Source organism: Streptomyces sp. NPDC029138, assembly GCF_055564375.1.
Genome location: NZ_JBVHWM010000027.1, coordinates 1 through 56715 on the forward strand (window position 1 = coordinate 1; position 56715 = coordinate 56715).

Consider the following 56715-nt stretch of genomic DNA (forward strand, 5'->3'; position numbering starts at 1 on the left):
TACTACGGCGACGAGATCGGCATGGGCGACAACATCTGGCTCGGCGACCGCGACGCCGTACGCACCCCCATGCAGTGGACCCCCGACCGCAACGCCGGCTTCTCGACCTGTGACCCGGGACGCCTGTTCCTGCCCGCGATCATGGACCCGGTCTACGGCTACCAGGTCACCAACGTGGAAGCCTCGATGTCGTCCCCGTCCAGCCTGCTGCACTGGACTCGCCGCATGATCGAGATCCGCAAGCAGAACCCCGCCTTCGGACTCGGCTCGTTCACGGAACTCCAGTCCTCCAACCCGGCGGTCCTGGCCTTCCTGCGCGAGTACGGCGACGACCTGGTGCTGTGCGTGAACAACTTCTCCCGCTTCGCCCAGCCCACCGAGCTCGACCTGCGGGCCTACGACGGACGGCACCCGGTCGAGCTGATCGGCGGCGTGCGCTTCCCCGCCATCGGTGAACTGCCCTACCTGCTCACCCTGCAAGGCCACGGCTTCTACTGGTTCCGGCTCACCCGAGTCGCATCCCGCATCGGCCGCCGCCGCTGAACGGCGCCGAGGAAAGGACGCGTCACCATGCCGAAGACCATCACCCCCCGACCGCGCACCGCGGCCGGGCCCGACGGGCCGCTGGCCTCGTTGGGCGGGCTGCTGCGCGACTGGCTGCCGAGGCAACGCTGGTTCGCGGGCAAGGACCGGCCGGTCACCGATCTGTCGGTGCTGTCCGTGACGGAGCTGTTCCCGGGGTGTCTGCACCTGCTGGTGCACGCCTCGCACGTGCCGGTGCCCACCCCCGGCGGCACTCCCCCGCCCGGGGACTGCTACCAGCTGCTGCTGGGCCTGCGCCCGCACCTCGCCCCCCGGCTGGAGCGGGCGTTCATCGGGCGCGCCGTGGACGGCCCGCTCGCCGGGCTCGCGGTGTACGACGCGCTGCACGACCCGCGCTCGGCCCATCTGCTGCTGGAGCGGCTGCGCCGGCCCGGCGTGGCGGGCCCGCTGCGGTTCGAGGCCGACCCGGCCGCCCATCTGCCCGGCGGTCTGCCGCCGCGGCTGCTGGACGCCGAGCAGTCCAACTCCTCGATCGTGTACGGCGACGCGTACATCCTGAAGGTCTTCCGCCGGATCCAGCCGGGCGTCAACCCGGACCTTGAGGTGCCGGCGGCGCTGACCGCGCAGGGCTGCACCCGGGTGCCCGCGCCGGTGGCCTGGTTCACCACGACCGCCCCGCGCCCGGCCACCCTCGGGGTGCTGCAACCGTTCCTGCCGGACGCCACCGACGGCTGGACGCTGGCGCTGCGCGCGCTCGCCGCGGGCGACCACTTCACCACCGAGGCCCGCGCGCTGGGGCGGGCCATGGCCGAGGTGCACCTGGCGCTGGCCGAGGCCTTCCCGCCGGCCGGGCCGGGCGAGAACGGCCGTACGGCCGAGGCGATGTGCGCGCGGCTGGACGCCGCCGCGCACGCCGTGCCCGGGCTGCTGCCCTTCGTACCGGGCCTGAGGGCCGCGTTCGCGGCGCTCGCCACCTGCGACACCGGGCCGCCCGCCCAGCGCATCCACGGCGACCTGCACCTCGGGCAGGTGCTGCGGGCCGGCCGGGACTGGTTCGTCATCGACTTCGAGGGCGAGCCGTCCCGTCCGCTCGCCGAGCGGCGGGCCCCGCAGTCCCCGGTGCGGGACGTCGCCGGGATGCTGCGCTCCTTCGACTACGCGGCCCGGCAGCGCCGCCCCTGGCGACCCGAGTGGGCGCGCCGCTGCCGGGAGGCGTTCTGCGCGGGCTACGCGGCCCGCGCCGGCTGGGATCCACGCAAGAAGCACGCGCTGCTGCGCGCGCACGAGACGGACAGGGCGGTCTACGAGGTGCTGTACGAGGCGAGACACCGACCGGACTGGCTGCCGGTACCGATGGCGGCGATCAAACGGCTCGCCGTGTGGGGAGGCTGACTCATGGCACTGAAGGACACCACGCGTCCCGAGGCCGCCGGGCCCAAGCCGCCCACGGCCGTGGCCCTGGACCCCGCCGACCGCGGCCGGCTGCTGGCCGGCGCGCATCACGATCCGCACGCCCTGCTGGGCGCCCATCCGGTGCCGGGCGGCACGCTGTTCCGGGCGCTGCGCCCGAACGCCCGGGCGGTGAGCGTCGTGATCGACGGCACCCCGACCGAGCTGCGGTCGGAGGGCGACGGCCTGTTCGCCGCCGTCCTGCCCTGCGCGGAGGTCCCGTCGTACACCCTGCTGGTGGCGTACGACGACGGCGAGCAGGAGGTGCACGACCCGTACCGCTTCCTGCCCGCCCTCGGCGAACTGGACCTGCATCTGATCCGGGAGGGCCGGCACGAGCAGCTGTGGCGGGCGCTCGGGGCCGAGCCGATGGTCCACCAGGGCGTGGCCGGTACCCGCTTCACCGTGTGGGCGCCGAACGCCCAGGGAGTGCGGGTGGCCGGGGACTTCACGTACTGGGACGGGACGCAGTACCCGATGCGGTCGCTCGGCGCGTCCGGTGTGTGGGAGCTGTTCCTGCCCGGGATCGGCGACGGCACCCGGTACAAGTTCGAGATCACCTCCCGGTACGGCCACCGGTTCCTGAAGGCCGACCCGATGGCCCGGGGCACGGAGGTGCCGCCGGACACGGCCTCGGTCGTGACGTCCTCGCACTACGAGTGGGGCGACGAGGACTGGATGGCGCACCGCGGTGACACCCCCGTGCACCAGGCGCCGTTCTCGGTGTACGAGGTGCATCTGCCGTCCTGGCGGCCGGGGCTGACCTACCGGCAGCTGGCGGAGGAACTCCCGCCGTACGTCAAGGAGATGGGCTTCACGCATGTGGAGCTGATGCCGGTGGCCGGGTACCCGTTCAGCGGCTCCTGGGGCTACCAGGTCACCTCCTACTACGCGCCCACGCCCCGGCTCGGCTCGCCGGACGACTTCCGGTACTTCGTGGACGCCTGTCACCGCGCCGGCCTCGGTGTGATCATGGACTGGGTGCCGGCCCACTTCCCCAAGGACGACTGGGCGCTGGCCCGGTTCGACGGGGACCCGCTGTACGAGCCCGGGAACGCGCTGCGGGCGGAGCACCCGGACTGGGGGACGTACGAGTTCGACTACGGCCGCACCGAAGTGCGCAACTTCCTCGTCGCCAACGCGGTCTACTGGTGCGAGGAGTTCCACATCGACGGCCTGCGCGTGGACGCCGTCGCCTCCATGCTCTACCTGGACTACTCGCGGGACTCCGGGCAGTGGGAGCCCAATGTGTTCGGCGGCCGGGAGGACCTGGACGCGGTGGCCTTCCTCCAGGAGATGAACGCCACCGTGTACCGGCGCTGCCCGGGTGTGGTGACCATCGCCGAGGAGTCCACCGCGTGGGACGGGGTGACCCGGCCGACGGACAGCGGCGGCCTGGGGTTCGGGCTGAAGTGGAACATGGGCTGGATGCACGACTCGCTGGAGTACATCCAGAAGGAGCCGGTGCACCGCAGGTACCACCACAACGAGATGACCTTCTCGATGGTGTACGCCTACAGCGAGAACTACGTCCTGCCGATCTCGCACGACGAGGTGGTGCACGGCAAGCAGGCGCTGGTGTCGAAGATGCCCGGCGACTGGTGGCAGCGGCGCGCCAACCACCGGGCCTACCTCGGCTTCATGTGGGCCCACCCCGGTAAACAGCTGTTGTTCATGGGGCAGGAGTTCGCGCAGGGAGCCGAGTGGTCGCACACCCACGGCCCCGAGTGGTGGCTGCTCGCCGACGACTACCACTCCGCCGGCGACCACCGGGGCGTGCAGGCCCTGGTGCGGGACCTGAACACGGTGTACCGGGCGACGCCGGCGCTGTGGCAGCGGGACACCGACCCGGGCGGCTTCCGGTGGGTGCTGTGCGACGCGGCCGACGACAACGTGCTGGCGTTCCTGCGGTTCGCCGCCGACGGCCGCCCGCTGCTGGCGGTGTCGAACTTCTCCCCCGTCGTCCGGCACGACTACCGCCTGTGGGTCTCCGACGGGTTCCCCGCCTGGTGCGAGGAGCTGAACACCGACGACACCCGGTACGGCGGCAGTGGTGTCCGCACCGAGGGACCGGTCAAGCCCGAGGAGGGATTCCTGAAGCTGACGCTGCCACCGCTCGCCACCGTCTGGCTGACGCCGGAGGGCTGAAAGCCGCAGGTGTCGGCGGCCGTCCGAGGGGCAGTCGGGGTCGTGAAGACAGCGACTGCCCCTCGTGGCACGGACAGAAGGGCGGCACCACGTGCGCACCGTCGGAGTGGAGGAGGAACTCCTTCTGGTCGATCCGGACAGCGGAGACCCGAAGGCGCTGGCGGCGGCCGTCCTCGCCCATGCCGCCCAGGACGATCCCGGGCAGGACGTCTTCGAGAAGGAGCTGTTCGGGCAGATGCTGGAGTTCGCCACGCATCCGCAGTCGGACATGGGGGACCTCGGTGACGAGATCGTCCGCTGCCGCAAGGAGGCGGCCCGGCACGCCGGGCAGATCGGCTGCGCGGTCGCCGCGCTGGCCACCTCTCCGCTGCCGGTCAGTCCCTCCCTCAGTGTGAACGACCGGTACCAGTGGCTGGCCGAGCGGTTCGGCATACCCACCTGGGAGCAACTGGTCTGCGGCTGCCATGTCCATGTGTCGGTGGAGTCCGACGAGGAGGGCGTCGCGGTCCTCGACCGGCTCCGCCCGTGGCTGCCGGTGCTGCGCGCGATCAGCGGGAACTCCCCGTTCTGGCGGGGCCGGAACACCGGCTACGCCAGCTATCGCAGCCGGGTGTGGAACCGGTGGCCGTCGGCCGGGCCGACGGAGCCGTTCGGGACGGCCGAGCGGTACCACCGCAGAGTGGCCGACATGGTGGCAACCGGCGTCATCCTCGACGAGGCCATGGCCTACTTCGACGCACGGCTGTCGGCCCGCTATCCGACGGTGGAGATCCGGGTGGCGGACGTGTGCCTGAGCGCGGAGAGCGCCGTACTGATCGCGGCCCTCTGCCGTGCCCTCGTGGAGACGACCGCCCGGGAGTGGCGGACGGGCCGGTCGGCGCCCGACCCCGGCGTGAGCCTGCTCCGGCTGGCCGACTGGCAGGCCGCCCGGTTCGGGCTGGAGGAGGATCTGCTCGACCCGACGACCATGCGGCCCCGGCGCGCGCCCCGGGTGCTGCGCTCCTTGCTGGAGTACACGGGGGACGCGCTCACCGAGAGCGGCGACGCGGCCCGTGCCGAGCGGGCCGTCGAGGAGCTGCTGCGCACCGGCAACGGCGCACGGGAGCAGCGCCGGCTGCTGGAGCACACCGGCAGCCTGCGCGACGTCGTCACCGAGTGCGTGCGGCGCACGCAGGCCTGAGGGAGCCGGTCAGAGGATCAGTACCAGGGCGTACACCAGGAAGAAGGCCGCGATCAGGACGACCAGCAGCAGGATCAGGGTCAGCGGTGCCTTGGCCCAGCCTCTGCGCTGGACGTGCGGCTCGCGGGGCCCGGCCTCGGGCAGGCTGCTCTCGGCCGGAGGGGTCTCGCCGGGCGGAACTCCCCCACCTGGTTCCAGACCGGTCGTGCGCTCGGGTTCCGGATCGGGGTTCACATGACTCATGTCTCCCGAGTCCCCAGGAGACGCCCACATCATCAGCCGATCACGACTTCCCCGTTCCCGTCACCGAACGCGCTTGCCTGGGCTACATTCGAGCACCGCCGACACCGAGCCGATCGGCGGAGTGACCCTCCGTACACCAGGAGCAGCGCATGCGGAACCTCGCCCTCGCTCCCGCCGTCGCCCCGCCCCTCACCGGCGGCCTCGCCGACAGCGTGTTCGCCCAGGCGGACCGGAATCCGACGCTGCCCGTCCTCGCGCGCCGGTCCGGCCCCGCCACGGCCGGATGGCACGAGGTGACGGCGGTCGAGCTGCGGGACGAGGTGGTGGACCTGGCCAAGGGCCTGATCGCCGCCGGGATCTCGCCGGGCCACCGGGTGGCCCTGATGGCCCGGACCCGCTACGAGTGGACGGTGCTCGCCCACGCGTTGTGGGCCGTGGGCGCCGAGATCGTGCCGGTCCATCCCGCCTCCTCGCGGGACCAGGTCGAGTGGATCCTGCGGGACGCGGGCTGTGTGGCCGTGGTCGTGGAGGACGAGCAGGGCATCATGACCGTCGGCACCGTGTGCACCCGGCTGCCACGGCTGCGGCACGTCTGGCAGCTGGACGCGGGCGCCCTGCCCGACCTCGTCGAACGGGGCACGGCCGTCCCGTACACCACGGTGGAGTCGCTGCGCCGGATCGTGCTGCCGGACTCCACGGCGGCCATCGTGTACACCTCCGGCACCTCGGGGCGGCCGATGGGCTGCGCGCTCAGCCACCGCGGTCTGGCCTACCCCTGCGACACCCTGCTGGCCGGCTGGGCGCACACCGCCGCGCCCCCGGGCGAACAGCCGTCCGTGCTGGCGTTCCTGCCGTTCTCCCACGTCTACGGCATCATGATCATGCTGATGTGTGTGCGCGGCGGGGTCCTGATGGCGCACGAGCCGGAGCTGACCGGGCCGGCACTGGCGTCGGCGCTGAGCACGTTCCGGCCGACGTACCTGTACGGCGTGCCGTCGGTGTTCGAGAAGCTCTACAAGACCTTTCTGCGCACCGCCCAACAGGCGGGCCGGGGCGCCCTGTTCGAGCGGGCCGCGCAGACCGCGCGGGACTTCGCCGCGGCCGAGGAGCGCCGGCGGCTGGGCACCGGGCCGGGTCCCGGGCTGGAACTGAGGCTGCAACACGCCCTGTACGAACGGACGGTGTACCGCAGGCTGCGGGCCGCGCTCGGCGGCCGGGTGGTGCGCGGCACCTCCGGCGGCAGCGCGCTGAACCGCGAACTGTGCCTGTTCTACGAGGGCATCGGCGTGTACCTCCACGACGGGTACGGGCTCACCGAGGCCTCCGGCGGGATCACCATGCAGCCGCTGGGCCGGGAGAAGTCCGGGACCGTGGGCATGCCGCTGCCCGGCACCGAGGTCCAGGTGGCCGACGACGGGGAGATCCTGGTGCGCGGCCCGTCGGTGTTCCAGGGCTACATCAGCGACGAGCGGGCGACCCGGGCCGCGCTGCGCGGCGGTTGGCTGGCGACCGGGGACATCGGACGGCTGGACTCCGAGGGGTATCTGACGATCACCGGGCGCAAGAAGGACATCATCGTCACCAGCGGCGGCAAGAGCGTGGCCCCGGCGCTGCTGGAGCAGCGGCTGCGCATGCATCCGCTGGTCCACCAGGCGGTGGTGATCGGCGACGACCGGCCCTGCGTCGGCGCCCTCATCACCCTGGACCCGGAGTTCCTCGCGCACTGGCGGGCCGCCCTGGCGCTCCAGGGCGACGCTCAGGGCCGGGAGACCCGGGAGGAGAACGCGCTGCGGGAGGAGATCGCGCGGGCCGTCGCCTCCGCCAACAGTGCCGTGTCCCGCGCGGAGTCCATCAGGGTCTACCGTGTCCTCCAGGAACCGTTCGCACCGGACAACGGGCTGCTGACGCCGTCCATGAAGCTGCGCCGGGACGCCGTCGTGCGGCACTACGCGGCCGAGATCGAGGCGATGTACCAGGCGCGCTCCCGGTCGCGGCCGGGTCCGCCGGAGCCGGCCGAGTGGGACGAACCGGACGACGTCTTCCGCTGAGCGGGCCGCGGAGCCACGGCGTTCGGGCGGCGGGGCGAGGGGAGACGGATAGCCTGCGCGGCTGGGGGAACCCGCAGCGCAGCGAGAGATCAGCAACGACGACCGTTCTGGTCGGAAGGGGCCGAGCCGGCCCCTTCCGGGCCGGGGCCGGGGAATGCGAGATGGTGACGGAGCCGCGCTGGGACGACACACCACCCTCGGAGGAGAGGTACGAGCGTACGTTCTCCTTCCCCGGTGAGCTGCGCAACGTCACGGGGGCGCGGCTCGCGGCGGAGGAGTTCCTGTGCGCGCTCGCCCGGAACGCACCGCCGGGCGCGCACGAGTACTGGGACGACATCCTGCTGGTCGTGACCGAACTGGCCGCGAACGCGATCCAGTACGCGCCCGGTCCGTTCGACCTGCGGATGCGCCGCACGTTCGACGGGGTCCACGTGACGATGCGGGACACCAGCACGACCAAACCGGAACCGCGGCCGTTCCACCCGCGCACGGGCGGTGGCGGCATCGGCTGGCACCTGGTGCACACGCTGTGCACCCAGGTCAGCGTCGTGGTGCACGACCGCGGCAAGGACATCCACGCGTTTCTGCCCTGGTGACGGGTGTGCGGCGTGTAGGTGCGCGCCAGTCGGTTACTCCACCTCCCGGTGGGGGCATGCTGGTCCCCACGCGTTCGTCTGCCTGCCCCACCCAGCTGGCGGAACGGCTGGAGGCACGGTGGGATCGGAGTTGGCGCAGAGCGATCCAGGGCATGCGAACGGCGTCGAGTCGGACCGCCTGGAGCCGCAGAAAGGGATGAACACCGTGACACGACCCAGGATCCTGGTGGTTGGCGCAGGCTTCGCCGGAGTGGACTGCGTCCGCCGCCTGGAGCGGAAACTCGCCCCGGACGAGGCCGACGTCACACTGGTGACGCCGTTCGCCTATCAGCTCTATCTGCCACTGCTGCCCCAGGTCGCCTCCGGCGTGCTCACGCCGCAGTCGATCGCCCTGTCCCTGCGCCGCAGCAAGAAGTACCGCACCCGGATCATCCCGGGCGGCGCGATAGGGGTGGACCTGAAGGCCAAGGTGTGCGTCGTCCGCACCATCACCGACAAGATCGTCAACGAACCCTACGACTACATCGTGCTGGCACCGGGCAGCGTGACCCGCACCTTCGACATCCCGGGCCTGACCGAGCACGCCTTCGGGATGAAGACCCTCGCCGAGGCCGCCTACATCCGCGACCACGTCATCTCCCAGCTCGACCTGGCGGACGCCAGCGACAACCCGGCCGAGCGGGCCGCGCGGCTCCAGTTCGTGGTGGTCGGCGGCGGCTACGCGGGCACCGAGACCGCGGCCTGCCTCCAGCGGCTGACGCACGCGGCCGTGCAGCGGTACCCGCGGCTGGACCCGGGCCTGATCAAGTGGCATCTGATCGACATCGCGCCCAAGCTCATGCCCGAGTTGGGCGACAAGCTCGGCCGCAGCGCGCAGGAGATCCTGAAGCGGCGCGGCATCGAGGTCTCGCTGGGCGTGTCGATCGACAAGGCCGGCCCGGAGGAGGTCACCTTCACCGACGGCCGGGTGGTGCCGACGCACACCCTGATCTGGACGGCCGGCGTGGTCGCCAGCCCGCTCATCGCCACGCTCGGCGCGGAGACGGTCAAGGGCCGGCTGGCGGTCACCGCCGAGATGTGCCTGCCGGGCCACGACGGGGTCTTCGCGCTCGGCGACTCGGCGGCCGTACCCGACCTGGCCAAGGGACAGGAGGGCGCGGTCTGCCCGCCCACCGCGCAGCACGCCATGCGGCAGGGCAGGAAGGTCGCCGACAACATCATCTCGACGCTGCGGGGTCAGCCGATGCAGCCGTACGTCCACAAGGACCTGGGACTCGTCGTCGACCTCGGCGGCAAGGACGCGGTGTCCAAGCCGCTGGGGATCGAGCTGCGCGGGGTGCCCGCGCAGGCGGTGGCCCGCGGCTACCACTGGTCGGCGCTGCGCACCAACGTGGCCAAGACCCGGGTGATGACCAACTGGCTGCTGAACGCCGTCGCGGGCGACGACTTCGTCCGCACGGGCTTCCAGGCCCGCAAGCCCGCCCGGCTGAAGGACTTCGAGTTCACGGACTCCTATCTGACACCGGAACAGGTCCGGACCCAGGTGGAGGGCGCGGGCATCGACCATCCGTGAGGTGACGTGGATCACCGAGGGCCGCCGATCATTTTCCTGCGGACCGGCGGTCTTCTCATGAGCTGATCCGCTCCTCGCCGCTGACGAAGCACATGGAGCTGGTCGACCGGCTGAAGTCCGAGCACGGTATGGGCCACGGGCATGCCAACGCGCTGGTGGCCGCCACCCTGGCCGAAGGCAGGTGAGCCGGGCCCGCGTGCGATGCTGGAGCAGAGATCGATTTCCGGCACGGGAGAGAGCACGGCGGCGTGAGGGCAGCGGGACGGTCGGGACGGGTACGGATGTGGGACCGGCTCGCGGCGTCGGATCCCGGACTGCTCCGGCTGACCGCGGGACTGCGTACGGTCGCCGCCATCGCGCTCAGCCTCGCCGTGCTGGCCGCGCTGCGCGTCCCGGTGCCCCAGCTGGTCGCCGGGGCGATGGCGGCGATGGTCGCCACGTTCGCCATCCGGGAGAAGCAGCGCGCCCGGCAGGCCGTGACGCTCGCGATCGGCCTGCCGGTGGCGCTGGCCTCGGTGTCGCTGGGCGCGCTGCTCAACCAACAGGTCGTCGCCGGTGACCTGTTCTTCGTCGTCCTCATCTTCTGCGCCGTCTACGGCCGCCGGTTCGGTGACCGGGGCACGGCGCTGGGGCTGATCGGATTCCAGGTCTACTTCCTGTCGCTGTTCGTGGGCGCGACGGCGTCGGTGCTGCCCGCGCTGTACGGCGTCATCTGCGTGGCGTTCGCGTGCAGCGCCGCCGCCCGGTTCGTGCTGCTGCCGCAGACCCCGGCGGGCACCCTGGACCGGCTCCGGCGGGCCTTCCGCGCCCGGCTCGCCCAGCTGCTCGCCACCCAGGCCGCGTTGCTGGACGCCGGCCCCGAGGAGGCCGAGAAGGTGCTGGCGGACCTGCGCACCGGCACCGCGCGGCTGCACGAGACGGCGCTGCTGATCCAGGGCCGGCTGGAGGACGGCACCTCGGACCCGGCGGTGGCCCGGCTGCTCCAGCGCCGCATCGCGGACGCGGAGATCGCCGCCGAGCGGCTCGGCCTGCTGCTGCTCACCGCGCGCAGCGCGCAGCGGACCGACACCCTGACCCTGCATCTGCCGGGCGCCCCGCTGCCCTCGGGCGGCGAGCTGCCGGTGCGGGACGAGGCGACGGCCGCGCTGCGCCGGGATCTCCAGGCCCTGCGGCTGCTGATGCTGCGGTCGGCCGGGGAGGCGTCGGGGACGGCGCTCGCCCAGGTGCGCAACCGGCTGCTCGGCTACCGCGAGGAGGAGAACCTGCCCCCGGCCTCCCCGGCCGTGCAGGACGTCTTCCGCGGCCTCGGCGAGGCGGCCCGGGCCGCCCTGGGCCTGCGGGTCGCCCTGGAGGGAGCGCAGGACGAGTCCGACGACACCCCGGCGACCGCCCGCTCACGCGAGGAGCTGGACGCGGAGGACGCCGCGATCGAGATCAGCGAGGAGAGCGAAGCCGAGGAGCCGGAGCCGACCGGTCTGAAACGGCCCACCACCCGGGCCGCCGTGCAGGTCGCCGTCGGCTCCTCGCTGGCCATCGCGGGCGGTGAGCTGCTGTCCACCCAGCGCTGGTACTGGGCGGTGCTGACCTGCTGGATCGTGTTCCTGAACACGGCCTCCACCGGCGAGATCCTGGTGAAGGGCTACCGGCGGCTGCTGGGCACGGTGCTCGGCGTGGTGGCCGGCATCGGGCTCGCCGCGCTGGTCGGGCACCACACGTGGACGGCGTTCGCGCTGGTGCTGCTGTTCATCTTCGCGATGTTCTACACGGCGCCCCTGTCGTACACGCTGATGTCGTTCTTCGTGACGGCCATGCTGGGGCTGCTCTACACCCTGCTGAACACCTACAGCATGTCGGTGCTGATGCTGCGGATCGAGGAGACGGCGCTCGGCGCGGCCTGCGGGGTGATCGCGGCGGCCGTGGTGCTGCCGGTCCACACCGACCGCCGTACCAACGAGCTGCTGGTGGCGGTGCTGGACCGGCTCGCCGACGTCACGCGGGGCGCCGTCGACCAGCTCAGCGGCGGGGCGGGCGGCGACCTGGTGGAGCAGGCGCGCGGGCTGGACCAGGCGCTGGCCGACCTGCGCGCGGCCACCCAGCCGCTGACGCATCCGATCACCCCGTTGCGCTCGCGCCGGAACACGGCCCGCTATGTGGTGGCGCTGCTGGAGACCTGCGCGTACCACGGGCGGTCCCTCGCGGCCACGGCCGAGCTGCTGCCGACGCATCCGGCGATCGCGGCGGACCCCCGGCTGCGCGGGGTGTGCGGGCGGATCGTGCACAACATCGAGGCGATCGCCGCGCACGTCACGGACCCGAGGTCCACGGCCGAGATCGAGACCGGCCCCAGCATCGCGTCGATGCTGGAGCCGGGCACCCTGCGCACCCCGCGCTACGGCCGCGTGACCGACCGGGTGCTGCGCCACCTGCAACGCCTGGACGAGGCGGTCTCCGGCCTCGCCCGGCCGCTGGGCCTGGCCGGCGGGCCGGCGCAGCCCCGGAGGTGAGCGCTCACCGCGGGTCGGTACCGGGGCGGCGGCTGCCCAGCACCTCGTCGCGGACGCGGGCGCAGCTGCGGCTGATCAGCCGGGAGACGTGCATCTGGGAGATGCCGAGCCGGTCGGCGATGCGGCTCTGGGTCATGTCCTCGAAGAAGCGCATGTAGAGAATGGCCCGCTCGCGCTCGGGCAGTCGGCGCAGCCCCTCCTTGGCGGCCTCGCGGTCGACCACGACGTCGAAGGAGCTGTCCGTGGCGCCGAGGGTGTCGGCGAGGCTGTAGCCGTCGTCGCCACTGGAGAGTTCGGCGTCCAGCGACAGGGTGCTGAAGCTCTCCAGCGCCTCCATGCCGGCGGTCACCTCCTCCTCGCTGAGCCCGGTGTGGGCGGCGATGTCGGAGACGGTGGGCTCGGGGCTGCCCGGGTTCTGGGTGAGTTCCCGCCGGGCCACCCGCACCCGGTTGCGCAGTTCCTGCACCCGGCGCGGCACCCTGAGGGCCCACATCCGGTCGCGGAAGTGCCGCTTGACCTCTCCGGTGATGGTCGGCACGGCATAGCTCTCGAAGGCCCCGCGCGAGGGGTCGAAGCGGTCGATGGCCTTCACCAGGCCCAGCGCGGCCACCTGGCGCAGGTCCTCGACCGACTCGCCGCGGTCGCGGAACCGGCCGGCGATCCGGTGGGCCATGGGCAGCCAGGCGGTGACGAGTTCGTCGCGCACGGCGTCCCGCTCGGGTCCGTCCTCCAGGTCCGCCAGCCGGGCGAACAGTTCCGCGGTGTCCGGCGCGTCGTCGTGGTTGCGCCGGGTGGGCGCCGCGGCGGCGCCGGCGGTGTCGCTGGTGGCGGCGGTGTCGCTGGTGGCGGTCGTGCCGGGACGGCTTGTCGACATGTCGGTCAGCATGCGGAATCGCTCCTGAACGTGGTTTCAGGGCACATGGCCGGAACCGCGGTTCCGGGTCCTGGCCCGAACGGTGGTGTCAGGGTTCGCCGCGGGTGAGCCACCGGGCCCGCCGGAAGGGGGCCCAGGCAGCGGGATTGTCCCCGCGGGGCACGCGCCTCCGGTCCGAAGCACGAGATTCCGTCTGCCCCTCGCCCCCGCGCGCAAACGCGCTGAGCGGAACACTTCGGAGAACCGCTTCAGCGCAGCGGTACGACGGCCGTGATGCACTTGCCGCCGCGGGGCAGCTCCGCCACCCGGACGTCCCGGGCCAGCCGGCACACGATGGGCCAGCCCCGGCCGCCGGGCTGGGCGGAACCGCGCTCGTCACCGGCCGGATCGGTGACCGGCAGGTCGTCGCTGTTGTCGCTCACCGAGACCCGGACGTCGCATCCGTCGACGTCGACGTCGAAGTCGGTGATGCCGCCGCCGTGCAGCAGGGCGTTGGTGGTGAGTTCCGAGGTGACCAGCAGCGCGTCCTCGACGGCCTCGGGCGGACACGGCAGGGCGCGGGCCCGGCACCGCTCGGTCATGACGCGCTCCACCGTTCTGCGGGCCTCGGCCGGCCGGCACGGCACCCGGCCGTGCGCTTGCGGCAGGGTGGCGGCGGAACGGGTCCAGTGGTTGTCGAGCATTCCCTTCCTCCTTGAGCGGTGCCCGGATTGCAGGGTTCTCTCCCCCTTTCGGCTGACCCCTGAGGGCGTTGTCAAACACCCTCGGTGCCGGTGTCATCACGGCGGACCGAGCGGGTACCCGGCGGACATGACCGATGTGGTGGACGCGGACGAGTTGTTGCGGCGGATCCGGCGGGGCCGGGAGCGCGCGGCCGAGGAGGAGCGGGCCTGGCGGGAACGGGCGCGGAGTCTGACGGCGACGGACCCGGAGGGAGCGCGGGAGGCGGCTGACCGGGCCCGGGCGTTCGAGGCGGTGCTGCGGGTGCTGGAGGAGATCGTCCGCCCGGGCGGGGGCCCGGTGCGGACGGAAGGAGTGAAACAGGTCACCTGACCCGCTTCTGGTTACCCAAAGGTACGGCAGATGGTTTATGGTTCATCCATAAGTGATGCGAGAGCGGCGCGGAACCGTCCTTCCCCGCTCCTCGTGTCACCGCATACGGCCCTGGCTGGTTTCCCCCGTCCAGCCAGGGCTTTTTGCTGCCCTGAGCGCGACACGGGCAAGGATCCGCTTCCTCGACGTGCTCCGGGCGGTCACAGCGGCTGAAATGGGCTTGAGAGCACAGCACCCCCATCGCAACCGCCGCCGGCGAGGAGCCATGCGTCATGACCAAAGCGATCAAACTGCTCACCGCCCTCCCCCAGGCGCAGCGCGAGCGCCTGATGGAGCTGGCGAGGGAGGTGTCCTTCCCGGAGGACACGCACATCTTCGAGGCGGGCGGCACCGCCGACCGGTTCTGGGTGATCCGCTCGGGCGCGGTCCACCTGGACCAGCAGGTCACCTCGCGGCAGCGGGTGACCGTGGCCACGCTGGGCGCGGGCGACATGCTCGGCTGGTCCTGGCTGTTCCCGCCGTACGAGTGGGACTTCGGCGCGGTGGCCTTCAGCAACGTACGGGCCTACGAGTTCGACGGGCCGTCGGTGCTCGGGCTGTGCGTGGAGGATCCGCTGCTCGGGCTCTCGCTGGTGCGGACGGTGGCCGAGATCCTCGCCCATCGACTGGAGACGACCCGCGGAAAGCTGATGGAGCAGTACACGATGCGACGGCGCAGCAGCCCGATCTAGGCGATCGGGTACACGAGGCCACCGGGTCCGCAGGCCACCGGGTCCGCCAGGCCCCGCTTCCCCGCGCCCCGGATGCGCCAGGCTCTCAGATCCGGTAGCGGCGCAGGGCCGGGACGGCGGCGGCCAGGGCCAGCATCACCACGACGACCAGAGCGCCGCCGCCCGCGACGGCGGCGCGCGGGCCGAACGCCGAACCGGCGGTGCCGTGCAGCACGTCGGCCAGGCGCGGCCCGCCCGCGACGACCACCGTGAACACCCCCTGCATCCGGCCGCGCATCTCGTCGGTCGCGGCGGACAGCAGGATGGCGCCGCGGAACACCATCGAGACCATGTCGGCGACACCGGCCACGGCGAGGAAGGCCACGGCGACCCAGAGGTTCGCGCTCAGCCCGAACCCGGCGACGGCCACGCCCCAGCCGACGACCGCTCCGATGACCATCCAGCCGTGCCGGCGGGCCCGCGAGAAGACGCCGGAGAACAGGCCGCCGAGCACCGCGCCGACCGGGATGCCCGCGAACAGCACACCGAGGGCCAGGCCCTCGCCGTACGAGCCGTACGTGTGCGCGGCCAGCTCCGGGAACAGGGCGCGGGGCATGCCGAACACCATGGCGACGATGTCGGCGAGGAAGGACAGCAGCAGCACCTTGTGCCGGGAGATGTAACGGAAGCCCGCCGCTATCTCCCGTAGCCCCGCCCGGCGGGCGGCACCGCCGAGCGGCGGCAGCGCGGGCAGCCGGAAGACGGCCCACACCGTCACGCACAGCGCCAGCGCGTCGATCAGATACAGCTCGGGCAGCCCGATCACCGGGATGAGCGCACCGGCGAGCAGCGGGCCGGCCACCAGGCCGGTCTGCATCACCGTCGAACCGAGGGCGTTGGCGGCCGGCAGCTGCTCCGCGGGGACCAGGCGGGCGATGGAGGCGGTGCGGGCGGGCGAGTTGAGCCCGAAGAACGCCTGTTGCAGCGCGAGCAGCACCATGAGGACGACGACCGAGTCCAGACCGGTGACCGCCTGCGCCCAGAACAGCAGCGAGGTCACCGCGATACCGGTGTTGGTGACCAGCAGCAGCCTGCGCCGGTCCACGGTGTCGGCGACCGCCCCGCCCCACAGCGCGAAGGCCACCATGGGCACGAGGCCCGCGAGGCTCGCGTAGCCGACCCAGGCCGAGGAGTGGGTGATGTCGTAGATCTGCTTGGGCACGGCGACGGCGGTGAGCTGGCTGCCGACGGCGGTGACGATCGTCGACGACCACAGGCGCCGGTAGGCGGGGATGCGCAGCGGGCGGGTGTCCATCGCCCAGCGGCGCCAGCCGCGCCGGGGCGGGTCCTCGGCCGCCGGCTCGTCGGTCTCGGACCGGCTGTCGGGTCGGCCCTCGGGCCGGTCGGTCTCGGTGCTGCTGCTCTCGCTCGTGTCCACGGATGTCCTGGTTGCTCGTTACATCTTTTCGCTTCGAGAGCCTAACTGTCCCAGGAACTCCTGTGCGCGACGACTGGTTCGTCTCAGGTTCCGGCGACCAGGGTCGCGCCGAGGGCCAGCATGGTGAGGGCGACCAGGCCGTCCAGGACCCGCCACGCCCCCGGCCGGGCCAGGAACCGGCCGAGCAGCCGGGCGCCGAACCCGAGCGCGGCGAACCAGCACAGGCTGGCGAGCGCGGCGCCGAGGCCGAAGGTCCAGCGCAGCGGGCCCCGGTCGGCGGCCAGCGAGCCCAGCAGGAACACGGTGTCCAGGTAGACGTGCGGGTTCAGCCAGGTCATCGCCAGGCAGGTGAGCACCGCCCGGCGGCGCGAGCCGGCCGCCTCGCCCTCCGCACGCAGTCCGGTGCCGGGCCTGAGCACCCGGCGGGCGGCCAGGGCGCCGTAGCAGAGCAGGAACACACCGCCGACGATCCCGATCGCCCGCAGCGCGCCGGGCCAGGCGACCACGACCGCGCCGACCCCGCCGACGCCGAGCGCGATGAGCACCGCGTCGGACAGGGCGCAGATGCCGACGACGGCGAGGACGGCGTCCCGGCGCACCCCCTGCCGCAGGACGAAGGCGTTCTGGGCGCCGATGGCGACGATCAGGGAGAGGCCGGTGCCGAATCCGGCGACCGCGGCGGTCAGGGCGTGGTTCATGCCGTCGACGCTAGAAACGCAACGTCCGCAAGTACAGCTAAAGATTTTCACGTACCATTAGGGCTTGTGATGTCAGAGCTGCCTCTGGAGCAGGTGCGGACGCTGCTCGCCGTGGTCGACGAGGGCACCTTCGACGCGGCCGCCGCCGCGCTGCACGTGACGCCGTCGGCGGTCAGCCAGCGGGTCAAGGCCCTTGAGCAGCGCACCGGCCGGGTGCTGCTCCAGCGCACCAAACCGGTGCGGCCGACGGAGTCCGGCGCGGTGCTCGTGCGGTTCGCCCGGCAGCTCGCCCGGCTGGAGCGGGACGCCTGGGGCGAGCTGGGGCTGAACGGCACCGGGGAGCCCACGCGGGTGTCGGTCGCGGTGAACGCGGACTCGCTGGCGACCTGGTTCCTGCCGGCCCTGACCCGCGTCGCGGACCTCTGCTACGAACTGCACCGGGAGGACGAGGACCACACGGCGGCGCTGCTGCGCGAGGGCCTGGTGATGGCGGCGGTGACCTCCTCGCCCGACCCGGTGCCCGGCTGCACGGTCCGTCCGCTGGGCAGGATGCGCTATCTGCCCGTGGCCGCCCCCGAGTTCACCACGGTCCACGTCGAGGGGCGGTCCCTGCCGGAGGCGCTGTCCCGGGCGCCCGTCGTGGTCTTCGACCGCAAGGACGACTTCCAGGACGGGTTCGCCCGCCGGCTCGGCCGCGCGTCCGCCGGCCCGTTCCGGCACCACGTGCCGACCTCGGAGGGGTTCCTGGACGCGGTCGCCGCCGGGCTCGGCTGGGGCATGGTCCCGGAGGCGCAGGCCGGCCCGCTGCTGGACCGGGGGCGCCTGGTCGTGCTCGCCCCCGGTGAGTGGATGGACGTCACGCTGTACTGGCAGCAGTGGAAGCTCGACTCCTCCGCCCTGGCGGCCCTGGCGGAGGCGGTGACGACGACGGCGGCGCGGACGCTGCGCGGCTGGGCCACCGAACCCGGGCAGAGCCGAGCCGCCGTACCGCCCCGGCGCTGAGGCCCCGGGGGCGAGGCACGGTGCCGCCGTGCCGCTCTCGGCGCCCCCGTGTGTCCCCTCCCCCGGCGGCCTGGAACCTCGCGGACGGCGGAGGGTCGCCGGCCGAGTTCCGGAGTACGGTGGTCCCGCGACGGCGTGGCAGTCGCCGGGCCGGGCCGTCGGTCGGCCCGAACTCCCCGCCGCCGGTGCCCGGTCGGTCGGTCCGGTGTCCTCCGTGCCCCGCTGCCCGGCCTGTTGACCGCGTACGGCCCCTCGCCGGGCCGGCGCCACCCGGGGCGACCGCCGCGCGTTCGTCACCCGATCTCCCACCCGTTGCGCCGTTTCACGCCCTCCCGACCGGTCACCCGAGACCGGAGAACGCGTGCGGAACGCCTTGGCGACCCATGGGCGACGCATGTGACAGGGCACGGACGACTTCGATCCGAACCAGGAGACTTCCGATGGACAACTGGCGCGACCATGCCGCGTGCCGTCTCGAGGACCCCGATCTGTTCTTTCCGATCGGCACCACCGGACCCGCGCAGGTGCAGGCCCAGCGGGCCAAGGCGGTGTGCGGGCGCTGCCCGGTCCGGGAGCAGTGCCTGGACTGGGCGCTGGACACGGGCCAGAGCATCGGAATCTGGGGCGGTACGACGGAGCTGGAACGCCGGGCACTGCGGCGCCGCGCCCGCTCCCGGCAACGCTCCGGCTGACCGGCGGCCCGGGAGGGGCGGGAGTGGGGCTCAGCGGCCACCGCGGCGCAGGGTCCCCCACTCCCGCTCCTGCCGGGTCACCTCGTCACGGGCCGCGTCGATCACCTCGTCGGCGATCCAGCACAGCGGCTCGACGTCGGCCACGAGGGGCTCGTTGTCGGGGCCCCGGCCCGTCTCCCGGCCCCGCAGGACCCAGGGGCGCACACCGGGGCCCTTGTCGTGCGGCAGGTGCGCGTAGTCGTACAGGCGGCGCGCCACCCACAGCTCCACCGACCGGCCCTCCCACCAGTTCTCGACGTCGAGCGGGTTGGCGGACAGCCCGGGCATGGGGACGCCAGTCAGCTCGTCGGTGCTGGACACGTCGTCGAGGTCGGTGCCCGGTCCCTTCGACCAGCGCACGTACAGGCCCTGGTGCCGTTCCACCAGGCGGGCCACCTCGGCCAGCGTGGACACGACCGGCAGGTCCTCCGGTCCGCTCATGGCACGACCTCCCTGTGCTGCCTCCCTGTGCTGCGCCTTGCGCGACCGGAGTACCCCCGGCGCGCCCCGGAAATCGGACCCCATTACTCCGCTCCGGGCTCGTCCGTCCCACTCTCCGGCCTCCTCCGCCCCACTCGTCGGGCTCCTCCGCCCCACTCTCCGGCCTCCTCCGCCCCGCTCTCAGGGCTCGTCACCGGGTGGCGGCACGGCCGGGAGCCGCAGGGTGAACACCGCGCCCGCCCCCGGCTCGCTCGCGGCCCCGGCCGTGCCGCCGTGGGCGGCGACCATGTGGCGGACGATCGACAGGCCGAGCCCGCTGCCGCCCGTGCGGCGGCTGCGGGACTTCTCCGCGCGCCAGAACCGTTCGAAGACGTGCGGCAGGTCCTCGGGCGCGATGCCCGGGCCGGTGTCGGTGACGGTGAGCACGGCCTGGTCGCCGTCCCGGCGGGCGGCGAGCGTGACGGTGCCGCCGGCGGGGGTGTGCCGCAGCGCGTTGGAGACCAGGTTCCCGAGGGCCTGCCGCATCCGCACCGGGTCGGCGTCCAGCCAGGCGGCGGCGTCGGCCTCGGTGCGCAGGGCGACCCCGGCGGCGTCGGCGGCGACGCGGTGGGCGGCGGCGACCTGGTCGAGCAGGTCGCCGGCCCGCAGCGGCTCGCGGTGCAGGCGCAGGGTGCCGGCGTCGGCCGCGGCGAGGTCCTGGAGGTCGTCGATGATCCGCTGGAGGACGAGCGCCTCCTCGTGCAGCGAGTCCAGCAGCGCCGGGTCGGGGTCGACGACGCCGTCCCGGACGACCTCCAGCCAGCCCCGGATGTTGGTGAGCGGGCTGCGCAGCTCGTGCGCGATGTCGCTGACCATGGCCTTGCGCTGTGTCTCCAGACGCGCGCGGCGCTCGGTGAGGTCGTTGAAGGCCTCGGCGAGGATGCCGGTCTCGTCGCGGGTGGTCACCGGCACGCGCACGTGCAGCTCGGGCGGCTGCTGCGCGGCCAGCGTGAGCGCGCGCAGCGGCCGGACCAGTCGGACGGCCACGACGGCGGTCACGGCGACGGTGACGGCCAGGACCAGACCGGCCACGCCGACCACCTTGGCCTTGTTGGCCGGTGACATGTCGAAGCGGGCCGGATTCTGGTCGCCGATGCCGAGGAACAGCTCGGCCACCGGGGCGACATAGGGCTGGAGCTGGGTGCGGCGAGCGGTCTGGACACAGCGCTGGGCCGTCCGCGCGGCCTCGCCGGTGCCGAGCTTGGCGTACTTGCCGATCTGATAGCCGCCGAAGGGATCCTTGCCACTGGGGTCGAACATGAGGAACAGCCGTCCGCCGAGGTCGATTCCGTCCTTGTGCAGGCAGGGTCGGATCAGGTCGGACAGGGCGTCCAGGGCCTTCTGCTCGGTCGGGGTGGCGGTGTTGAGCCGGCCGTCCTCGCACACGTCGGCACCGTAGGCGGCGGGGTCGGCGCCGTCCGCCGTGGTGACCACCGGCCGCCCGCTCGCGGTCCGTGCGACGGTGGCCTGGAGGCCGTAGCGCTCGTAGCACCGCTTGCGCTGGGCGGCCAGCGCCTCCAGCTTGGCGCGTTCCGCGGCCGTGAGCAGGTAGGGGCCCACCACGCGCGGGTCGATGCCGCTGAGCTGGGCGCCGGTCTCGGTGTAGGTGTCGGTGCGCAGCGGGTCCACGGTGGCGGCGGGCCGGGGCGGCAGCGGGGTGCCGCGGGGCGCGGAGTCGGCGACCAGGGTGCGGTCGGCGGTGGTGAGGGCGATCCGGCGTCCGGTGCGGGCGGCCAGCTCGCGCAGGGTGTGCCGGACCCCCGACCAGTCGGAGTGGGTGGCGGCGTAGCCGCTGAGCTGGGCGAGGATGTGGTTGTCGGCGGCGAGGTCCTGCCCCTGCTCCTCCTTCAGGGCGCTGGTGGTGGTGGTCACCGCGAGCCAGGCGGTGGCCGCCACGGAACAGACGGCGATCAGCGCGGAGACGAACAGCAGCCGGACGACCAGCCGTTTGCGCACCGGTATCCGGCGCCTCACCGCCGGGTGCCGCTCAGCTTGTAGCCGACGCCGAACACGGTCAGCAGCCGCACCGGCCGCCGCGGGTCGGCCTCGATCTTGCGGCGCAGGTTCATGATGTGCACGTCGACGGCCCGCTCGGTGGAGGCCCGGTCGAAGCCGCGGGTGCAGTGCAGCAGTTGCCGCCGGGTGAACACGCGCTCCGGCTCGCCCGCCATGGCCAGCAGGATCTGGAACTCGGCCGGCGTGCACTCGACCGGCGCGCCGTCGCAGCGCACCTCGTGCCGTACCGGATCGACGCTGATCCCGGCGGCCCGGACGACCGGGTCGTCGTCCCGGGCGCCGACGCCCCGCCCGCTGCGTCTGAGGACCGTGCGGATACGGGCCATCAGCTCGCGTGGGCTGTACGGCTTGGTCAGGTAGTCGTCGGCGCCGACGTCGAGGCCGAGCAGCAGGTCGTCCTCGGCGGAGCGGGCGGTGAGCATGACCACCGGGATGTCCGGCCGCTCCGGGCCGGCGCGCAACGCCCGGCACACGCCGAAGCCGTCGAGGACCGGGAGCATGAGGTCCAGGACGACGAGGTCGGGCCGCAGCCGGCGGGCGGCGTCGAGCGCCGCCGCGCCGTCGTGGACGACCGTGGCGGTGTGGCCCTCGGCCAGCAGCGAGCGGCGGATCAGTTCGGCCTGTTTCTCGTCGTCCTCGGCGACCAGCACATGTGCGCACACGAGTTCGGATCCTAAGCGGCTCAGTGCGCGAGCCAGTCGGCGTACCCCATGACGACGACCGGATGCCGGCCGGGGTCGAGGGTGCGCAGGAGGTCCTTCATGTGCGCCTTGGCGACGCTGACGCAGCCGTGGGTGGGCCCGCCGTGGTCGACGTGCAGCCACACTCCCCCGCCGCGCTCCGGGCCGAGGGGCCTGGTCCAGTCCAGGGGCGAGGTGCCGGGCTCGCGGTTGTAGTCGATGGCGATGACGTAGTCGAAGGAGCCGTCCAGGGATTCGCCCTCGAAGCCGGTGCCGGGCGAGTGGAATCCGCCGGAGCGGTGGTACGGGAGCTTGCTGCCGGGGTCCGGGAGCAGGCCGCCGGCGTCGGAGAGGGTGTAGACGCCGAGGGGGGAGCGCAGGTCGCCGAGCATGTGGTGGGCGCTCCAGCCGCGCAGCGCGTTGTGGGCGGGCCAGGCGGGCCCGGCCTGCCAGCCGGTGGCGGTGCGCTGGTGCAGGACGACCGTGCAGAGCGGGGAGTTCTCGCCGCGCCCGGTGACGACGACGGCCTGCGTGCAGCGCTCGGGTATCGCCGCGGTCCGCTCGGGCCCCAGGCCGGGTATGCCCCGCGGGGCCGGCGGCGTGGCGGTGCCGGGGGTGGGTGCCGGTGCCGGGCGACGGGTGGGGGTCCGGCTTTCGGTCGCCTCGGCTCCGCCGCCGCAGCCGGTGAGCAGCAGCGGGGAGGCGAGGAGAGCGACGGCGGTTCTGCGTTGGATCATGAGTCGATCTTGGCCGACAGTTGTTTGGAAGCGGTCAGCGTGGACGGTGCGGGACGGTGAACCGGTCGCGGTTCAGGGGCGGTCCGGTTTGCCCGGTGTGTACAGCCAGGTGTGGAACAGCCCGTCCAACTGCTTCCCCGAAGTCTTCTCGGCAAGCCTGACGAACTGTGCCGTGGTCCCGTGTCCGCCGCGGTGCCCGGTCGCCCAGGCGCGCAGGATCCGGAAGAAGTCCCGGTCGCCGACGGCCCGGCGCAGCTCGTGCAGGGCCATGGCGCCGCGGGCGTAGACGGGCGTGCCGAAGATGTTCTCGCCACTGCCCGGGTCGCCGGGCGGGTAGTCCCACAACGCGTCGCTCGCGGGCCGGGCGTAGAGGGCGTCGAAGGCCTTCTGGGCGCTGCGGCCGCCGTGCTGCTCGTCGTAGAGCCACTCGGCGTAGGTGGCGAAGCCCTCGTTGAGCCAGATGTCCTTCCAGGCGGTGAGGGTGACGGAGTCGCCGAACCACTGGTGGGCGCTCTCGTGGACGAGGGTGTCGAGGCCGGGTGCGGAGTCGTAGACCGGCCGGGTCTGGGTCTCCAGGGCGTAGCCGACGTCCGGGGCGTGGTCGACGATCGAGCCGGCGGCCCGGAACGGGTACGGCCCGAACAGCTTGCTCTCCCACTCCAGCACGGAGGGCAGCTTCTTCAGGACGGGTGCGGCGGCGCGGGCCTCGCGGGCGTCCACGGCGTTGTACACCTGGATGCCGTCGCGGGTGGTGTACCGCTCGACCTGGAACTTCCCGATGGTCGCGGTGGCGAGGTAGGCGGCCATGGGCTGGGTCTCGCGCCAGCGGAAGGTGGTCGTGCCGTGGGCGGTGCGCTGCCCGAGCAGGACGCCGTTGGCGACGGCGGTGCGCCCCTCGGGCACGGTGATGGTGAAGTCGTACGACGCCTTGTCCTTGGGGTGGCCGTTGGCCGGGAACCAGGTCATCGCGCCCTGTGGCTCTCCCGCGACGAACGCGCCGTCGTCGGTGGGGATCCAGCCGTCCGAAGAGCCGTCGGGGTCGGTGACCGGCTTCGGGGTGCCGTGGTAGGCGACCGTGACGCGGAACTCCTGCCCTGCGCGCAGGGCGTGGCGCGGGGTGACGACGAGTTCCTGGCCGTCGCGCCGGAAGGCCGCCGCCGTGCGGTCGACGGTGACGGCGGTGACCTTCAGGCCCTTCAGGTCGAGGTCGAAGCGGGTCAGCCGCTGGGTGGCGCGGGCGGTGAGCACCGAGGTGGCGTCCAGGCGGCGGGAGGAGGTGTCGTAACGCAGCGTCAGGTCGTAGTGGCGGACGTCGTAGCCGCCGTTGCCGCTGAGCGGGAAGTAGGGGTCGCCCGCGCCGGGCGCTCCGGTGGTGCCCGGGGCCGTGGGCCCGGCGGCGCCGAGGAGGGCGGCCACGGCGACGGGGACGGTGGCGAGGACGGCGGTACGGCGTCGGGCGGGCTGTCTGCGGGGTGGCGTCACATGCGCTCCTCGGGGCTGGCCGGTGATCGACTGGCCGTCAGACTAGGCGCGGCGGGGCCGGGTTTCTCCCTTGTACGGGTCAAGTCCCGCCGGGGCCGGCCGTCACGTCGTGCCGCGTCTGTCCGGGTCACGTCGTGCCGCGTCGCCGCCGGGCGGGCGGGGCGCGGCGCAGTACGCTCGCACAACCGTCCACGACCCGAGAGGGGCCCCGACCGTGAGCGTGCGTGTGCGCCGGATCTACGAACCGCCCGAGCCCGACGACGGCCTGCGCGTGCTGGTCGACCGGCTGTGGCCGCGTGGTCTCGCCAAGGACGCGGCACAGATCGACGAATGGCCGAAGGAACTGACCCCGTCGAGCGAACTGCGCACGTGGTATCACGGCGGGGGCTCCTACGAGGAGTTCCGGAGCCGGTACGAGCAGGAGCTGGAGGCCCCCCGGGCGGCCGAACTGCTGGACCGCCTCAGGGAGTCGGCACGCAAGGGCAGGGTGACCCTCCTCACGGCCTCCAAGAAGACCGAGGAGAGCCACGCGCACGTCCTCGCGGAGCTGGTGAAGGGCTGAGGTCAGCCGGTGTGCCGGGCCGCGTGCCGGCCCGCCGCGCGGCCCGAGAACAGACAGCCGCCGAGGAAGGTGCCCTCCAGGGCGTTGTAGCCGTGGACACCGCCACCGCCGAACCCGGCGACCTCGCCGGCCGCGTACAGCCCCTCGATCGGGGTGCCGTCGGTGCCGAGCGCACGGGAGTCCAGGTCGGTCTGGATGCCGCCGAGGGTCTTGCGGGTCAGCACGTGCATCCGGACCCCGATGAGGGGGCCCGCGGCCGGGTCGAGGAGGCGGTGCGGGGTGGCGACCCGGCCGAGCCGGTCGCCGATGTAGCGGCGGGCGTTGCGGATGCCCTGGACCTGGGCGTCCTTGCTGTAGGGGTTGGCGATCTGGAGGTCGCGGGCCTCGATCTGGCGGCGCACCTCGGCCGCGTCCAGCAGCGGCTTCCCGGTCAGGCCGTTCATCTTCTCGACCAGCCGCTCCAGGTTCCCGGCGGTGACGAAGTCGGCGCCGTGGTCGAGGAAGGCCCGCACCGGTGCGGGGGCGCCCTTGCCGAGCAGCCGGTCGCGCAGCACGGCCTTGCGGTCCTTGGCGGTGATGTCCGGGTTCTGCTCGGAGCCGGAGAGCGCGAACTCCTTCTCGATGATCTTCCGGGTGAGGATGAACCAGGAGTGGTCGTACCCGGCGATGTCCTCGGTGGTGCGCAGGTACCTGAGGGTGCTGAGGGTGTCGTAGCCGGGCAGGCAGGGGTCGGGCAGCCGGCGGCCGAGGGCGTCGAGCCAGACCGAGGACGGGCCGGGCAGGATGCGGATGCCGTGGCCGGGCCATATCGGGTCCCAGTTCCGCAGGCCCTCGGTGTAGTGCCACATGCGGTCGCGGTTGACGAGCCGTACGCCTGCCTCGGCGCTGATGTCGAGCATGCGGCCGTCGACGTAGGCGGGGACGCCGGTGACCATCTCGGCGGGGGGTGTGCCGAGCCGCTCGGGCCAGTGGCGGCGGACGATGTCGTGGTCGGCGCCGATGCCGCCGGTGGTGACGACCACGGCCTGCGCGGTGAGTTCGAAATCGCCGGCGCGGTCGCGGCTGGAGGCGACGCCGCGCGGGGAGTCGTCGGGGGCGAGGACGGTGCCGCGCACGCCGCGTGCCGTGCCGCCCTCGATGACCAGCTCGTCCACCCGGTGGCGGTGGTGGAAGGTCAGCAGTCCGTCCCGGGCGGCCTGCCGGGCGTAGCGCACGAACGGCTCGACCACGCCGGTGCCGGTGCCCCAGGCGATGTGGAAGCGGGGCACCGAGTTGCCGTGCCCGTCCGCCCGCAGGTCGCCGCGCTCGGCCCAGCCGACCGTGGGCAGCAGCTCGATGCCGTGTCCCTGGAGCCAGGACCGCTTCTCGCCGGCCGCGAACTCGACGTAGGCGCGGGCCCAGCGCAGCGCCCAGGAGTCCTCGTCGGCGAGCCGGTCGAACTGCGCGCTGCCCTGCCAGTCGCTCCAGGCGAGGGCGAAGGAGTCCTTGATGCCGAGGCGGCGCTGCTCGGGCGAGTCGACGAGGAAGAGCCCGCCGAAGGACCAGAACGCCTGGCCGCCGAGGTTGGCGGCGTTCTCCTGGTCGACCAGGGCCACCCGGCGGCCCTGACTGGTGAGTTCATGTGCCGCGACCAGGCCGGCGAGACCCGCTCCGACGACGATGACGTCCGCGTCCATGACGACTGTGTCCTTCCTGACGGTGCTCGGTGCCGGTCCGTGCCGGCGCGCGTGCGGCAGCGCTCGTACGACGGTGCCGTTCCGGCCGTGCTCATGTGGCGGGGGTGCGGCTGCCGTCCGTGAGCAGCGCGGTGAGCAGCTGCCCCAGCCAGGCACGGGCGGCCTCGACGTCCCGGTCCAGCAGCAGTTGGGTGGTGACCCCGTCGTACGCGGCGACCACGGCGTGCGCGGCGCCGTCGACGTCGCCGAGCACGGCGGGCAGTGCGGTGTGGCCCCGGGCCCGGGAGAGCCGGTCGGCGATGGCCCGCCGGAGCCGGGCGCGGTGGTCGAGGAGGGCCCGGGCGACGGCCGGGTCCCGGGCGGCGTGCACCAGGAAGTCGGTCTTCACCAGCAGCCAGTCGACGTCGAGCAGCAGTACCTCGGTGACCCGGTCCACGGAGGCGGGCACGTCCAGGTCGGGCCCGTCCTGGGCGAGCGCGTCGGCCACCTGGGCGGCGATGACGTCGGCGCGTTCCTGGTAGAGGGCGAAGAACAGCTCGTCCAGGGTGGCGAAGTTCGAGTAGAAGGCGCCCCGGCTGAATCCGGCCGCCTCGCAGACCTCCTCGATGGAGACGCGCCCGAAGCCCTTGGCCGCGAACACCGCGAACGCGGCGTCGAGCAGCCGGGCGCGGGTGCGGACCCGGCGCCGGGTGACGCGTTTGGCCGTCTCCATGGCTGCCTCCTCCGGTCGGATACGCGAATGTATCGGATACACCGATGTATCGAAACCCTCTGGACCCATTGATCGAATGGAACGCATTTTCGATTAAGGAGTACGCTGGTCCCATGTCCACGCACCTCCAGGGCTCCCTGTTCGACCAGACCGACGAGCTGCGGCTCGGCCCGCTCGACGGGCTGCGCCGGACCGAGCTGGGCGCGGGCGCCTGGATCGACGTACTGCCGGGCTGGCTGAGCGGCGCCGACGACCTGTTCGAACACCTGGCGGCCGAGGTCCCGTGGCGCGCCGAGCACCGCAAGATGTACGACAACGTGGTGGCCGTGCCCCGCCTGCTCGCCTTCTACCAGGCCGAGGACCCGCTGCCCCATCCGGTCCTCGACGAGGCCCGCACCGCCCTGTCCCGGCACTACGCGGACGAACTGGGCGAGCCGTTCACCACCGCCGGGCTGTGCTACTACCGAGACGGCCGTGACAGTGTCGCCTGGCACGGCGACCGGATCGGCCGGGGCTCCCGCGAGGACACGATGGTCGCGATCCTCTCCGTCGGTGAGCCCCGCGACCTGCTGCTGCGGCCGGCCGGCGGGGGCGGTACGGCGGTCCGGCGCCCGCTCGGCCACGGTGACCTCATCGTGATGGGCGGCTCCTGCCAGCGCACCTGGGAGCACTGCGTCCCCAAGACCAGCCGGGCCACCGGACCGCGCATCAGCATCCAGTTCCGTCCGCGGGGCGTGCACTGACGGCCGGGCCGCCTGCGTGGGGTGATCCCCCATCTGGTTGGCTGTCCTCGACGATCCGCCGCTGAGGGCTCGGAGAGATCATGCGGGCAGAGGTAAGACAAGTCGCCGACGGCACCTTTCTGGTGCACGGCCACAACACCAACTGGGTGATCCTCAAGGACGGCGACGCCGTCACACTGGTGGACACCGGGTATCCCGGGGACCGGCCGGGAGTGCTGGAGTCCCTCGCGGCGGTGGGCAGTTCACCGGACGCGGTCGCCGCCGTCCTGATCACCCACGCGCACAACGACCATCTGGGCTCAGCCGAGTACCTGCGTGCCGCCCACGGCACCCCGGTCTATCTCCACCCGGCAGAAGTCCCGCACGCCCGGCGGGAGTTCCTCCAGCAGGCGAGCATCGCCGACGTGGTCCGCAACGCCTGGCGGCCCGGTGTGCTGCCCTGGGCCGTGCACGTGATCCGCGTCGGCGGCACCGAGCAGCACCCCGTCACGGCACCCGAGCCGTTCCCCGCCGAGGGAGCGCTCGACCTGCCGGGGCGCCCGGTCCCCGTGCACACCCCCGGTCACACGGACGGCCACTGCGTCTACCACCTGCCCGACGCAGGCATCGTGATCTCCGGAGACGCCCTGGTCAGCGGGCACGCCACCTCCCGGGTCAAGGGCCCGCAGCTGCTGCCCGACTTCTTCCACCACGACCGCGCCCGGACGCTGGCCTCCCTGGACGTGGTCGGCGCGCTCGACGGCGACACGCTGCTGCCCGGCCACGGACCGGTCCACCACGGCTCGGTGCGGGCCGCGGCCGAGCAGGCCCGGGAACGGGCCTCGTAGGAGGGCCGGGGCGCCTGGCGGACCGAGCTTGCGAGCCTCCTGGCGGACCGGCCTCCTCGAACAGGCGCGCGAGGCCTTAGGGTTCGTGCCATGGCCTTGCAGATCAGCGCCACGAACCCGGAGCACCCCGCGCTCCTGCTCGCCCTGCCGTGGGACACCCCGCTGGAGGAGTGGCCCGAGGAGTACCTCGTGCCGCTCCCACGCGGCATCTCCCGGCACGTGGTGCGCTACGCGCACGCCGGCGACGAGGTGATCGCCGTCAAGGAGCTGGCCGAGCGGCCCGCGCTGCGCGAGTACGAGCTGCTGCGCGACCTGGACCGGCTCGGCATCCCCGCCGTCGACCCCCTCGCCGTGGTCACCGGCCGCACCGACCCCTCCGGCGCCCCGCTGGAGCCGGTGCTCGTCACCCGGCATCTGCGCGGCTCGATGCCGTACCGGTCGATGTTCGAGACGACCATGCGCCCGGCGACCATGCACCGGCTCATGGACGCCCTCGCCGTGCTGCTGGTCCGCCTCCACCTGGCCGGGTTCGCCTGGGGCGACTGCTCGCTGTCCAACACCCTCTTCCGGCGGGACGCGGGCGCCTACGCGGCCTATCTGGTCGACGCCGAGACCGGCGACCTGCACCCCCGGCTCAGCCCCGGGCAGCGGGAGTACGACCTGGACCTGGCCCGCGTGAACATCAGCGGCGAGCTGCTGGACCTGGAGGCGTCCGGGGCGCTGCACCCGTCCGTCGACCCGGTCGAGTTCGGCCACGAGATCTGCACCCGCTATCAGGGGCTGTGGCAGGAGCTGACCCGCACCTCGGTGTATCCGGCCGGCAAGTACCACTACATCGAGCGCCGCATCCGCCGCCTGAACGACCTCGGTTTCGACGTCGCCGAGATGCAGATCGAGCACTCGTCCAACGGCGACACCGTCACCTTCGTGCCGAAGGTGGTCGACGCCGGCCACCACCAGCGGCAGCTGCTCCGGCTGACCGGCCTGGACGCCGAGGAGAACCAGGCGCGGCGGCTGCTGAACGACCTGGAGAGCTGGATGGCCACCCAGGACGACTACGCGCCCGGCGATCCCCTGGCCGCCCGCCCGGAGGTACTCGCCCACCGCTGGGTGCGGGACGTGTTCCGGCCGACCGTGCGGGCGGTGCCGCCGGAGCTGCGCGGCTCCATGGACCCGGCCGAGATCTACCACGAACTCCTCGAACACCGCTGGTACCTGTCCGAGCGCGCGCAGCACGACATAGGCCTCGACACCGCCGTGAAGGACTACATCGACAACGTCCTGCCCAAGGCCCGGGCCGGCCTGGAGGCGGCCGGCCCGGAGTAGGTCACTCGTGCGGGACCACGGCCACCGGGCAGTCGGCATGGTGCAGCACCCCGTGCGCGACCGAGCCGATCCGGGCGCCGACGGCCGTACGGTGTGCCCGGCGCCCGACGACCATCAGCTGGGCCCGGCCGGCCATCGACAGCAGCACCTGGCCGGCGCTGCCCATCTCCACGTGCTCGGCCACGGGCACCTCGGGGAACCGCTCCCGCCACGGCTGGACGGCCTCGGCCAGCGCCTGCTTCTCGTACGGTTCGAGACCGCCCGCTTCGTCCAGCAGCTTGAGCGAACCGGGGCTGTAGGCGAAGACCGGCGGCAGGGTCCAGGCCCGGACCGCGCGGACGGCCGCGCCACGGGCGGCCGCCGTCTCGAACGCGAACCGCAGCGCCGCCTCACTGTCCTCGGGGCCGCCCTGCTGGCCGACCACGATGTCCCGGCCGGCCGCCTCCGCCGCGGGCTGGTCCTCGGCGCGCACCAGGACCACGGGCCGGGTGGCCTCCGCGATCACCTGCTGACCGACGGAGCCGAGCAGGAACCCGACGACGGGGCCGTGGCCGCGCGAACCGAGCACCAGCATCTCGGCCTCGGCCGCCGCGCCGGCCAGCGCGTGCGCGGCCGCGCCCTCCACCACGTCGGTGGTCACCGTCAGCTCCGGATGCCGCTCGGAGACGGTACGCACGGCCTCCGTGACGCCCTCCGACACCCACCCGCGCTGGGTGTCCCGGTCGGCGGTGGCGAGCGCCTCGGCGTACCGCCAGGCATGGACGACCCGCAGCGGCAGCCCCCGGCGTACGGCCTCCCGGGCCGCCCAGTCGAGCGCGGCCAGACTTTCCGCCGTACCGTCCACCCCTGCCGTGATCGGGCGTGTCATCCGTGGGCCTCCTCGTCGTCGCGTGCTCATGGTCCCGGTACCCGCTGTCGGGCACCGGCGCGCACCGTCATGATGATCTCTCCCACGAGCCGTCGCACCGGTTCCCCGGGCAGCGGGCGCGCTCGACGGGCGCTGTGAGGCAAGTGCTGGTCTCCGTCGGACAAGCGGAACCCGGTGAACCGAACATACGATGGCCTGGAACCGGTGCGGTGGTCCGCACGACACCGACCGGGGGGATCCGGCACTCGGGTGGGAGACGTATGGCACAGGCCGCCGACACCGCGCGGACCGTCATCCTGACCGTGGACGACGACCCGGGGGTCTCCCGTGCCGTCGCCCGCGATCTCAGACGGCGCTACGGCGAGTCGTACCGGATCGTGCGCGCGGAGTCCGGCGAGTCCGCGCTGGACGCCCTGCGCGAGCTGAAGCTGCGCGGCGACCTGGTCGCGGTGATCCTGGCCGACTACCGCATGCCGCAGATGAACGGCATCGAGTTCCTGGAACAGGCCCTCGACGTGTATCCGGGGGCGCGCCGGGTGCTGCTGACCGCGTACGCGGACACCAACGCGGCGATCGACGCGATCAACGTGGTCGACCTGGACCACTATCTGCTCAAGCCCTGGGATCCGCCGGAGGAGAAGCTCTACCCGGTCCTGGACGATCTGCTGGACGCGTGGCGCAACAGCGCCTACAAGCCGGTGCCGAGCACCAAGGTCGTCGGGCACCGCTGGTCGGCGCGCTCCTCGGACGTGCGGGAGTTCCTGGCCCGCAACCAGGTGCCGTACCGCTGGTACTCGGTGGAGGAGCCGGAGGGGCAGCGGCTGCTGGCGGCGGCCGGGCAGGACGGGCAGCGGCTGCCGCTGGTGATCACCCCGGACTGCACGGTCCTGGTCGAGCCCGAGGCGCCCGAGCTGGCCGCGCAGGTTGGCCTGGCGACGACGCCGACGGCCGACTTCTACGACCTCGTCGTGATCGGCGGCGGCCCGGCCGGGCTCGGCGCGGCCGTGTACGGGGCCTCCGAAGGCCTGCGGACCGTGCTGGTGGAGCGCTCGGCGACCGGCGGTCAGGCCGGGCAGAGTTCCCGGATCGAGAACTACCTCGGCTTCCCCGACGGGGTCTCCGGCGCCCAGCTCACCGACCGGGCCCGGCGGCAGGCGGCCAAGTTCGGCGCCGAGATCCTGACCACCCGCGAGGTGACGGGCCTCGAGGTCAACGGCGCCGCACGGGTCGTACGGTTCGCGGACGGCTCCGCGATCGCCGCGCACAGCGTGATCCTCGCGACCGGGGTGCAGTACCGGCAGCTGGAGGCCGCGGGCTGTACCGACCTGACCGGCTGCGGGGTGTTCTACGGCTCGGCCCTGACCGAGGCCGCCTCCTGCCAGGGCCAGGACGTGTACATCGTCGGCGGCGCCAACTCGGCGGGCCAGGCGGCGATGTACCTGTCGCGGGGCGCGAAGTCGGTGACGCTGCTGGTGCGCGGCCCGGACCTGTCGGCGTCCATGTCGCACTATCTGATCCAGCAGATCAACGAGGCCCCGAACATATCGGTGCGCTGCCGCACGGTCGTCGAGGAGGCGCACGGCTCCGAGCACCTGGAGCAGCTGACGCTGCGGCACACGGTGACCGGGGAGAGGGAACGGGTCGACGCGCAGTGGATGTTCGTGTTCATCGGCGCCGCCCCGCTGACCGACTGGCTGGGTGACACCGTGCTGCGCGACGAGCGCGGGTTCATCCTGGCCGGGCCCGACCTGACCGCCGACGGACGGCCGCCGGGCGGCTGGGAGCTGGACCGGTCGCCGTACCACCTGGAGACCAGCATCCCCGGGGTGTTCGTGGCGGGTGACGCGCGCGCCGAGTCCGCCAAGCGTGTCGCGTCCGCCGTCGGAGAGGGAGCCATGGCCGTGATGCTCGTCCACCGGTACCTGGAGCAGTCGTGAGCGGGCAGATCGTGGCGTGCAGCCCGCAGGAGATCGGCTCGCTGTTCCTCTTCGAGAAACTGACCTCCGAGCAGTTGGGCCGGCTCTGCGCCCAGGGCCGGGTCGAGCTGTTCCAGCCCGGCCCGGTCTACACCGAGGGCGACCCGGCCACCTGCTTCTTCGTGATGATCGAGGGCACGGCCGTGCTGTCCCGGCGGGTCGGCCGTGACGACGTGGAGGTCACCCGGACCTCGCAGCCCGGGGTGTACGGGGGCGCGATGCAGGCGTACCTCGGCGACCGGGTGCGGCAGGTCTACAACAACTCCATGCGGGTCACCGAGCCGACGCGGTTCTTCGTGCTGCCGGCGGACCTCTTCGCGGACGTCGTGCGCGAGTGGTTCCCGATGGCCGTGCACCTGCTGGAGGGCCTGTTCTTCGGGACGAAGAACACCCAGGCGATGGTCGGGCAGCGGGAGCGCCTGCTGGCGCTGGGCTCGTTGTCGGCGGGGCTGACGCACGAGCTGAACAACCCCGCCGCGGCGGCGGTCCGGGCCACCGCGACCCTGCGGGAGCGCGTCGCGAAGATGCGGCACAAGCTCGCCCTGATCGCCGAGGGCCCCTTCTCCCGCGATGTGCTGGCGAGCCTGATCGAGATCCAGGAGCGCACCGCGGAGCGGGTGGCGAAGGCTCCGGTGCTCAGCCCGCTGGAGGCCAGCGACCGGGAGGACACGCTCACCGACTGGCTGGAGGACCACGGCGTCGACCAGGGCTGGCAGCTGGCGCCCACCTTCGTGCAGGCCGGGCTCGACGTGGACTGGCTGGAACAGGTCGCGGCGGCGGTGGACGAGGAGATCCTGCCCAACGCGGTCGGCTGGCTCAACTACACCATCGAGACCGAGCTGTTGATGAACGAGATCGAGGACTCCACCGCCCGCATCTCGCACCTGGTCGACGCGGCCAAGCAGTACTCGCAGCTGGACCGGGCGCCGTACCGGGTGGTGGACGTCCACGAACTCCTCGACAGCACCCTGCTGATGCTGTCCGGGAAGATCGGTCCGGGCATCGAGATCGTCAAGGAGTACGACCGCACGCTCCCGCCGGTGCCCGCCTACCCGGCCGAGCTGAACCAGGTGTGGACCAACCTGGTGGACAACGCCGTCTCGGCCATGAACAGCGCGGGCGGCGAGGGCACGCTGACCGTGCGGACGGCGCTCCACAACGAGCGGCTGCTGGTCGAGTTCCGGGACACCGGCCCCGGTGTGCCGCCGGAGATCAAGGACCGGATCTTCGACCCGTTCTTCACCACCAAACCGGTGGGCGAGGGCACCGGGCTCGGCCTGGACATCTCCTGGCGGATCGTCGTCAACAAGCACCACGGCGCCCTGCGGGTCGAGTCGGTACCCGGCGACACCCGCTTCCAGGTGCTGCTCCCCCTGACCGCCGAGACGCCCGACGAGGAGCCGGTATGAACGACATCGACGGAATCGACCCCAGCGTCCCGCCCAGCGGCACGGGCTGTGTGGACTGCGAGGAGGCGGGCGGCTGGTGGTTCCACCTCCGCCGGTGCGCGCAGTGCGGCCACATCGGCTGCTGTGACGACTCCCCCTCGAAGCACGCCACCGCCCACTACCGCGAGACGGGGCATCCGCTCATCCAGAGCTTCGAGCCGGGCGAGGACTGGTTCTGGAACTTCGAAACCGACCAGCTGTACGGCTCCGGGCCCGAACTCGCTCCCCCGGACTGCCATCCCGCCGACCAGCCGGTGCCGGGCCCGGCGGGCCGGGTGCCGGCGGACTGGGCGCGGACGCTGCGCTGAGGAACGAGCGGCCGGGCCGGGGTCGCCCCGGCCCGGCCGTCGCGTTCCCCGGGCTCGGCCCTCAGCGGGCGCAGTCGAGGCTGTCCAGGTCGACGGCGTCGGCCATGGCCTGCATGCCCTTGTCGTTGGGGTGGAGGTGGTCGCCGCCGTCGAGGAACGGCAGCATGCGCTCGGGGTCGTACGGGCTGCGCAGCACGCGGTCGAAGTCGGTGACGGCGTCGACGTCGTCGCTGCCGCGCAGGAACCGGTTCACCTCCTGTCGTACGGCTTCCGCGGCCGGGTCCCATTCGGACCAGCCCTTGAACGGTCCGACGGTGGCGGCGACGACGCACGTGCCGGCCGCGTGCGCCCGCCGGGCGATCTCCCGGTAGCCGGCGATCAGATCGGCCGCGGTGACGCCGGTGTGGGCCTTGATGTCGTTCACGCCCTCGAACAGGAAGACCGTGCGCACCCCGGGCTGGGACAGGACGTCCCGGTCCAGCCGGTGCAGGGCGGCCTGTCCGGCGCCGTCCGCGAGGACCCTGTTGCCCGAGACGCCCTCGTTGGCGACGCCCTGGACGGGCGCGCCGGACGCGTTCAGGCGGCGGGCGAGGTAGTCGGGCCAGCGGCGGTTCAGGTCGGTGGTGGACTGCCAGCCGTCGGTGATGGAGTCGCCGAGCGCGACCACGGCACCGCCGGCCGCCCGGGAGGGCTGTACGGCGACGGAGTCGATGTACCACCAGGACCCGGTGGTCCGCGTCCAGTTCGCGGCGCTCTCCTCGGCCGTGTGCTCGCCCTGGCCGATGTACGACGTCTGCATCGCCATCCCGTGACCGGTGGCCGGGCCAGCCGCGTCCGGGGTGCGCAGGCTGACGACCAGATCGGTGCCGGCCGCGATCCTGCCGGGCAGCGGGTCGCTCCAGGCGACGGCTCCGGCCGGGACGGTGACCTCTCGGGCGCCGCCGAAGGTGAGCGGCCGGTTGCTGCCCGGCCGCAGGGCGGCGCCCTCGGCGCGCACGCCGGCGTGGACGCCGTCCAGGGTCAGCGGCCGGTCACCGAAGGCGTTGGTGAAGCGGACGCGGAGGCCGCTGCCGCCGACGCTGGTGTGGACGACGAGCCGGTAGCCCTGGCCGGCCGTGCCCTCGCCCATGCGGTCGGCGCTCGCCGCCCAGGTGACCACGCCGGTGGCCCGGGTGGCGGACTCGGGGAGCGTGGCGGCCCGGGCGGCGGGCACCGACTGGCAGGCCGCGGCGGTGAGCAGGACGGCGAGGACGCGCCGGCAGCGTCCGAACCGGGCGCTCACCGGGCGAAGTCCCGGAGCGTGACGGTCTCGCCGGGCCGGACGCGGACCGTGCGGAACGTTCCCGCGTGTCCCACGGAGGTCGTGGTGCCGCCGATGCTGCGAATCCGTACCTCGGTGGGTTTCCCGTCCCGCCACTCCAGGTCGACGAGGAAGCCGCCGCGGGCGCCCGCTCCGGTCAGCGCACCGGCGGCGGCCCAGGCGTCCGGCAGGGCCGGCAGCAGTTCCAGGTGGCCGGGGCGGGAGTGGAGCAGCATCTCGGCGACGGCGGCCGGGGTGCCGAAGTTGGCGTCGATCTGGAAGATGCCCCGGCCCCGCTCGACCTCGTAGATGTCGAAGAGGTTGGGCGCGGTGCCGTTGCCCCCGCCCGTGGAGGGGCGCAGGTTGGTGACGACGAGCTGGTAGGCCTTGTCGGCGTTCTTCAGCCGGGCCCAGCACAGGGCGCGCCAGGCGTTGGCCCAGCCGAAGCTGTTCATGCCGCGCGCGGTGAGCAGGGCGGTGGCGCCGGTGACGATGTCGGCGGGGGTGGAGCCGTCGGGGCGGATGCGGTCGCCGGGGAAGAGGCCGACGAGCGGGGAGAGATGCCGGTGGGTGGTCTCGCCGAGGTCGTCCGGGGACATCCACTCCTCCAGCCGGCCGGTCCTGGGGCTCACGACGGGCAGGTACAGCTTGTCGCGCAGGGCGCCGACGGTCCGCGCGTACCCGGTGTCCCGGCCCAGCTCACGTGCCGCGGTGCGGTAGTTGCCGAAGAGGGCCCAGACCAGTTCCTGGGCGTAGGTGATGCCCTTGGCGTCGAGCGGGCCCTGCTCGGGCGACCAGTCGCTGTCGGCGATCAGGACCTCGCGGCCGCTGTCGGGCAGCGTGGTGGTGAGCAGCCGGGCCTCCCAGAACTCACAGGCGCCCTTGAGCAGCGGGTAGATCTTCTCCAGGTGGGCGCGCGAGTTGGTGTACTCGTAGTGCTCGAACAGGGAGTTGCACAGCCAGGCGTTGCCGGCCGGATGCCACCACCAGCCTCCGCCGCCGAAGGGGTTGGTGGAGATGGCCAGGGTCCAGCCGGCGTTCTTGCCGCTGGAGTTGCGGTAGCGGTTGCGGGGGTCGTTGAAGAGCCTTCGGGTGAGGTCGGTCCAGGAGGGGAGCTGGGCCACGCAGTAGTCGGTGAACGCGTCGAAGCAGGATGACAGGCCCACCCGGTCCGCCATCCAGTAGTTCATCTGGAGATTGATGTCGGTGTGGTAGTCGCCCATCCAGTCCGGGTCGTTGCCGTCGAGCCAGGGCCCCTGGAGGCCGAGCGGCAGGCTGTCCCGGGAACCGCCGATCATCAGGTACCGGCCGAACTGGACGTATGCGGCCTCCAGTTCCGGGTCGGGTTCGCCGTCGCGGGCGCGGGCCTGGATGCGCTCCCAGGTGTCCAGGGAGCGCTGCTGGGCGGAGGAGGTGCCGAGGGAGAGGCCGAACCGGTCGAACAGGGCGCGGTGGTCGGCGACGTGTGTGCGCAGCAGGGTGTCGGCGGAGTGCCGGGCGGCGGTACGGACCTTGGTGCGGGCCAGCGCCCGGGGGTCCAGGTCGGGGTCGCGGTAGTGGGTGGCGGCGTCGGGGGCGTAGTCGGTGCCGCCGCTGAGCACGACGGTCAGTTCGCGGCAGCCGCTGAACTCCAGGTGCCCGCCGGTCGTGCGGACGGTGCCGCCGCTGCCGTGCGCGGCGATCGCGGCGCCGTAGCGCAGGCCGCCGGGGAAGGCACCGGCGAAGGAGTCCGCCGTGCCGGTCTCGCCGTGGGTGCCGTCGAGCGTGATCGTGCCGGTGTACCGGCCGCCGCCGCTCTGGCTGAAGTGCAGCACGATGACGTCGTCGGGGTGGCTGGCGAAGAGCTGCCGCCGGTAGGTGACGCCGGAGCGGACGTAGGAGGTGGTCACCACGCCCTGGGCGAGGTCGAGGGTGCGGCGGTAGCCGGAGACGGCGGACAGGTCGTGGTCGGGGATGTCGACGGTGAGCCGGGCGAGCAGGGTGAGGGAGCCGAAGTCGTCGCGGCCGTAGGGGAACTGGCCGTCGGCGTCCAGGGTGTCGTTGAGGCCGCCGGTCCACATCGTGACGTCGGTGACGAGGAGCAGTTCCCGGCCGGGGTCGTTGGTGGCGAGGGCGCCGAGGCGGCCGTTGCCGACGGGCAGGCCCTGCTCGATCAGTGAGTGCTCGTCGGCGGGGGCCCGCCACCACAGCTGGTGGCGGGCGTCGGCGGAGGGCACCGCGGTGGGCCGTCGCGGGGCGGCGGTGGCGGTGAAGGAGGGCAGTGAGGCGAGGGCTCCGGTGGCCGCGGCGAGCGCGAGGAAGCCGCGTCTGCTGGGCGGGGTGGGTATCACGGCGGGCTCCGAACTTCGGTGAAGGGGGCGATGCGGCGGCGCCCTGAAGGGGCGCGGGGCTGTATCGGTATGCGGATCCGCCGCGTGAGCGCGAGCGGCCACGACGGACCCGCGGTTCCCTTGCGGCGTTCCCGGCAGAGCGTCAGCGCGGGGACGCGGGGACCTCGATGCGGTCGATGTCCGGGGCGTAGTCCGAACCGCTGTCGAAGGTGACGGTGTTGCTGCCGGCCTTGAGGGTGACGGGGACGCTGACCGTCTCGACGGTCCCCCAGTCACCGGTGGAGGGGAAGCTGTGGCGGGTGGCGGCGCCGGAGCCGGCGGAGACGTTCACCGGGCGGGGGTCGCCGCTGACGTAGGCCACCTTGATCAGATAGGTGCCGGGCCGGTCCACGACCACGTTGTTGAAGCGGAGGCTGCCGCCGACGTAGAGGTCGCCGACCTTCTTGCCGCCGGAGCAGGCGGAGCAGTCGGAGACGGAGGCCCGGCCGCCGAGGGAATTGGCGCCTGCCTCGGCCTCGTAGCCGGTGGTGGTGAGGGCGCTGCCGTGCGGAGTGACGGTGAACAGCCGGGAGCCATGGGCCGGCAGGGCCTCGGTGATCTTGTTCTTGTACAGGCCGAGGTTCTCGTGGTTCCACAGGTCGCGGACCGACGCCTTGCCGGTGAAGCCGAGGGAGGAGAAGTCGGCGGTGACGGCGGCGGGGGCGTCGGCGAGGTTGAACAGGGCGACGGTGTAGGTGCCGTCGGGGTTCTTCGCGTCCCACACCTGCTGTGGGTCGGAGGGGGTGACCGGCCGGGCGGGCGGCGAGTCGCCCTGGTCGACGGCGATGACCTCGCGGTTGGTGAGGAGCTTCACGCCGTAGTCGTCGAGCTTCGTGAGGTCGTCGCCGGTGTAGAGCGGGGACTTGGCGATGGCCCACAGGGTGGCGTAGGTCTGCCGTTCGGCCTTGGTCAGGCCGTCCATGGCGCCGTTGCCGACGTCGAGGGAGTCCAGGTCGTTCCAGCCGCCGGGGCCCGCGTGCTTCGTCCAGCCGGGGGTGTCGGTGAACCGGTCGTCCACCGAGTTCTCCCAGCTGACGAGGGTGTTGCAGTAGCACTCGACGTCGGTGTCGACGCGCCAGCCGTTGGAGTACTTCTTCCAGTCGGCGGCGTGTCCGATGTCCAGGGACCAGGACAGTTCCAGGTGGATGGGGCGGCCGGTGGCGGCGATCGCCTTCTGCCAGGCGGCGACGTCGGCGACGTTGTCGTAGTTCTCGCCGCTCTTGAAGGAGCCGGGGCCGACACCGTCGAGCTTGAGGAAGTCGTAGCCCCAGGAAGCGAGCAACCGGGCCTGGGAGTCTATGTACTTCTGGGTGCACGGCTTGTCGAAGTCGAGCTTGTAGGCGCTGTCCCAGCCGTTGGTGGTGCGCAGGTCGCCGTAGACGATGTCGGCGGTGGTGCAGCCGTCGGCGTGCCAGACCGGCACCTTGCCGTCGCCGTACGCCTCCTTCTCCAGGCCGACGGGCAGGTAGATGCCGGCCTTGAGGCCGAGCCCGTGGATGTGGTCGGCGACCGCCTTCATGCCGTGCGGGAAGCGGACCGGGTCGGCCTGCTGGCGTGCGTAGGCGTCGAACTCGGGTTTCCAGCTCTTGTCCCGCCACCAGCCGGAGTCGATGTTGACGTAGCTGTAGCCGTACGGCTTGAGCTTGGCGGCGAGGGCGTCGGCCTGCTCGAGGACGTTCGCCTCGGTCAGGTAGCTGTAGTCGCCGTCCGGGTTGAGGCCCGGGTACTTGGACGACTGCATGCTCCAACTGGACCAGCCCATGTAGGGCTTGGCGGCCAGGACGGGCGCGGTGTCGGCGTGCGCGGTGGCCGGGACGGCCGTCGCGAGGCCCGCGGTGAGGGCGAGGACGACGGCTGCTCTGAGCCCGCGTGCGGGCAGGACGGAAGACGAGGGTGACCGCATGGGTCTGCCTCCTGGGTGGGTTCGGGTCGGGGCGTCTCAGCCCTTTCCGCCGGCGGGGTTCTGTGTGATGAAGGTCTGGATCGCGGCGGCGGCCGCGCCCCGCGCCCACTCCTCGAAGGGCAGCGGGCGGGTCTGTACGTCCGACCGGGCGGCGGAGCCGAAGGCGGCCGTGGTGAACGCCTCCCGGATCTGTTCGGCGAAGAGGTCGTAGGCGGCCAGCCCCTCACCGGAGATGATCACGCGTTCGGGGCCGAGCAGGTTGGCGACGGTGGCGATGCCCCGGCCGATGGCCTCGCCCGCGCGGGCGTACACCTCGCGCGCGCCGGGCAGGCCCTGGTGGGCGAGGGCCACCGCGGCGGCGCTGTCGGGGACCTGGCGCCCCGTCACCTCGCGCATCCGGGCGACGATCGCGGCGTCCCCGGCGATCGCCTCCACGCAGCCGCGGTTGCCGCAGTGGCACCGGGGGCCGGCGGGGTCGACGACGACGTGCCCGATCTCCCCCGCCACTCCGTGTGCGCCGGCCACCACCCGGCCGTGCACCACGAGTCCGCAGCCGATGCCGGCGCCGACGGTCACCACGGCGAAGTCGCTGAGCCCCGCTCCGGCGCCGAACCACTGCTCGGCGACGGTCAGCGCCCGGACATCGTTGTCGACGGTGACCGGCAGTCCGCAGGCGGTGGCGGCGAGTTCGGCCAGCGGCACGTCCCGCCAGTCCAGGAACGGCGAGTAGCGTACGACCCCTTCGGCGCGGTCGACGTCGCCGGACACGGCGATGCCGAGGCCGGCCACCGGCGCGCCCGACTCGGCGGCGTGCGCGAGGAGTTCGTGGACCAGGCCGGCGACCGAGGCCAGCGCGGGCCCGGCGGTCCGGTCCGGCAGGGGGGCGCGGCGGGCCAGGCGGACCCGGCAGCACAGGTCGGTCAGAACGGCGATCAGCTCGTCGCCGGTCGCCTTCACGCCGACGAAGAGGGCGCGTTCGCCGTTGACCCGGACCAGGCCGGCGGGCCGGCCGAGCACGGGGCGGGCCTCCTCCTCGGCCCCCTCCCCCGGTCCGCCGCCTTCCCCCGGCTCGCCGCCCTCCACCAGGTATCCGGCCGCCAGCAAGGGGCGTACGGCCTTGGTCACGGCGGCCGGGGACAGCCTGGCCCGGCGGCCCGCCTCCAGGCGGGTCAGGGGGCCGTGGGACAGGACCGTCGTGAAGACCTGTGCGGCGGCCGGCGTGTGGGCCGGGAACGTCTCGGCGTGCGGGGTCGAGCGCATGGCCGGGAACCTAAGCCTGTTATTTTCCGCTGTCAATAAAAGAAACAGCGGCTGTTACGGAGGCCGTTGGGGCTCTCGCGGGCGTCCGGACACGCGGATGCCCCGCACGAGGCGGGGCATCCGGTGGTGCCGCTGTGGTGCGGTTGTCCGTCAGTGACGGGCGCTCGGCGTGTTGGCGGCGGTGACGTTGACCGCGGCCCACGACTTGTCCACGGTCTTGTACTCGGTGCTGTTCGCGCCGTACAGGTCCTTGGCCGCCTTCAGCGTCGCGACGCGCGCCTGGTGGAAGTCGGTCGTGGAGACCATGTAGCGGGTGAGCGCACGGTAGTAGATGGCGGTGGCCTTGGTGCGGCCGATGCCCTTGACCGTGATGTTGTGGTAGGTCGGCGAGTTGTAGGTGACGCTGCCGATCTTCTTCTTGCCGCTGCCCTCGGCGAGGAGGTAGTAGGCGTGCGAGGAGACACCGGAACCGGCGTGCACCTCGGTGTAGTAGGTGCCCGGCGACCAGTAGTCGATCGTGCCCTCGAGCTTGTCGAGGGACGGGTGGTCCAGACGGCGCAGGAACTTCTGCGCGAGGCCCAGCTTCTCACCGACCAGGTAGTCCGGCGTGTCCTTCGCGTTCTTGGCGTAGAACTCGACGTTCGAGCCGAAGATGTCCGCGAGCGACTCGTTCAGCGAGCCGGGCTCGCCGTACTGGTTGCCGTCGGAGTCGACGAAGGTCGGCTGGAGGTTGGCGGTCGCCTCGACCACGCCGTGGGTCAGCTCGTGACCCGTGACGTCGAGCACGACGAGCGGCTTCTTGAACATCTGGCCGTCGCCGTCGCCGTACAGCATGCAGTTGCAGGTCGGGTCCCAGAAGGCGTTGGCGACCTTCTTGCCCCAGTGGACCATCGCCTGGGCGGCCTTGCTGTTGTTGGCGATGCCCTTGCGCTTGAACGTGGACTTGTAGAAGTCCAGCGTCTTGGTGATGCCGTACTGGGCGTCGGCGGCGGCGCTGACCCGGCTGCTGGTCGTGCCGTTGCCCCACACGTTGGTCGTGTTGGTGAGCTTCGAACCGGCGCTGAACTTCTCCGTGTACGAGCCCTTGGCGTCCCGCGTCTCGGTGCCGTACCGGTTCGGGTCCTTGAGCTGGTAGTGGCCGCGCGAGGTCTGCGTGGTGGTCAGACCGACGGTGCCCACGAAGAGGGTCTTGCCGGTGCCCTTGGCCGCCGACGGGTAGGCCGCGGCACCCGCGCTGCGCGAGCCGACCAGTCCGGAGACGTCGGCGCCGGAGCCGGTGCCGGTGGCCGGGTCGAGGGTCTCGCCGCGCTCGCGCAGGGCGTCGAGCAGCTTCGGCGACAGGAACTCGTCCCTGGTCGGCGTGTTGCTGCGCACCTTGCCGGTGACCGCGTCCACGACGACCGTGCGGGAGTTGTCCTGGTCGGTGACCGTGACCTGGTAGGCGAGCGCGGAGGCGCCGTCGCGGGCGTCGACCACGAGCCGCGCGCTGCCCGCGTCGCCCTTGGCGGCCTGGGCGGCCTTGGCGGCGGCCTGGTCCGCGGTCAGCTTGGCCTTGGCGGCGGCCGGCTTGACGGCGTGGTCGGCGGCACGGGTCACGCCCGTGTAGCCGAGCCGGCGGTCGAGGTGGACGATCAGGTCGCCACCGAGCACCGGCAGGTCGTCGTGGGTGCGGACGAAGCGGACGTGCCGGGCGCCCTCGGGGTCGATCATGACGTCCTGCGCGTGCAGTTCGTCGCCCTGGGAGACGCCGGTCGCCGAGGCGTGCGCGAAGGCCGCGGTGCGCGCCGCCTCCACCACCACCGTGGCGTTCGAGGCGGCGGAGGCGGCGGACCGCTCCACCCCCGTGGAAGGAGCCGCGAAGGCCGTACCGGCCAGGCCCGTGGCAGCGGTCGTCACCACGACGGCGACCGCCACGGTGCGTATGTGCGGTCTACGCAATCTGATCAGGGTTCCTTCGTTCGAAGGCGGCCGGATTCCCCAACCGCCTTGAGGCATGGCGCGGTTGGGCGCCACGGGGGCCGGTCCGGCCCCGAGGGGAAACCCTTGCGGATCAGTCATGGGCACGTAAAGCCGGAATGATCCATTTCGCGAACTTCTATGGCAATCCTTTACGAATGACCGCCGCAGAGTGATCACGGGATGACCAACTGTGTGTCGGCTGTGGAGACGTCGTCTCGATCCCCTAGGTTCCCAGGGCGGAATGTGACCGATATCGCATCAGAAACCGACCGATGGGAGTGGGTAGGGGATGGTCTCAGCAACGGTGGGGCGGGGAGCGGTTCTCGGAGCGGTCGCGCTGTCGCTGCTCGCGGTCCCGGCGCGGGCCGCGACCGGGGGCCCGGACACACCGTCGGCGGCGACGCTGCCGGCACCCGACACCGCGGGCCTGGCCGCGGTGCTGCGCTCGGCGGTGGCGCAGGGGGCGCCGGGGGCGCTGGCCCGGATCGACGACCGGGGCAGGACGTACCGGATCACCCAAGGTGTCGCCGACCGCGCCACCCGGCGGCCCATCAGCACCGACGACCGCTTCCGGGTGGGGAGCGTCACCAAGACCTTCTCGGCCGTCGTGCTGCTCCAGCTCGTGGACGAACACCGGCTCTCGCTCGACGCGCCGGTCAACCGCTATCTGCCGAACCTGCTGCCGGACGACCGGATCACGGTCCGCCATGTCCTCAGCCATCGCAGCGGGCTGTACGACTACACCGACGACATGTTCGCCAACAGCGTCTCCGGCTTCGAGGCGGTCCGCAAGAAGGTCTTCACCTACCGGCAGCTGGTCGCCCTCTCCCTGAAGAAGCCCCGCACCAACGCGCCGGGCGCCGCCTACGCGTACTCCAACACGAACTTCGTCGTCGCCGGGCTGCTCATCGAGAAGCTCACCGGGCAGTCCGTGAGGACCGCCTTCGAGAACCGTGTCATCGAGCCGCTGAAGCTGAAGGACACGTTCTACGTGCATCCGGACACCGCGATCCCGGGCCGCTACGCCCACGGCTACCTGACCCCGGACACGGCGGGCGCGCCGCTGGTCGACGCGACCGCGCAGACCGTCTCCTGGGCGCAGAGCGCGGGGGCGATCATCTCCAGCGCCCGGGACCTCGACGTCTTCTACAGCGCGCTGCTCAAGGGGAAGCTGATGTCCGCCGCGCGGCTCGCCGAGATGGAGCGGTTCACCAAGGTGAACAGCACGACGGCGTACGGGCTCGGGCTGCGGCGGCGCGATCTGTCGTGCGGGGTGTCGGTGTACGGGCACACGGGGGCGGTGCAGGGGTACTACACGTACGCGTTCGGGACGAAGGACGGGGGGCGGAGTCTCACGGCCGTGGCCAACACGTCGAACAACGCGAAGGTGTTGGACACGTTGGCCGGTGCGCTGGAATCGGCCTTCTGCGGGAAGAGGTAGAGGGTGGTGCGCGCCATGTCGCCGTGCGGGTGAGCGGGGGCTTGTCGCGCCCACGCGGCGGAGCCGCATATGGAACAGCCCGCGCACCTGGGTCGGCAAGCGGGAACCCGCTGACATCCGACTCGCGTTGTATGGGCATGGGCGAGCTGGTTCCCGGGGGCAATGTGCCCTTGCCCGGTGGTCCGATACGACTTCGGGTGGCCGGTGCCTTCGACGTGTCCGCTCTTGTCACCGGGGCCGACGGGAAGGTCGGCGGGGACGGTGACTTCGTCTTCTACAACCAGCCCGACGCGCCCGGGGTCCGGCTGCGCGGGGACACGCTGGCCGTCGATCCGGTGCGGCTGCGCCGTGGTGCGTGCCGGGTCACGGTCGTGGTCAGCGCGGCCGAGCCCGGCACCCCGCTCGGGCGGCTGCCCGCGCCCCGGCTGGAGGTCACCGACGGCGCCGGCCGTGCGGTGGCCGGGTTCGCGCCGCCACGGCCCGGTCCGGAGACCGTGCTGCTCCTCGCCGAGCTGTACCACCGTCCGGGCACCGGCTGGAAGCTGCGGGCGGTCGGGCAGGGGTACGCCGACGGGCTGGCGGGGCTCGCCCGGGACTTCGGGGTGGACATAGCCGACGACGGCGGGCAGACGGCGCCGTCGGCCCCACGGCGCTCCGCCGGCCCTGGGGCCTCCTCCGCCCCCGACGAGTTCACCCGGCTGGTCAACGCCGCCCGCGCTCGCGCCGGTCGCCCGCCCGTCGTACCCGATCCGCGTCTGCTCTCCGCCGCGCGGGCGCATGCCCGGGCCATGGCGGACGCGGGGCGGCTCGGGGCGGAGGGGCGGGACGGGGTGTCGGTGTACCAGCGGATCTCGGCCGCCGGGTACGGGTATGTGACCGTCGGCGAGCATCTCGTCTCGGGGCCGCGCTCCCCGGCCGAGTTCGTGGACCACTGTCTGGGTTCGGCGCGGGCCCGGCGCACCCTGCTCGACCCGGCGTTCCGGCATGCCGTGCTGGCCCACGCCGACGCGGGCGACCGGTACTGGACCGCGCTGTGGGCCGCTCCGCCGGCACCGGACGGGCTGGTGCGCACGGCCGGTGAGGTCGTCGCGCTCACCAACGCCGAGCGCGGGCGGGCCGGGCTGCCCCCGCTGGCCGTCGATCCGCCGCTGACCACCGCCGCGCAGGGGCACTGTGCCGACATGGTGGCCCGGGACTTCTACGCGCACACCTCCCCGGACGGCGGCCGGCCCTGGGACCGGGCCGCCGCCGCGGGGTCCCGGCGGCGCCTGATCGGGGAGAACATCGCCTGCGGGCAGCGCTCTCCCGCCGAGGTCGTGGACGGCTGGATGAACAGCCCGGGCCATCGCGCGAACATCCTCAAACGGGAGTTCACCCACATCGGCGTCGGCTTCACGGGCGGCGGCCGGGCGGGCACGTACTGGACACAGCTGTTCGGTGGCTGAACCGGTACGCTAAGTGATCTTGGCAAAGTGCCGTCGTTCACGACACCATTCCGCGCATGAAGAGTGATCTTTTCTCCAGTCAGCACATGGTGCAGCCGACCGTCGAGCCGGGAATGTCCGTCGAGAACGCCAAGTGCATCAAGTACACGGTGGACGGCGAGATGTACGCCCGGCAGGGCGCCATGGTCGCCTACCGCGGCAGCCTCAAGTTCGAGCGCAAGGGGCAGGGCGTCGGCGGCATGCTCAAGCGTGCGGTGACCGGTGAGGGGCTGCCCCTCATGACGGTGAGCGGGCAAGGCGAGGTGTGGTTCGCGCACGAGGCGCAGAACTGCTTCATCGTCGACGTCGAGCCCGGCGACCAGTTCACCGTCAACGGCCGCAACGTCCTGTGTTTCGACGCCTCCCTGTCGTACGAGATCAAGACGGTGAAGGGCTCCGGCATCGCCGGCGGCGGCCTGTTCAACAGCGTCTTCAGCGGGCAGGGCCGGCTCGGTCTGGTCTGCGACGGCAATCCGCTGGTCATCCCTGTCTCCGCGCAGGCGCCGGTGTACGTCGACACCGACGCGGTGGTGGGCTGGACCTCGCAGCTGGAGACCTCACTGCACCGCTCGCAGTCCATCGGCTCGATGCTGCGGGGTGGTTCCGGCGAGACCGTACAGCTGGTACTCAAGGGCGAGGGATACGTCGTGGTGCGGCCGAGTGAGGTCACGCCCGAGAAGGACCACGACTGAACCCGCACAGATGATGTGTGAAGAGCGGGCAACCCCCGCCGCCGTACCGACGTCTTGATCGTCGACAGACCGAGCCCCGGCCCCCTCGGGCCGGGGCGATTTTCCGAGACGCTATACACGCCATGTATACACTCCGTGTATAGAAGGGTACGCATGTACGGCAAGGCTTTCGCCCCGGAGTACCAGGGCACCCTGACCACCCTGTCCGTGAACTCCTCGCTGGTCGACGTGCTGGCCGCGGCCACCGAGCGGCTGCGCGAGGCCGAGCGGGCCGGACGCCCCGGCGAGGCCGCGCGCTGCGGGCTCGCCGTCGCCGAGGCACACCGGCGGCTCGGCCATGTACGGGACGCCGACCGGGCCTGGAAGGCGAGTTACCGCGCCGCCCGGGAGGCCGGCGACACCGCCGCGATGGCCTGGGCGCTGTGGAGCGGCGGCACGCTCGCCCGGCAGCGCGGGGCGTTCCCGCTGGCCTGGCGGCTGCTGGGGCTCGCGGCCGAACTCGGCGAGCGCGGCGGGGACGTCGTCGTCCGCGGCTACTCGCTGGCCGGCCTCGCCGAGACCGGCCGGATCCAGGGCGACTACGCGGCGGTCGGCCGGCTGCACGAGCAGCTGCTGGCCGAGGCCCGCAGGCGGGGCGAGGCCCGGCACACGGTGTGGGCCCTGGAGGGCATCGCCCAGATGCACCGCAACACCGGCGACCACGACACGGCGTACGCGCTGTTCGAGGAGGCCGCCGAGATAGCCGCCCGGGCCGAGGACCGGCGCGGGCACGCCTGGGCGCTGCGCGGACTCGCGGACGTCCTCTCGGTGCGCGACGGCGCCACCGAACGGGCGCTGGAGCTGCTGGCCGAGGCGGAGGCGACCTGCCGGGAGATGAACCTGTCCAGCGCGCTCGCCTACAACCACAAGATGCAGGGCAACGTGCTGTACCGCGCGGGCCGTTACGCCGAGGCCCGCGAACGCTACGAGCTGGCGCTGACCGAGTTCCGGACGATGAGCGAACCGCGCGGCGAGGCGCTGTCCCGGCTGGGCCTCGCCAAGTCCCTCGCCCGGCTCGGCCGCGACCGTGCCGAGACCGCCGCCGAACTCGCCGACCTGGCCCGGACGCTGGAGCGCGGCGGGCTGCGGCACGCGCGGGAGATGGTGGCCCGGGCGCAGCGGGAGTTCGGCCTCGACGCGGAGGCCGTACGGTGACGGCGCTCGGCTCGCCGGTGCGGGAGTCCGCCCGGCACGTCCTCGACCGGTGCCGGGAGCTGGTCCGGCCGGAGCTGCGGAACGCGGTGGGGCGGCTGCACCCCTGGGTCGCCGAGATGGCCGCGTACTCCTTCGGCTGGTGCGAGGTCGGCGGGGCACCCGCCACCGCGCCGGGCGGCAAGGGCGTACGGCAGGCGCTGGCGGTCCTCGGGGCCGAGGCGGCGGGCGCCGACGGGCGAACCGGGGTCCCGGCGGCGGTCGCGGTGGAGCTGGTCCACGCCTTCTCGCTGCTGCACGACGACATCATGGACGGCGACGCGACCCGGCGCCGCCGCCCCGCCGTCTGGCAGGCCTACGGCACGGGTCCGGCCGTGCTGGCCGGGGACGCCCTGTTCGCGCTGGCGGTGGACACCCTCGCCGCCGCGCCGGAGGGCGCCGGCGCGGTACGGCTTCTGTCAGCGGCCCTCGCCGACCTGGTGCGCGGACAGGCCGACGACCTGCTGTTCGCCACCCGGCCCTGGACCGGCCCGGAACGGGTGACACCCGAGGAGTACCGGGCGATGGCGGAGGGCAAGACCGGCGCGCTGCTGGGCTGTGCCGCCGCGCTGGGCGCCACGCTCGGCGGGGCGCCCCGGGACACGGCCGTCGCGCTGGACCGGGCCGGACGGCACCTCGGGGTCGCCTTCCAGCTGGTGGACGACGTGCTCGGCATCTGGGGCGATCCGGCCGTCACCGGCAAGCCCGTGGGCGGCGACCTGCGGGAGCGGAAGAAGACGTTCCCGGTGCTGGCCGCGCTCGGGTCCCCGGTGGCCCGGCGGCTGCCCGCGCTGCTCGGCCCGGCCGGGCACGCCGAGGAGGCCGCCACGCTGATCGAGGCGGCGGGCGGCCGTACGGCGGCGCTGGCCGAGGCCCGTGCCCACACGGCCGCCGCGCGGGAGCTGCTCGGCACCGCTCCCCTGGCCGCCGGCGCCGCCGGGGAGCTGACGGCGTTGCTGGACTTCCTGGTGGCCCGTGTGCTGTAGCCATGATCCGGAACGGCGTTGACCTCCGGCGTCCCGGCGGGTGAAGGTGCGACCGGCGCGGTACCGACCCGCGCCGGAAGGGTGAAGCACCGTGATCGAGATCTCGGACATCGAAACCGCCGCCCGGCGGATCGCCGGACACGTCGTCCGCACCCCGACGGTACCGAGCCCCGGCCTCGGCGCGCTGCTCGGCGTCCCCGTCACCGCCAAGCTCGAACTGCTCCAGCGCACCGGCTCGTTCAAGGCCCGCGGGGCCACGGCGAAGCTGTTGTCGCTGAGCGAGGCCGAGCGGGCGGCGGGCGTGGTCGCGGTGAGCGGCGGCAACCACGGGATCGCGCTCGCGGTGATGGCGGCGGCCCTCGATGCGAAGGCGACCGTGGTCATGCCGCGCACCGCGCCCGCGCGTTCCCTGGCGCTCGCCGAGGAGGCCGGGGCGTCGGTGCGGCTGACCGACGGCATGGACAGCGCCTTCCAGCTGGTGACGCGGCTGCGCGACGAGGGTCTGACCCTGGTCCACCCGTTCGACGACCCGGTCGTGATCGCCGGACAGGGCACCGTGGGGCTGGAGTTGGCCGAGGAGGCCGGGGAGCTGACGGACGTCGTCGTCAGCGTGGGCGGCGGCGGTCTGATCGCCGGGATCGCCGCGGCCCTGCGCGCCCGGCGGCCCGGGGTGCGCGTGTGGGGCGTGGAGACCGAGGGCGCGGAGGCGATGTCCGGCGCGCTGAAGGCCGGCGGTCCGGTACCGGTGCCGCTGTCCTCCCTCGTCACCACGTTGAGCGCGCCCTCGGTGTCACAGCTGACGTACGACCATGTGTCCGCGCTCGTCGAGGAGGTGCTGGTGGTCCCGGACCGGGACGCGGTGCGGGGCTGTCTGGACCTCGCCGAGCACGCCAAGGTGTGGGCCGAGCCGGCCGCGGGCTGTCTGCTGCCGGCGGCCCGGCAGGTGGCGGAGCGGGTCGGCGACGGGGCCCGGATCGGGCTCGTGGTGTGCGGGGGCAACACGACGCCCGGGGAACTGACCGGCTGGGCCGAGCGCTTCGGGCTGCTGTGAGAACTCCGCCGTGAGAGCTTTTGGGCGCGTGCCTGAACGCACCCCCGCCCGCCCCGCGTACCTCTGGGAAAGACGCGGCAGGGGTTTCAGCGAGGGATGACCATGGTCAAGGCGCACGTCTCCGCACACGAGTTGGTCGCCGGACGGTACCGGCTCCTGGAGGTCTTCTCCCGCGAGACGAACCGCCTGTGGTGGTACGCCGAGGACGTGGCGGCGGAGCAGCCCCGCCTGGTGGCGCAGACCGCCCTGCCGGAGCCCGCCGACGAGGACACCGCGCGACGCGTCACCGCCCGGGTCGTGCGGACCTCGGAGACCATGCGGCTGCTGCGCCCCGGCCAGGTGGCGGCGGTCGTCGACGCCGTGGTGGAGGCGGGCGCCCTGTGGACGGTCACCGAGTGGGTCGACGGCACGCCCCTGGGCGAACTCCTGGCCCAGGAGGGCTCGTTCCACCCGGTGCGGGCGGCCAGGCTCGGCCTGGACCTGCTGGACGTGCTGCAAGCCGCGCACGACGAGGGCGTCACGCACGGCGAGCTGAGCCCCGGCCAGGTCTTCGTGCGCGACGGCGGACCGGTCGTCGTCACCGGGTTCGGGCTGGCGGGCGCGACGCTCGTGCCGCGGCTGACGGCGCCGTCGTACGCCTCGCCGGAGCAGGCCCGCGACGAGCGCATCGGCCCGGCCGCCGACCTGTGGGCGCTGGGCGCGCTGCTCTACACGATGGTCGAGGGCCGGCCGCCGTTCCGGGACCGCGGCCGGCCCGACGCCACGCTGAAGGCGGTGGACCGGCTGCCGCTGCGCACCCCGCTGCGCGCCGGGCCGCTCACCCAGGCCGTGCAGGGTCTGCTGCGCAAGGACGCGCGGGAGCGGCTGACCCGGCCGGTGGTCCGCGAGGCGCTGACCCGGGCACTGCGCGAGGAGACGGACGCGGACCGGCAGCCGGCTCCCGAGCCCCGGCTGCGCGGCGCGTACCGGGCCGTGCGCCATGCCGGACCGCTGCGCGGCAGACGGGCCCTGGCCGCCGGCACCGCGCTGGCCGTGGTCACCGTGGCCGCGGCGGTGCTGGCCGCGTCCGGTGCGCTGTCGTCCGGCACGGACACGGCCGGGGCGCCGCCCCGGGCCACCCCGTCCGCCCCCGCCGGCCGGCAGACCGGCGGCGGCACCGCGCCCACCTCCGCCCCTTCCTCGAAGCCGACCGCCTCGGCCTCCTCCGCCCTCCCGGCCGGCTACCGCCGGTACACGGCCCCGGAGGGTTTCTCGGTGGCGCTGCCCGACGGCTGGAAGCGGCTGACCACCTCCCGGGTGTCCGACCTCGCCTACCGCGTCACCTTCGGCCGGGACGGCGACTCGCCCACGCTCGCCGTCACCTACAGCGAGCGCGTCGGCCCCGACCCGGTCGCCGTCTGGCGGGACGACGTCGAGCCCGGGCTGAAGAAGCTGCCCGGCTACGACCGCGTCGGCGCCGTGCGGGCCACCACCTACCAGGGCCGCAGTGCCGCCGACCTGGAGTGGCTGGCCGGCTCCGGGGACGCCCGGGTGCACACCTTCGGGCGGGGCTTCCTGCTGGGCGGGACGCGGGGCTTCTCGCTGCGCTTCACCACCCCCGCCGCGGCCTGGGGCGACGCGGCCAACCGGCTGGCGCTGAAGACGTTCCTGGGGACGTTCCGCACGCCGGAGGACTGACCCGGGCCCGTGGGCCGTTTTCCGGGCGGCGAGCCGGGGACTCGCCACGTATGGTGCAAATCGGATACACGATGATGACCGAGCAGGCAGGCCCCCGGGACCTGGTGGATCACGTGGTGAAGGCCGAGGAGGCGGGTTTCGACTTCTCGGTGATCTCGGACCACTACTTCCCGTGGCTGCGCGCGCAGGGACACTCCTCGTACGCGTGGAGCGTGCTGGGCGCCGCCGCCCAGGCCACCTCGCGAATCCCCCTGATGACGTACGTGACCTGCCCCATCCTGCGCTATCACCCGGCGATCGTGGCGCAGAAGGCGGCGACCGTGCAGCTGCTGTCACAGGGCAGGTTCCGGCTCGGCCTGGGCGCCGGCGAGAACCTGAACGAGCATGTCGTGGGCGGCGGCTGGCCGCCGGTGGACGTACGCCACGAGATGCTCGAAGAGGCGGTCGGGATCATCCGGGCGCTGTTCGAGGGCGGCCATGTCACGCATCACGGACAGCACTTCGACGTGGAGTCGGCCCGGCTGTGGGACCTGCCGGAGGAGGCGCCGCCGATCGGCATCGCCGTCTCCGGCGACCAGTCCTGCAAGCTCGCCGGGCACCTCGCCGACCTGGTGATCGCGACCGAGCCGAAGGCGGGCCTGCTGGAGGCGTTCGACCGGCACGGCGGCACCGGCAAGCCCCGGGTCGGCCAGCTGCCGGTGTGCTACGACCCCGACCGGGAAACGGCGATCAAGCGGGCCCACTCCCAGTTCCGCTGGTTCGGTCTGGGCTGGAAGGTGAACGCCGAACTGCCGCACCCGGACTCCTTCGAGGCCGCGACCCAGTTCGTGACCGAGGACGACGTCGCCTCCTCCGTCCCGTGCGGTGACGACCCGGACGCGTTCGTGGAGGCCGTACGGCCCTACGCGGAGGCCGGGTTCGGGGAAGTCGCCCTGGTCCAGATCGGCGGCGACGCGCAGCCCGAGTTCCTGGACTGGTCGGCGAAGACCCTGCTGCCGGCCCTGCGGGAGGCGTTCGCCTGACGCCGTACCGCCCCGCGGAACGGCTCCGCCCAGGCAGGTCCCCGGGTCCGGGCGGCGCCGGCGACTGCCGGCCGCGTTGCGCGGCGTCCTCGGGATTCAGTCGCACGGGTGAGCATCCTGGGCGTTGCGGGGGTACTAGAGGGCCCTACGCCGATTGTCCCGGAGGCCCCCGCGTGAACTCGTTCGTGCACAAGACCCTGGTGGTGCAGCTCCTCGCGCACGGCACCGGCCGGTGTCCGGTGCTCGCCCACCTCAGCTACGACGCCGACGACCCGTTCGCCGTCACCGCCGTCTTCGCCCACGACGGCCGTGTGCTGGCCTGCTGGCGGCTGGACCGGCAGATGCTCGCCGACGGGCTGGCCGGGCCGGTCGGCGTCGGTGACGTCCGGATGCGGCCGGAGGCCACCGGCCTGTGGCACGAGCTGCGCCTTGAGTTCTTCGGGGACACCCGGCCGGACGGCGGCCGGCACCACGCGGTGGTGTTCGCCTGGGCACCCGCGATCGCCGCGTTCCTGCGCGAGACCCATCAGATCGTGCCGCCGGGCCGGGAACGCGTCCCGGTGGACGAGCTGCTGGCGGAGATCCTCTCCGCGGCTGAGTAGCCGTACTCATGCCCGCGGCCCCGGCCGGGCACCACGATGGGGCTCCTACGACCCCCACGCCGCCCTCAGGCAAGGAGCCCCGCCGTGACCGCAGTGCACCCCGCCCCGCTCCGCGCGCCGCGCCGCGTGCCGCCCGCCCTCTTCGCCGGCGTGGTGGCCGCGGGGCTGGTCGTGTCGGCGTGGGGCGCGCGCGACCGCACCACCTGGTTCCTGGAGACGGTGTGGGTGCTGGCCGGGCTGCCCCTGGTGGTGCTGCTCCGGCGGCGCTTCCCGCTGACCGGGCTGCTGTGCGGACTGCTGACCGCGCACGCGCTGGTCCTGGCGGTCGGCGGGCACTACACCTACGCGCAGGTCCCGGTGGGCGACTGGGTGCGCGACACGTTCGGCCTGGAGCGCAACCCGTACGACCGTTTCGGGCACCTGACGCAGGGCTTCGTCCCGGCCGTGCTGGTGCGTGAACTGCTGAGCCGTACCTCGCCGTTGCGCGGCAGCCGCTGGCTGGCGCCGCTCACCGTGTGCGCCTGCCTGGCCTTCAGTGCCTGCTTCGAGCTGCTGGAGTGGCTGGCGGCCGAGATCGGCGGGCACGGCGCGGACGCGTTCCTCGCCACCCAGGGCGATGTGTGGGACACCCAGTGGGACATGTGCTGCGCCCTGATCGGCTCCGTGCTGTCCCTGCTGCTGCTCAGCCGGGTCCACGACCGTCAGCTGCGGATACTGGAGGGCGTCACCCCGGTGGGCGCCGACCGGTAGAGCCGCCCCGGGCCTAGCGGCCGGAGCCGGTCGTGTGCCTGCGGCGGGCCCACAGGGGCAGGCCGTACCAGCACCCCACGTACCAGGCGACGACGGCCGCCACCAGGTACGGCACATAACCGTCGTGCGTCGCCACCCGGAGGATCAGCAGCAACGACGACGTCATCGTGGCGAGCAGCAGGACCAGGCCGACGAACGTCATCCGGGAGGCCAGCCGTACCGCCTGGGGCTTGACCCGGCGGCCGGCGACCAGGCGGTGCAGGGACACCGGTCCGATGAGGGCGCCGGTCGCGCAGGCACCCAGGACGACGGTCACGATGTAGATCGCCTGGTCGACGGTGGCCAGGGTCCCGTACTTCGGCTGGAAGACGACGGTCAGCAGGAAGCCGAACAGGATCTGCACGCCCGTCTGGGCCACCCGGACCTCCTGGATGAGTTCGCCCCACATCCGGTCGGCCCGCTCTTCCTCGGTCTCGTCGCGCCCTCTGCGCCGTCCTTCCGCCGTCATGCGGTTGCGTGTAACCGCATGACCGTTCGTTCAAACGACCGACGTCGCCGCGCCCGGCGCCCGCGCGCCTACCAGCGGGACTCGACCTGGTCCTTGATCCGGCGGTCGTACAGCTCGCGGATCGCGGTGAACGTCTCCGGCGGCAGCGGCGGCAGCTTGGCCGCGGCGGCGTTGGCGCGGGCCTGCTCGGGGTTGCGGGCGCCCGGGATCACCGTGGTCACGCCGTCCTGCTCGATGATCCAGCGCAGGGCCAGCTGGGCCGGGGTGTAGTCCTGCGGGGCGAGCGCGGCGAACTCGGCGGCGGCCTCGACGCCGGTCTCGTAGTCGACGCCGGAGAAGGTCTCGCCCTGGTCGAAGGCCTCGCCGTGCCGGTTGAAGGTGCGGTGGTCGTTGGCCGCGAACACCGTGTCCTTCGTGTACTTGCCGGACAGCAGCCCGGAGGCGAGCGGCACGCGCGCGATGATGCCGACGCCGGCCGCGCGGGCGGCGGGCAGCACCTCGTTCAGGGGCTTCATACGGAACGGGTTGAGGATGATCTGCACGCTCGCCACGTTCGGCCGGGCGATGGCGGTCAGCGCCTCCGCGCAGGTCTCCACGCTCACCCCGTAGGCGGCGATCCGCTCCTCCTCGACCAGGGTGTCCAGGGCGTCGAACACCGCGTCCGAGGAGTAGACCGGGGTGGGCGGGCAGTGCAGCTGCACCAGGTCGATCCGGTCGACGCCGAGGTTGCGGCGCGAGCGGTCGTTCCAGGCGCGGAAGTTGTCCAGAACGTAGTTCTCCGGGATCTGCTCGACCCGGCGGCCCATCTTGGTGGCCACCAGCACGTGCAGATCGGGCCGGCCGCGCAGGAACGAGGCGATGGTGGCCTCGCTGCGCCCGTCGCCGTACACGTCGGCCGTGTCGAAGAAGGTCACCCCGGCCTCGGCCGCCGCCTCCAGGACGGACAGGGCCTCCTTGTCGTCCACGTCGCCCCAGTCGGCGCCCAGCTGCCATGTGCCGAGACCGACCACCGATGCCCACTGACCCGACCTGCCGATTACGCGTTCGTCCATGGCGTCAGTCTGTCATCCGACCGGGGGTCCCGCGGAACGGGCCGCTCCACTCACGTCGTTCACTCGAACGAGTGACACGTGTCCACGGACCGTGGACGCGTCCCGGGCCGCCCTTAGCGTGACCGCGTGAACGATCCTTCAGTGAACCGCCGTGCCCTGCTGCGCACCGCCGCCGCGCTGGCCGCCGCACCGGTGCTGGTCGCGGCCGACCCGGCGGTGGCCGCGGCCGAACTCCCGGGATTCCCGGACGAGGTGGCGCTCCACCGCACGGCCTACCGCAACTGGGTCGGCGAGATCACGGCCGAGGGGCTGTGGGCGTGCGCACCGACCGGCCCGGAGCAGGTGCTCGCCGTGGTGAACTGGGCCTGGCGCAACGACTGGCGGGTCCGCGCCCGGGGCTGCTCGCACGGCTGGTCGCCGCTCACCCTCACCGAGGGGACGACCGCGTCCGACCGGGTCCTGCTGGTCGACACCACGGACCGTCTGACCGGCCTCGCGCTGGAGTCCCCCACGGCGGTGCGGGCCGGCGCCGGCGTCACCCTGGAGGCCCTGCTCACCTTCCTGGAGGGGCACGGGCTGGGGCTCACCGCGACCCCCGCGCCCGGCGATCTGAGCCTGGGCGGCGCCCTGGCGATCGACGCGCACGGCACCGCCGTACCGGCCGACGGCGAACGGCCGCCGCCCGGCGGCACGTACGGCTCGCTGAGCAACCGGGTGCTGGAGCTGACGGCCGTGGTGTGGGACGTGGCGGCCGACGCCTATGTGCTGCGCACGTTCCGCCGGGACGAGGCGGACTGT

The 56715-nt window shown here is 73.0% G+C and carries 50 protein-coding genes and 1 pseudogene (1 of these 51 only partly in view); 31 read left to right on the top strand and 20 right to left on the bottom strand.

Features of this window, described 5'->3' with window-relative positions:
• The 4 genes from ACZ4WH_RS21445 to ACZ4WH_RS21460 form a co-directional block, all read left to right on the top strand.
• Positions 1–543 (top strand): alpha-glucosidase C-terminal domain-containing protein (locus ACZ4WH_RS21445; protein WP_468182697.1); only part of this gene is annotated, 543 nt, incomplete at its 5' end.
• 27 nt (positions 544–570) lie between these two features.
• Positions 571–1935: a maltokinase N-terminal cap-like domain-containing protein gene (locus ACZ4WH_RS21450; RefSeq protein WP_468182699.1), complete on the top strand. Its 1365-nt coding sequence runs from the start codon at positions 571–573 to the stop codon at positions 1933–1935.
• Positions 1936–1938: 3 nt separating this feature from the next.
• Complete coding sequence (gene glgB, locus ACZ4WH_RS21455; RefSeq protein ID WP_468182701.1) at positions 1939–4140, top strand: 1,4-alpha-glucan branching enzyme; 2202 nt, start codon at positions 1939–1941, stop codon at positions 4138–4140.
• A gap of 91 nt (positions 4141–4231) precedes the next feature.
• Complete coding sequence (locus ACZ4WH_RS21460) at positions 4232–5320, top strand: glutamate--cysteine ligase 2 (protein WP_468182703.1); 1089 nt, start codon at positions 4232–4234, stop codon at positions 5318–5320.
• A 9-nt stretch (positions 5321–5329) separates the two neighbouring features.
• On the opposite strand, the gene ACZ4WH_RS21465 is transcribed toward ACZ4WH_RS21460, so the two are convergent.
• Positions 5330–5563: a DUF6480 family protein gene (locus tag ACZ4WH_RS21465; protein ID WP_468182705.1), complete on the bottom strand. Its 234-nt coding sequence runs from the start codon at positions 5561–5563 to the stop codon at positions 5330–5332.
• Between the two features lie 149 nt (positions 5564–5712).
• On the opposite strand from ACZ4WH_RS21465, the gene ACZ4WH_RS21470 reads away from it, so the two are divergent.
• From ACZ4WH_RS21470 to ACZ4WH_RS21490, 5 genes and pseudogenes are all read left to right on the top strand, one after another.
• Complete coding sequence (locus ACZ4WH_RS21470) at positions 5713–7611, top strand: AMP-dependent synthetase/ligase (RefSeq protein ID WP_468182707.1); 1899 nt, start codon at positions 5713–5715, stop codon at positions 7609–7611.
• 161 nt (positions 7612–7772) lie between these two features.
• Entirely contained in the window at positions 7773–8207 is a 435-nt protein-coding gene (locus ACZ4WH_RS21475) for an ATP-binding protein (protein WP_468182709.1), read from the top strand.
• A 196-nt stretch (positions 8208–8403) separates the two neighbouring features.
• The gene (locus ACZ4WH_RS21480; protein WP_468182711.1) at positions 8404–9780 is read left to right on the top strand and encodes an NAD(P)/FAD-dependent oxidoreductase; all 1377 of its coding nucleotides are present in this window, start codon (positions 8404–8406) and stop codon (positions 9778–9780) included.
• A 59-nt stretch (positions 9781–9839) separates the two neighbouring features.
• Positions 9840–9965: pseudogene (locus ACZ4WH_RS21485) on the top strand (DUF4287 domain-containing protein); the annotation flags it as partial.
• A gap of 96 nt (positions 9966–10061) precedes the next feature.
• Positions 10062–12284: an FUSC family protein gene (locus tag ACZ4WH_RS21490; protein WP_468182713.1), complete on the top strand. Its 2223-nt coding sequence runs from the start codon at positions 10062–10064 to the stop codon at positions 12282–12284.
• A gap of 4 nt (positions 12285–12288) precedes the next feature.
• Here ACZ4WH_RS21490 and ACZ4WH_RS21495 read toward each other — a convergent pair whose 3' ends face one another.
• Positions 12289–13170 (bottom strand): RNA polymerase sigma factor SigF, encoded by an 882-nt coding sequence (locus tag ACZ4WH_RS21495; RefSeq protein WP_468182715.1) that lies wholly within the window; start codon positions 13168–13170, stop codon positions 12289–12291.
• Between the two features lie 236 nt (positions 13171–13406).
• Complete coding sequence (locus tag ACZ4WH_RS21500) at positions 13407–13841, bottom strand: ATP-binding protein (protein WP_468182717.1); 435 nt, start codon at positions 13839–13841, stop codon at positions 13407–13409.
• A 127-nt stretch (positions 13842–13968) separates the two neighbouring features.
• On the opposite strand from ACZ4WH_RS21500, the gene ACZ4WH_RS21505 reads away from it, so the two are divergent.
• Both ACZ4WH_RS21505 and ACZ4WH_RS21510 read left to right on the top strand, forming a co-directional pair.
• Positions 13969–14211, top strand: a complete 243-nt coding sequence (locus ACZ4WH_RS21505) for a hypothetical protein (RefSeq protein ID WP_468182719.1) — start codon at positions 13969–13971, stop codon at positions 14209–14211.
• A gap of 272 nt (positions 14212–14483) precedes the next feature.
• Complete coding sequence (locus tag ACZ4WH_RS21510; RefSeq protein WP_468182721.1) at positions 14484–14942, top strand: cyclic nucleotide-binding domain-containing protein; 459 nt, start codon at positions 14484–14486, stop codon at positions 14940–14942.
• A gap of 85 nt (positions 14943–15027) precedes the next feature.
• Here the strand turns inward: ACZ4WH_RS21510 and ACZ4WH_RS21515 are convergent, their stop codons facing one another.
• Together ACZ4WH_RS21515 and ACZ4WH_RS21520 are read right to left on the bottom strand one after the other, a co-directional pair.
• A complete protein-coding gene (locus ACZ4WH_RS21515; RefSeq protein WP_468182723.1) occupies positions 15028–16359 on the bottom strand; it encodes an MFS transporter in 1332 nt (443 codons plus the stop codon).
• An 83-nt stretch (positions 16360–16442) separates the two neighbouring features.
• The gene (locus ACZ4WH_RS21520) at positions 16443–17057 is read right to left on the bottom strand and encodes a LysE/ArgO family amino acid transporter (protein WP_468182725.1); all 615 of its coding nucleotides are present in this window, start codon (positions 17055–17057) and stop codon (positions 16443–16445) included.
• 66 nt (positions 17058–17123) lie between these two features.
• Between ACZ4WH_RS21520 and ACZ4WH_RS21525 the strand changes: the two genes are divergently transcribed.
• Positions 17124–18059 (top strand): LysR family transcriptional regulator ArgP, encoded by a 936-nt coding sequence (locus ACZ4WH_RS21525; protein WP_468182727.1) that lies wholly within the window; start codon positions 17124–17126, stop codon positions 18057–18059.
• A gap of 440 nt (positions 18060–18499) precedes the next feature.
• The gene (locus ACZ4WH_RS21530; protein WP_468182729.1) at positions 18500–18751 is read left to right on the top strand and encodes a WhiB family transcriptional regulator; all 252 of its coding nucleotides are present in this window, start codon (positions 18500–18502) and stop codon (positions 18749–18751) included.
• 30 nt (positions 18752–18781) lie between these two features.
• On the opposite strand, the gene ACZ4WH_RS21535 is transcribed toward ACZ4WH_RS21530, so the two are convergent.
• From ACZ4WH_RS21535 to ACZ4WH_RS21555, 5 genes are all read right to left on the bottom strand, one after another.
• Positions 18782–19231: a DUF6098 family protein gene (locus ACZ4WH_RS21535; RefSeq protein WP_468182730.1), complete on the bottom strand. Its 450-nt coding sequence runs from the start codon at positions 19229–19231 to the stop codon at positions 18782–18784.
• Between the two features lie 180 nt (positions 19232–19411).
• Positions 19412–21244 (bottom strand): sensor histidine kinase, encoded by a 1833-nt coding sequence (locus ACZ4WH_RS21540; RefSeq protein ID WP_468182732.1) that lies wholly within the window; start codon positions 21242–21244, stop codon positions 19412–19414.
• Entirely contained in the window at positions 21241–21948 is a 708-nt protein-coding gene (locus ACZ4WH_RS21545; protein WP_468182734.1) for a response regulator transcription factor, read from the bottom strand. The genes ACZ4WH_RS21540 and ACZ4WH_RS21545 overlap by 4 nt, the downstream gene beginning before the upstream one ends.
• A 20-nt stretch (positions 21949–21968) precedes the next feature.
• A complete protein-coding gene (locus ACZ4WH_RS21550; RefSeq protein ID WP_468182736.1) occupies positions 21969–22703 on the bottom strand; it encodes a L,D-transpeptidase family protein in 735 nt (244 codons plus the stop codon).
• A 72-nt stretch (positions 22704–22775) separates the two neighbouring features.
• A complete protein-coding gene (locus ACZ4WH_RS21555) occupies positions 22776–24185 on the bottom strand; it encodes a M1 family metallopeptidase (RefSeq protein ID WP_468182738.1) in 1410 nt (469 codons plus the stop codon).
• Between the two features lie 214 nt (positions 24186–24399).
• Between ACZ4WH_RS21555 and ACZ4WH_RS21560 the strand changes: the two genes are divergently transcribed.
• The gene (locus tag ACZ4WH_RS21560) at positions 24400–24747 is read left to right on the top strand and encodes a DUF488 domain-containing protein (protein WP_468182740.1); all 348 of its coding nucleotides are present in this window, start codon (positions 24400–24402) and stop codon (positions 24745–24747) included.
• A gap of 2 nt (positions 24748–24749) precedes the next feature.
• On the opposite strand, the gene ACZ4WH_RS21565 is transcribed toward ACZ4WH_RS21560, so the two are convergent.
• Together ACZ4WH_RS21565 and ACZ4WH_RS21570 are read right to left on the bottom strand one after the other, a co-directional pair.
• A complete protein-coding gene (locus tag ACZ4WH_RS21565; RefSeq protein WP_468182742.1) occupies positions 24750–26423 on the bottom strand; it encodes an FAD-binding dehydrogenase in 1674 nt (557 codons plus the stop codon).
• 91 nt (positions 26424–26514) lie between these two features.
• On the bottom strand, positions 26515–27135 hold the full coding sequence (locus tag ACZ4WH_RS21570) for a TetR/AcrR family transcriptional regulator (protein ID WP_468182744.1): 621 nt from the start codon (positions 27133–27135) through the stop codon (positions 26515–26517).
• Positions 27136–27248: 113 nt separating this feature from the next.
• Here ACZ4WH_RS21570 and ACZ4WH_RS21575 point away from each other — a divergent pair, with 113 nt between their 5' ends.
• From ACZ4WH_RS21575 to ACZ4WH_RS21585, 3 genes are all read left to right on the top strand, one after another.
• The gene (locus tag ACZ4WH_RS21575) at positions 27249–27878 is read left to right on the top strand and encodes an alpha-ketoglutarate-dependent dioxygenase AlkB (RefSeq protein WP_468182746.1); all 630 of its coding nucleotides are present in this window, start codon (positions 27249–27251) and stop codon (positions 27876–27878) included.
• A gap of 80 nt (positions 27879–27958) precedes the next feature.
• A complete protein-coding gene (locus tag ACZ4WH_RS21580) occupies positions 27959–28705 on the top strand; it encodes an MBL fold metallo-hydrolase (RefSeq protein ID WP_468182748.1) in 747 nt (248 codons plus the stop codon).
• 90 nt (positions 28706–28795) lie between these two features.
• A complete protein-coding gene (locus tag ACZ4WH_RS21585) occupies positions 28796–30031 on the top strand; it encodes a DUF4032 domain-containing protein (protein WP_468182750.1) in 1236 nt (411 codons plus the stop codon).
• 1 nt (position 30032) lies between these two features.
• Here the strand turns inward: ACZ4WH_RS21585 and ACZ4WH_RS21590 are convergent, their stop codons facing one another.
• A complete protein-coding gene (locus ACZ4WH_RS21590) occupies positions 30033–30899 on the bottom strand; it encodes a universal stress protein (protein WP_468182752.1) in 867 nt (288 codons plus the stop codon).
• Between the two features lie 260 nt (positions 30900–31159).
• Between ACZ4WH_RS21590 and ACZ4WH_RS21595 the strand changes: the two genes are divergently transcribed.
• The 3 genes from ACZ4WH_RS21595 to ACZ4WH_RS21605 are packed head-to-tail and all read left to right on the top strand — an operon-like array spanning position 31160 to position 34631.
• The gene (locus tag ACZ4WH_RS21595; RefSeq protein WP_468182754.1) at positions 31160–32836 is read left to right on the top strand and encodes an NAD(P)/FAD-dependent oxidoreductase; all 1677 of its coding nucleotides are present in this window, start codon (positions 31160–31162) and stop codon (positions 32834–32836) included.
• Positions 32833–34284, top strand: a complete 1452-nt coding sequence (locus ACZ4WH_RS21600; RefSeq protein ID WP_468182756.1) for an ATP-binding protein — start codon at positions 32833–32835, stop codon at positions 34282–34284. Before ACZ4WH_RS21595 ends, ACZ4WH_RS21600 begins: the two co-directional genes overlap by 4 nt.
• Positions 34281–34631, top strand: a complete 351-nt coding sequence (locus ACZ4WH_RS21605; RefSeq protein ID WP_468182758.1) for a UBP-type zinc finger domain-containing protein — start codon at positions 34281–34283, stop codon at positions 34629–34631. The genes ACZ4WH_RS21600 and ACZ4WH_RS21605 overlap by 4 nt, the downstream gene beginning before the upstream one ends.
• Positions 34632–34692: 61 nt before the next feature.
• Here the strand turns inward: ACZ4WH_RS21605 and ACZ4WH_RS21610 are convergent, their stop codons facing one another.
• From ACZ4WH_RS21610 to ACZ4WH_RS21630, 5 genes are all read right to left on the bottom strand, one after another.
• On the bottom strand, positions 34693–35913 hold the full coding sequence (locus tag ACZ4WH_RS21610; protein ID WP_468182760.1) for an SGNH/GDSL hydrolase family protein: 1221 nt from the start codon (positions 35911–35913) through the stop codon (positions 34693–34695).
• Positions 35910–38261, bottom strand: coding sequence for a glycosyl hydrolase family 95 catalytic domain-containing protein (locus ACZ4WH_RS21615; protein WP_468182762.1), 2352 nt, complete (start codon positions 38259–38261; stop codon positions 35910–35912). Before ACZ4WH_RS21615 ends, ACZ4WH_RS21610 begins: the two co-directional genes overlap by 4 nt.
• A gap of 142 nt (positions 38262–38403) precedes the next feature.
• Entirely contained in the window at positions 38404–40203 is a 1800-nt protein-coding gene (locus ACZ4WH_RS21620) for an alpha-galactosidase D (protein ID WP_468182765.1), read from the bottom strand.
• Between the two features lie 36 nt (positions 40204–40239).
• Positions 40240–41463 (bottom strand): ROK family protein, encoded by a 1224-nt coding sequence (locus ACZ4WH_RS21625; RefSeq protein ID WP_468182767.1) that lies wholly within the window; start codon positions 41461–41463, stop codon positions 40240–40242.
• 150 nt (positions 41464–41613) lie between these two features.
• Positions 41614–43401, bottom strand: a complete 1788-nt coding sequence (locus ACZ4WH_RS21630; RefSeq protein WP_468182769.1) for a M4 family metallopeptidase — start codon at positions 43399–43401, stop codon at positions 41614–41616.
• Between the two features lie 310 nt (positions 43402–43711).
• Here ACZ4WH_RS21630 and ACZ4WH_RS21635 point away from each other — a divergent pair, with 310 nt between their 5' ends.
• The 10 genes from ACZ4WH_RS21635 (at position 43712) to ACZ4WH_RS21680 (ending at position 54357) form a co-directional block, all read left to right on the top strand.
• Positions 43712–44863, top strand: a complete 1152-nt coding sequence (locus ACZ4WH_RS21635; protein WP_468182771.1) for a serine hydrolase domain-containing protein — start codon at positions 43712–43714, stop codon at positions 44861–44863.
• A 137-nt stretch (positions 44864–45000) separates the two neighbouring features.
• Positions 45001–46308: a CAP domain-containing protein gene (locus ACZ4WH_RS21640; protein ID WP_468182773.1), complete on the top strand. Its 1308-nt coding sequence runs from the start codon at positions 45001–45003 to the stop codon at positions 46306–46308.
• 56 nt (positions 46309–46364) lie between these two features.
• Entirely contained in the window at positions 46365–47039 is a 675-nt protein-coding gene (locus tag ACZ4WH_RS21645) for an AIM24 family protein (protein WP_468182775.1), read from the top strand.
• Positions 47040–47192: 153 nt separating this feature from the next.
• Entirely contained in the window at positions 47193–48233 is a 1041-nt protein-coding gene (locus ACZ4WH_RS21650) for a tetratricopeptide repeat protein (RefSeq protein ID WP_468182777.1), read from the top strand.
• The gene (locus ACZ4WH_RS21655; RefSeq protein WP_468182779.1) at positions 48230–49255 is read left to right on the top strand and encodes a polyprenyl synthetase family protein; all 1026 of its coding nucleotides are present in this window, start codon (positions 48230–48232) and stop codon (positions 49253–49255) included. The genes ACZ4WH_RS21650 and ACZ4WH_RS21655 overlap by 4 nt, the downstream gene beginning before the upstream one ends.
• A gap of 91 nt (positions 49256–49346) precedes the next feature.
• Positions 49347–50306: a threonine/serine dehydratase gene (locus tag ACZ4WH_RS21660; RefSeq protein WP_468182781.1), complete on the top strand. Its 960-nt coding sequence runs from the start codon at positions 49347–49349 to the stop codon at positions 50304–50306.
• Between the two features lie 96 nt (positions 50307–50402).
• A complete protein-coding gene (locus tag ACZ4WH_RS21665) occupies positions 50403–51983 on the top strand; it encodes a serine/threonine protein kinase (RefSeq protein WP_468182783.1) in 1581 nt (526 codons plus the stop codon).
• Between the two features lie 50 nt (positions 51984–52033).
• A complete protein-coding gene (locus tag ACZ4WH_RS21670; protein ID WP_468182784.1) occupies positions 52034–53005 on the top strand; it encodes an LLM class F420-dependent oxidoreductase in 972 nt (323 codons plus the stop codon).
• Positions 53006–53178: 173 nt separating this feature from the next.
• Entirely contained in the window at positions 53179–53607 is a 429-nt protein-coding gene (locus ACZ4WH_RS21675; RefSeq protein WP_468182786.1) for an SsgA family sporulation/cell division regulator, read from the top strand.
• 126 nt (positions 53608–53733) lie between these two features.
• Positions 53734–54357, top strand: coding sequence for a DUF2238 domain-containing protein (locus ACZ4WH_RS21680; protein ID WP_468182873.1), 624 nt, complete (start codon positions 53734–53736; stop codon positions 54355–54357).
• A 13-nt stretch (positions 54358–54370) separates the two neighbouring features.
• On the opposite strand, the gene ACZ4WH_RS21685 is transcribed toward ACZ4WH_RS21680, so the two are convergent.
• Positions 54371–54865, bottom strand: a complete 495-nt coding sequence (locus tag ACZ4WH_RS21685; protein ID WP_468182788.1) for a DUF6328 family protein — start codon at positions 54863–54865, stop codon at positions 54371–54373.
• A gap of 68 nt (positions 54866–54933) precedes the next feature.
• Entirely contained in the window at positions 54934–55917 is a 984-nt protein-coding gene (locus tag ACZ4WH_RS21690) for an aldo/keto reductase (RefSeq protein ID WP_468182790.1), read from the bottom strand.
• A gap of 126 nt (positions 55918–56043) precedes the next feature.
• Between ACZ4WH_RS21690 and ACZ4WH_RS21695 the strand changes: the two genes are divergently transcribed.
• On the top strand, positions 56044–56715 hold the start of the coding sequence (locus tag ACZ4WH_RS21695) for a cholesterol oxidase substrate-binding domain-containing protein (protein ID WP_468182792.1). Its footprint extends 1023 nt past the window's final position; 672 of the gene's 1695 nt are visible here — the first part of the coding sequence; it begins with the start codon at positions 56044–56046; the stop codon falls past the right edge of the window.

Excerpts from the sequence above, each read along its gene's own strand:
- ACZ4WH_RS21650 (WP_468182777.1), top strand. The coding sequence starts at position 47,193 with ATGTACGGCAAGGCTTTCGCCCCGGAGTACCAGGGCACCCTGACCACC.
- ACZ4WH_RS21505 (WP_468182719.1), top strand. The coding sequence starts at position 13,969 with ATGACCGATGTGGTGGACGCGGACGAGTTGTTGCGGCGGATCCGGCGG.
- ACZ4WH_RS21670 (WP_468182784.1), top strand. The coding sequence starts at position 52,034 with ATGGTGCAAATCGGATACACGATGATGACCGAGCAGGCAGGCCCCCGG.
- ACZ4WH_RS21580 (WP_468182748.1), top strand. The coding sequence starts at position 27,959 with ATGCGGGCAGAGGTAAGACAAGTCGCCGACGGCACCTTTCTGGTGCAC.
- ACZ4WH_RS21595 (WP_468182754.1), top strand. The coding sequence starts at position 31,160 with ATGGCACAGGCCGCCGACACCGCGCGGACCGTCATCCTGACCGTGGAC.
- ACZ4WH_RS21565 (WP_468182742.1), bottom strand. The coding sequence starts at position 26,423 with ATGGACGCGGACGTCATCGTCGTCGGAGCGGGTCTCGCCGGCCTGGTC.
- ACZ4WH_RS21520 (WP_468182725.1), bottom strand. The coding sequence starts at position 17,057 with ATGAACCACGCCCTGACCGCCGCGGTCGCCGGATTCGGCACCGGCCTC.
- ACZ4WH_RS21635 (WP_468182771.1), top strand. The coding sequence starts at position 43,712 with ATGGTCTCAGCAACGGTGGGGCGGGGAGCGGTTCTCGGAGCGGTCGCG.
- ACZ4WH_RS21500 (WP_468182717.1), bottom strand. The coding sequence starts at position 13,841 with ATGCTCGACAACCACTGGACCCGTTCCGCCGCCACCCTGCCGCAAGCG.
- ACZ4WH_RS21480 (WP_468182711.1), top strand. The coding sequence starts at position 8,404 with ATGAACACCGTGACACGACCCAGGATCCTGGTGGTTGGCGCAGGCTTC.
- ACZ4WH_RS21625 (WP_468182767.1), bottom strand. The coding sequence starts at position 41,463 with ATGCGCTCGACCCCGCACGCCGAGACGTTCCCGGCCCACACGCCGGCC.
- ACZ4WH_RS21550 (WP_468182736.1), bottom strand. The coding sequence starts at position 22,703 with ATGATCCAACGCAGAACCGCCGTCGCTCTCCTCGCCTCCCCGCTGCTG.
- ACZ4WH_RS21465 (WP_468182705.1), bottom strand. The coding sequence starts at position 5,563 with ATGAGTCATGTGAACCCCGATCCGGAACCCGAGCGCACGACCGGTCTG.
- ACZ4WH_RS21490 (WP_468182713.1), top strand. The coding sequence starts at position 10,062 with ATGTGGGACCGGCTCGCGGCGTCGGATCCCGGACTGCTCCGGCTGACC.
- ACZ4WH_RS21585 (WP_468182750.1), top strand. The coding sequence starts at position 28,796 with ATGGCCTTGCAGATCAGCGCCACGAACCCGGAGCACCCCGCGCTCCTG.
- ACZ4WH_RS21685 (WP_468182788.1), bottom strand. The coding sequence starts at position 54,865 with ATGACGGCGGAAGGACGGCGCAGAGGGCGCGACGAGACCGAGGAAGAG.
- ACZ4WH_RS21570 (WP_468182744.1), bottom strand. The coding sequence starts at position 27,135 with ATGGAGACGGCCAAACGCGTCACCCGGCGCCGGGTCCGCACCCGCGCC.
- ACZ4WH_RS21475 (WP_468182709.1), top strand. The coding sequence starts at position 7,773 with ATGGTGACGGAGCCGCGCTGGGACGACACACCACCCTCGGAGGAGAGG.
- ACZ4WH_RS21645 (WP_468182775.1), top strand. The coding sequence starts at position 46,365 with ATGAAGAGTGATCTTTTCTCCAGTCAGCACATGGTGCAGCCGACCGTC.
- ACZ4WH_RS21575 (WP_468182746.1), top strand. The coding sequence starts at position 27,249 with ATGTCCACGCACCTCCAGGGCTCCCTGTTCGACCAGACCGACGAGCTG.
- glgB (WP_468182701.1), top strand. The coding sequence starts at position 1,939 with ATGGCACTGAAGGACACCACGCGTCCCGAGGCCGCCGGGCCCAAGCCG.
- ACZ4WH_RS21640 (WP_468182773.1), top strand. The coding sequence starts at position 45,001 with ATGGGCGAGCTGGTTCCCGGGGGCAATGTGCCCTTGCCCGGTGGTCCG.
- ACZ4WH_RS21605 (WP_468182758.1), top strand. The coding sequence starts at position 34,281 with ATGAACGACATCGACGGAATCGACCCCAGCGTCCCGCCCAGCGGCACG.
- ACZ4WH_RS21535 (WP_468182730.1), bottom strand. The coding sequence starts at position 19,231 with ATGAGCGGACCGGAGGACCTGCCGGTCGTGTCCACGCTGGCCGAGGTG.
- ACZ4WH_RS21510 (WP_468182721.1), top strand. The coding sequence starts at position 14,484 with ATGACCAAAGCGATCAAACTGCTCACCGCCCTCCCCCAGGCGCAGCGC.
- ACZ4WH_RS21495 (WP_468182715.1), bottom strand. The coding sequence starts at position 13,170 with ATGCTGACCGACATGTCGACAAGCCGTCCCGGCACGACCGCCACCAGC.
- ACZ4WH_RS21450 (WP_468182699.1), top strand. The coding sequence starts at position 571 with ATGCCGAAGACCATCACCCCCCGACCGCGCACCGCGGCCGGGCCCGAC.
- ACZ4WH_RS21690 (WP_468182790.1), bottom strand. The coding sequence starts at position 55,917 with ATGGACGAACGCGTAATCGGCAGGTCGGGTCAGTGGGCATCGGTGGTC.
- ACZ4WH_RS21470 (WP_468182707.1), top strand. The coding sequence starts at position 5,713 with ATGCGGAACCTCGCCCTCGCTCCCGCCGTCGCCCCGCCCCTCACCGGC.
- ACZ4WH_RS21665 (WP_468182783.1), top strand. The coding sequence starts at position 50,403 with ATGACCATGGTCAAGGCGCACGTCTCCGCACACGAGTTGGTCGCCGGA.
- ACZ4WH_RS21590 (WP_468182752.1), bottom strand. The coding sequence starts at position 30,899 with ATGACACGCCCGATCACGGCAGGGGTGGACGGTACGGCGGAAAGTCTG.
- ACZ4WH_RS21530 (WP_468182729.1), top strand. The coding sequence starts at position 18,500 with ATGGACAACTGGCGCGACCATGCCGCGTGCCGTCTCGAGGACCCCGAT.
- ACZ4WH_RS21620 (WP_468182765.1), bottom strand. The coding sequence starts at position 40,203 with ATGCGGTCACCCTCGTCTTCCGTCCTGCCCGCACGCGGGCTCAGAGCA.